We start from the raw sequence: 56,095 nt of genomic DNA, 5'->3' as shown, positions 1-56,095 counted from the left end.
CGGCGATGTCGAACTCGCCGAGGTCGAGCGCCGGTTCCTTCAGGGCGATCAGCGACAGGTGCCCGCCCTTGCGTGCCGTCAGCACGCGCGCGCCTTTCGGGCGTTCGGCGAAGTTCGCCCGCCCGTCGCCGTCGGTCTCGCCGCGCGCCAGGGTCTTGCCTTCGCCGTCGATCCAGCTCAGCTCGGCGCCGCTCACGGCCTTGCCGCTGGCCAGCGAACTCACGTAGGCGTCGGCTCCGGCGGCGTACTGGCGCACGTGCAGGCCGAGATCGCTGACGTAGAAGTAGGTGGTCTGGAACTCGTGGCGGAAGCGGTTCGGCTGCGACATCACCGCGACGTAGACGCCCGGTTCGCGCAGCGCGGGGATGTCCTCGACAGGAATGAAGGTCACGCGGCGGCGGTCGGACTTCTGTTCGGTGACGAAGCGCCCGATGAAGGCGCTGGTCGTGAGGCGGTGCAGCTGGTCGAGCTGCCAGCCGTCGACGGCGCCCTTGAGGCGGGTGCCCGCATCGCCGTAGTGGTAGTAGCTTTCCTCGTCGTCGGCTTCGCCGCCTTCCGCGTCGGCGGACGCGTCGCGGGTCGGCTGGCCGGCCGGGCCGGCCACGACCTGGTCGAGGAATTCGGACAGGTGCTCCGGCTTGACCTTGAGGAACTGGATGTCGACTTCGGGTACGTTCACGGTCGTGACCGGCAGACCGCCGTTCTGCCCGGCGGGCAGGACCATGCCGCGGCTGGCGAAGTAGAACGCCGGGGCGACCGTGCCCATGCGGATCGAGAAGCGCGCTTCCGCATCGAGCTTGCTGCCGTCCTTCGCCGGCAGGCCGGCCAACACGCGCACGACGTAGCGGGTCTGCGGCTTGACGTGCGGGAAGAACAGCAGCCGCGGGTTCTCGCCGACGACCCAGGCGCCCGCGACCGGCTTGCCGCCCTCGGTCACCGTGTCGGCCGGGTCGCTGCTGCTCGCGTTGCTGACCCCGACCGTCGTGCTCCCGTCTTCCTCTTCCTCATAGTGCACGCCCGCCGACGAACCTTCCGCAGCGTGGGCGGGAGACGGCATTTCCAGCACCTGGAGGAATTTGTCGTGATCGCCGCGGGCGTCGAGCGGCAGGCTGAACGACAGCGCGAGGGCGGGCGATCCGTCGAGCTCGCGCGGGGCGCCGTCCACCACCTCGAAGGGCACGTTGCCGGCTTCGGCGTCCGCGCCCGAGCGGTCGCGCGTGGCGAACAAGTAGCCGCCGAGTGCGGTGACCAGAACGATGACGAGCGCGATCGGCGCAACGCCGAAGCCTCTGGATCCTGCCTTGCCGTGCCGCATGCAATTCCCCCCGTTATATGCTGGCGGAATTGTAACCGAGGAATGCGGGAAGTTCCTCGGGCCGGAAAGATATGCTAGGTGGCCGCCGCAGGGCGCGGCGGTTACGCGGGTCGGAGCGCGTCGAGTGCCTGTTCCAGCGACTTCACGCTGCGCTCGACGGCGTGCAGCTTGTCGAGGCCGAACAACCCGATGCGGAAGCTGCGGAAGTCCGCCGGCTCGTCGCACTGCAGCGGCACGCCGGCGGCGGTCTGCAGGCCCTGCGCGATGAACTTGCGGCCCGACTGGATTTCGGGGTCGTCCGTGTAGCACACGACCACGCCCGGCGCCTCGAAGCCCGGTGCGGCGACGCTGCGGAAGCCGCGTGCGGCGAGCAGCGTGCGTACGCGCCGGCCCAGCTCCTGCTGTTCGGCCTTCACCTTGTCGAAGCCGTAGGCCTCCGTTTCCAGCATCACGTCGCGCAGCGCGGTCAGCGCGTCGGTCGGCATCGTCGCGTGGTAGGCATGGCCGCCCTTCTCGTAGGCTTCCATGATCTGCAGCCACTTCTTCAGGTCGCACGCGAAGCTGGTGCTGGTCGTCGCCTCGAGCCGCTCGCGCGCGCGCTCGCCGAGCATCACGAGGGCGCAGCACGGCTGCGAGCTCCAGCCCTTCTGCGGCGCGCTGATGAGGATGTCGACGCCGCTCGCGGCCATGTCGACCCAGATCGTGCCGGAGGCGATGCAGTCGAGCACGAACAGGCCGCCGACCTCATGCACGGCGTCGGCGACGGCGCGCAGATAGTCGTCGGGCAGGATCATGCCGGCGGCGGTCTCGACGTGCGGGGCGAACACCAGATCGGGTTTCCGCTCGCGGATCGCCGCGACGACCTCGGCGATCCGCGCCGGCGCGAACGGCGCCTGCGGGCCGGCTTCGACCGCCCGCGCCTTCAGCACCGTGCATTCGGACGGGATGCCGCCCATGTCGAAGATCTGCGTCCAGCGGTAGCTGAACCAGCCGTTGCGGATCACGAGGCACTTCTTCCCGGTCGCAAACTGGCGCGCGACCGCCTCCATGCCGAAGGTGCCGCTGCCGGGCACGACGACCGCCGCATGCGCGCCGTAGACCTTCTTCAACACGCGCGAGATGTCGCGCATGGCGCCCTGGAAACGCTGCGACATGTGATTGAGCGCGCGGTCGGTATACACGACCGAGTACTCGAGCAGACCGTCGGGATCGGGTTGGGGCAGCAGGCTGGGCATCTTCTTCGGGCTCCGCAGGCAATGAATCCGACATGGCCGTCCAGCTTAGCATGCAGCGCGGCTCAGGGCGGACAGGGGTTCCGGTTCAGGTATCTGGTGCATTCCGCGTCCGTGAGGCCGTCGGCGACGCGTTCGTGCAGCGCCGTCGCGACTTGCCCCGGATCGAGCGGTTGGAAATGCACGCGCCGGTCGTCGCCGCCGGTCGCGAGCAGGCGCCCGTCGGGCGAGAAGGCGACCGCATGCACGGCGCCGTCCTGCGGCGGCAGCACCAGACGCTCCGCACCGCTCGCGACTTCCCACACGCGCGCGCTGCGGTCGCGTCCGGCCGTCGCGAGCAGGCGACCGTCGGGGCTGAAGACGAGCGCGTCGATTGCGCCCGCATGTCCCGCCAGGCTGCGCACCGGCTTTCCGCCCGTCAGGCCCCACAGGCGCGCGATGCGATCCGTGCCGGCGGTCGCGAGCAGCGAGCCGTCGGGGCTCAGCGCGAGGTCGAGGATCTCGTCGCCGCGCTGTTGCAGGCTGCGCAGCCGCTTGCCGTCTGCGGCATTCCATTCCGTGAGGCCGCCGTCGGCGCCCGCCGTCAATACGCTGCGCGCGTCGCGGCTGAAGATCACGCAATTCAGCGCGGCCGCGCCGGTGCGTAGCCACAGGCGTCGTGCGCCGCTGGCGGCATCCCACACGCCGACCATCCCGTCGCGTCCGGCCGTGGCGACGCGGTGCCCGTCGGTACTGAAGGCGATGCCATTCACGCGCCCCGTGTGGCCGCGCAGCAGCAGCGGCGGCCGTTCGCCGGCGGCGTCCCATATCGCGGTGGTGCCGTCGAGTTCCGTGGTCGCGATGCGACTGCCGTCCGGGCTCCAGGCGACGCGCGACGGCGTGCCCGCCTGCCCCGCGAGCCTGTGCTGGACTTTCCCGCTCCCGAGTTCCCACACCGTGGCGTCCGTGCCGGTCGCGGCCGTTGCAAGCCGCTTGCCGTCCGGACTGAAGGCAAGGCTGCGGATCGCCCCCGCGTGGCCGAAGCCGACGTCCCACAGCTTCACGCTGCCGTCCGTGCCGGTCGTCGCGAGCCGTGTCCCGGCCGTGTCGAAGGCGAGGTCGGTCACGGGGTTGCCCTCGCCGGCGAGCGTCGCGAGCGGCTGGCATTCGCCGGCCGGACGCGTGCAGTCTGCGGTGTCCCACAGCCGCGCCGAGCCGTCGGAACCGCCGGTCGCCAGCACGCCGCCGTCCGGGCTGAAGGCGACCGCATGAACCGCGCCGGGCTGTTCGGGCAGCGCGCGTACCGCCGCGCCGCTGGCGACGTCCCACAGGCGCGCCCGGCGGTCCTCGCCCGCGCTCGCCAGCCAGCGCCCATCCGGACTGAAGGCGATCGCCAGGACCGTGTCGGCATGGCCCTCGAGCACGTGCAGCGCCCGGCCGCTCAACAGATCCCAGATGCGCAGCGCAGAATCGCTGCCCGCCGTTGCAAGGTGCCGCCCGTCGCGACTGAAGGCGACCGCATGCACCTGGGCCCTGTGGCCCGTGAGGTTCGCGAGCAGCCCGCCCGTATCGGCATCCCACAGCCGCACGACCGGGCTCCGACCCACCGTTGCCACGATCTCTCCGTCCGGCCCGAACGCGACGCCGTTCAATGGCTCCGGCTGGCGTGGCAGCTCGCGCAGCCGTTCGCCGCGCACGACGTCCCACAGGATGATGCGACCGTCGTCGCCCACCGAGGCGAGCGTCTTTCCGTCCGGGCCGAAGGCGAGATCGCGGGCCTCGCCCTCGTGACCGCGCAGTTCGGCGGGCGCGGCGCCGTCCGCGGCATTGCGGATGCGTACCGTGCCGTCCTGCCCGGCCGACGCGATGAGCGCCCCGTCGGGGCTGAAGGCGATCGCATTGACGCGCTCGGTGTGCCCGCGCAGCGTCAGGCGCAGGCGGCTTGCGTCGAGTGCGCGCCGCGCCGCGTCTTCGGCCTGGCCGCGCACGAAGGGCGCGGCGTCCGCGGTGCGTCGCAGCGCCTCGGACGCCGCGCGCGCGGCGAGGTCCGGGTCGGTGTCGAGATGGCGCAGGACCGTGGCGACGAGCTGGAGCGACAGCGCGACCCCGTCCTGCTGTCGGCGCTGCAGGTCGGCGACCTGCTGCGCGACCAGTGCGGCGATCGCCGCGACCGCCAACAGGAAGGCAAGGATGCCCAGTCCGACCGCGCGCCGCCGCATGCGCCGTGCGAGAGCGGCCTGGTCGTCGCCGCGTGGGGGCGCGGCAGCGATGCGGTCCTCGCGTCCGCCTGCGGGACGCTCGTCCCGCAGCAGTTCCGAGATCACGCCATCAGGGGATGAAGCCACCGTCGTCCTCCACGCCGATCCGTGCCGAGGCCCGCCGTTACGCAATCTGGCGCGCCCCCGCCGCTGAACTATATTTGAAGCATGCTCCCGTTCGAAGGAGTTCCGTCACGTGTTCCCCGACATCGGTATATCACATCCGGGTGGCCCGTACGCTGCCGCGTCCGCGCCGCCCGCCGACGCCCGTTCGCCGACCGACCGCCGTCCGCGGTTCGCCCGGCCACCCCCGGCCGGCTGTCCGCAGCATGCCGCGGACATCGGAGCGGCGCCGGTTACAATATGTAAATCCGACCTGCGACGCAGGAACGACGCGCGTCGCGCGGATTGCGCACCGCAGTGCACCGGTGTGCACGAGCGGAGACTCGGGTTGATCCCTATGCCCGCGCGCTGCGCCATGCCTTACGATGGGCGCGGGCGGCCGTCACCCGCCGGCTACCCGTGCTCGCCGGGCTAAAGAGTCGTCCTCCGCATTTCCGAACCAACACAATTGGAGTCCGTTCATGCGCAAGTCTCTTACCGCCGTCGCCCTGTGCCTGTCCATCGCCGGTCTCGCCGCGCCCGCCCATGCCCAGCTCACCGGCACGCTGCAGAAAATCAAGGATTCCGGCGCCATCACGATCGGCCACCGCGAATCCTCGGTGCCCTTCTCCTACCTCGACGCCAACCAGAAGCCCATCGGCTATGCGATGGACCTGTGCGGGAAGGTCGTCGACGCGATCAAGTCCGAACTGAAGCTGCCCAGCCTGCAGGTGAACTACCAGGCAGTGACCTCGCAGAACCGCATCCCGCTGATGCAGAACGGCACGATCGACCTCGAGTGCGGCTCCACGACCAACAGCGTCGCGCGCCAGCAGCAGGTCGGCTTCAGCGTCGCCTACTTCGTCACCAGCGTGCGCATGGCGGTGCGCAAGGACTCCGGCGTCAAGGACATCGGCGACCTCAACGGCAAGCCCGTGGTCACGACCACCGGGACCACGTCGGACCAGCTCATCAAGCAGAACGAAAAGGGCAAGACGATCGACGTCCGGAACATCTACGGCAAGGACCACGCCGACTCCTTCCTGATGGTCGAGAGCGCCCGTGCCGCCGCCTTCGTGATGGACGACATCCTGCTCGCCGGCCTCATCGCCAGTTCGAAGAACCCGGCCAACTTCGAGATCGTCGGCCCCTCGCTGCGCGACGAGCCGTACGCGGTGATGATGCGCAAGGACGACGCGCCGCTCAAGGCGCTGGTCGACAAGACCCTCACCGGCCTGATGAAGTCCGGCGAGGCCGAGAAGCTGTATACCAAGTGGTTCATGAACCCGATCCCGCCGCGCAACGTGAACCTCAACTTCGCGATGAGCCCGGCGGTGAAGGCTGCCTTCCAGAACCCGACCGACAAGGGCGTCGAGTAAGCGGCCCGCGCGCGGCGGCCCTTGCCCGGCCGCCGCGCGCCGACATCCGAACAAGCCGGCGCCCGCGCGCCGCCCAGGGAGGGGAGTTCGCATGAACTACCATTGGGACTGGATGTTCTTCTTCCAGGAGACCGACGACGGTCTCAAGTACTACGACTGGATCCTGTCCGGCCTCGGCTGGACCACCTTCGTGTCGCTCGCCTCGCTCGCCGTCGCGCTGATCCTCGGCTCGGTGCTGGGCGTCATGCGCACGACCCCGAAGCGCTGGCTCGTCGGCCTCGGCGACGCCTACGTGGACGTCTTCCGCAACGTCCCGCTGATCGTCCAGCTCTTCATGTGGTTCTTCGTCGTGCCCGAACTGGTGCCGGAGAATATCGGCCTGTGGATGAAGCAGGACCTGCCCTACTTCGTCATCGCGATCGTCGGCCTCGGCCTCTACACCGCCGCGCGCATCGCCGAGCAGGTCAAGGCCGGCATCAACTCGCTGTCGCGCGGCCAGCGCTTCGCCGGCCTCGCCCTCGGCTTCACCGAATGGCAGACCTACCGCTACGTGCGCCTGCCGATGGCCTACCGCATCGTGCTGCCGGCGCTCACGTCGGAGGCGATGAACATCTTCAAGAACTCCGCCGTGACCTACGCGGTGGGGATCCTGGAGCTCTACTTCCAGTACAAGCAGATCATCGAGAAGACCTCGCAGGTGCTCGAGATCACGATCGTCGTGACCTTGTGCTACTTCGTCCTCGCCTTCGTCATGAACCGCATCCTCGCCTTCGTCGAGGCCCGCACGCGCGTGCCGGGTCTGATCGTCGGTACCAAGGGCAGCAAGTGAGGAGGCCCCGGACATGAGCGACTTCGACTTCTCCGTCATCGTCCAGAACTGGGCCTTCCTCGCCGAGGGCCTGCGCTACACGCTGCAGGTCACCCTCACCGCGATGATCGGCGGCATCCTCATCGGCACGGTACTCGCGCTGATGCGCCTGTCCTCGATCGCGCCGCTGCAGTGGTTCGCCGCCGGCTACGTCAACGTCTTCCGCAGCGTGCCGCTGGTGCAGGTGATTCTCGCCTTCTACCTGATCCTGCCGCTGGTGCTGCAGATGATCACCGGCAAGCAGATCCCCGTCGGCGCGGCGAATTCCGCCTACTTCACCTTCACGATCTTCGAGGCCGCGTACTACTCCGAGATCATGCGCTCGGGCATCCAGTCGGTACCGCGCGGGCAGGTCGGTGCGGGCTACGCGCTGGGCTTCACCTACGGCCAGGCGATGCGTTACGTGGTGCTGCCGCAGGCCTTCCGCAACATGCTGCCGGTGCTGCTCACCCAGACCATCATCCTGTTCCAGGACGTGTCGCTGGTGTATGCGATCGGCGCGACCGACTTCTTCGGCGCGGCCGACAAGATCACCCAGCGCGACCTGCGCCCGGTCGAGATGTACACGACGGTGGCGGTCGTCTATTTCATCATCTGCTTCACCCTTTCGCGTCTGGTGAAATGGTTGCAGTCGCACATCGCCATCATCCGCTGACCTTCCGGAGTCCTGAACGATGATCGAGATCAACAACGTTTCGAAGTGGTACGGCAGCTTCCAGGTGCTGACCGACTGCACGACGCAGGTGAGCAAGAGCGAAGTGGTGGTGGTGTGCGGCCCCTCGGGCTCGGGCAAATCGACGCTGATCAAGTGCGTGAATGCGCTCGAACCCTTCCAGCAGGGCAGCATCGTCGTCAATGGCATCGCCGTCCAGGATCCGAAGACCGACCTGCCCAAGCTGCGCGCCAAGGTCGGCATGGTGTTCCAGAACTTCGAGCTGTTCCCGCACATGACGATCACCGACAACCTGGCGATCGCGCAGATCAAGGTGCTCGGCCGCAGCCGCGACGAGGCCGTCGACAAGGGCCTGAAGCTGCTCGACCGTGTCGGCCTCAAGGCGCAGGCGGCGAAGTTTCCGGGCCAGCTCTCGGGCGGTCAGCAGCAGCGCGTCGCGATCGCCCGCGCACTCGCGATGGACCCGATCTGCATGCTGTTCGACGAACCGACCTCTGCGCTCGACCCCGAGATGATCAACGAGGTGCTCGACGTCATGGTGCAGCTCGCCCAGGAAGGCATGACGATGATGTGCGTCACGCACGAGATGGGCTTCGCGCGCAAGGTCGCCAACCGCGTGATCTTCATGGACCGCGGCGCCATCGTCGAGGACGCCGCGAAGGAAGACTTCTTCGGCCAGCCGCGCTCGGAGCGCGCGCAGGCCTTCCTCGCGAAGATCCTCAACCACTGAGACATCGGGGCGCGCGGCGCCCCGAGCTCACACCTTCTTCAGGTAGCAGGCCTTCAGCATGAAGTTGCCCGCGTCCATCTTGCAGTCGACCTCGTGGTCGCCGCCGACCAGCCGGATGCTCTTCACCTTGGTGCCGACCTTCAGCGTGATCGACGAGCCCTTCACCTTCAGGTCCTTGATCAGCACCACCGCGTCGCCGTTCTGCAGCACGTTGCCGTTGGCATCCTTGACGACCGCCTCGGCATCGTCTTCGGCCGGTGTGGCCTCGGCCATCGGCCACTCGTAGCCGCAGTCGGCGCACACGTAGTTCGACCCGTCGGGGTAGGTGTTCTCCAGCGTGCATTGGGGGCAGGGCGGGATATTCGACATGATTTCCTCGCGGCTCGCGGACGAGCAAAGCGGGCGAGTATCCGCGTCGCGGGAAGGGTTTGCAACCTCGGGGGGCTTTGGCGACCGCCGTTCCGGCGGGGAATGAAGCACTTCGGCATATTCCGCTGTTCCTGGCGCAAGACCGTGGAATAGACTCCGGGTTGTGCTCCTGCGACCTGCTCGACGATGCCTTCCCTACCACCGATCCAGCCCTACTGGCGCCGCTTCGGCAGCTTCTTCCTCTATCCGCTCTCGCTCGAGCCGCTGCTCGCATGCCTGGGATTCGGCGTCCTCGCCGGCCTGGCCGGGGCCGTCTTCTTTCCCGCCAACCTGGTCCTGCAACTCATCGTGCTGGTGGCGACGCTGCGCTACGGCTACAAGGTGCTGGAGCGCACCGCGCGAGGCCACCTGGACGATGCCCACGTGCTCGTGCACCCGGGGCACGGCGGCAAGTACCTTCCCTACAAGCAGTTCGTCGTCATCGCCATCGGCCTCAGCCTCAGCGCCTACGTGGCGAGCATCGGCGGCGTGCATCTCGCGATGGTCCTGCTCGTGTTCCTTGGCTTGTTGCTCCCCGCGAACACGATGCTGCTGGCCCTGACGAACGACCTCGGCGAGTCGATCGCCCCGCCGCGCCTGTGGGCGCTGATCCGCGGCATAGGGATGCCTTATCTGGGCCTGTGTGCCTGCCTGCTGCTGTTGTCGTCGAGCAGCGCTGCCCTGCTCGGCTGGCTCGTGCCGGCCGTGCCGCCCATGCTCGTCGGCGCGCTCGGGGGCTTCCTCGGCGCCTATTTCATGGTCGTGATGTTCCGCCTGATGGGCTACGCGCTGTACCAGTACCACGACGTGCTCGGGCTGGCGGTCGATGTCGGCTTCGAGCGCCAGACGGCCACCGTCGCGCGTCCCGACCCCGCTAGCCAGCGCGCCGCCGAGTCCGCGGCGCTGATCAGGGAAGGCCGCTTCGCCGATGCGATCGCCCTCGCGCGCGGCGAGCTGGCGGAAAAACCCGGCGATATGATGGCCAACCTGCGTCTGCACCGCCTGCTGTGCGCGGTGCCGGGGGAGGAGCGCGCGATGCTGGGGCACGCGGCGGAATGGCTGCCGGCGTTGATGCGGAACGGCAGGGAGCGTGTCGCGATCGATGTCGTCGAGGCCGTCTGGCAGCACGAGCCCGAGTACGGTCCCCCCCTCGGTGCCTTCGTGCTGCCCCTCGCGCAGGCCTTCTTCGATGCCCGGCGCTACGCCGGCGCGGCGCGGCTGATCAAGGGCTTCGACCGGCGCTTCCCCGGCCATGCGGACACGCCCGCGGTGTATCTGCTGGGCGCCCGCCTGCTGATCGAACACCAGCGTGACGAGACCCAGGCGCGTCGGGTGCTGGCGGCGATCCGCGAGCACTACCCCGACAGCCCCGCGGCAACGGAGGCGCTGCGCCTGGGCGAATTGCTCGACCGGCTCGCCGCTGCCGCGAATCCCTCGGCCGCCGGCTAGCGGGGCAGTTCGAGGGCAGCGACCAGCCGTCGCAGCGGGGCAGCCCGGTCGGCAAGGCCCCGGGCGTCGAACGCGCGTGCGAGGCGACCGGCGAGGCGCACCGCGATGCCCTGTTTTTCGCGGCGTGCGAAGAAGCGCAGCACGAGGCGTTCGGCGACGTCCAGTTCGCCCGCGTCGATCAGGCGCCCGGTCAGTGCCTCCCACTTGGCCGACGCAAGCACCGGCAAGCCGTCGGCCTCGCCGCCCACCACCTCGGCCAGCAGCTTCGCGTCAGCCGAGTCCGGGCGGATTGCGGCGCATTCCAGTATCCGGCGGCGGGCGTCGTGCTCCAGCTCGCCCTGTCGCGCGAGGCGGGCAACGCGCCAGTATTCGGCGGCGAGGTCCGGACCCAGGCTGTCGTGCTCGTCGAACAGCTTGCGGTAGAGCAGTGCGGCAGGCCCGAACTGCATCGTCGCGACGTGCTTTTCCGCCCGCGCGCGCAGGGCGGCGATCGCCTCGTCGGTGTCCTGCCGATGGACGAGCTCCGCGCTCCGGCCGTGCCTGCGCCAACGGTACCCGGCGATCAGCAGCGCGCCGCTGAGCAGGCCCGCGAAGTGCGCAAGGTAGTTCACGTTGCCGTCGCGGTCGAGGACGAAGTTCTGCAGCAGCTCGTTGCCCAGCCACAGCGGCAGGATAGCGAGTGCCGGTCCGCGCACCGTGCCGAAGAAGAACACGAGCCAGTAGAAGAACTCGATGCGGCGGCGGCCGAACAAGCCGAGGTAGGCCGCCATCACCGCCGAGATCGCTCCCGAGGCGCCCAGCGACAAGCGGTGCCCGCTCACCGGCAGAAGCAGGTCGGGCAGCGCCGCCCCCAGCCCGCCGAGGAGATAGAGGGCGACAAAGCCGAGCGGCCCGAGGGCGGCTTCCACCGTGTAGCCGACGACGAACAGGACCGCCATGTTTCCGCTCAGGTGCAGGATGTCGCCGTGCAGGAACATGTGCGTCAGCAGCGTCGCCGGGCGCGGGTCCTGCCCTTCGAGCGCGAAGCGCTCCGTCAGCACGCGTTGGCGCAGCGTCTCGTAATGGTTCCGCTGTGCCCGCCACGTCGGGTAGTCGGGACTCCCAGGCGTGATTAACTGGCCCTCCCGCAGCGCTTTCATGAAGCCCCGGTCGGCTTCCATCTCACGCAGCAGGGCAGCGCCCTTGCGCGTCGACGTGCTCCCGTTGCGCCGGGCGAGTTCGGCCCGGTATGCGACCGCTTCCATCCTGGCCAGGCCGGATTGCTCGTAATAGCGCCACGCAACTTCGGCCCGCTCCGCGTCGCCGCCCTGCATCAGGAACGCAATCAGGCACAGCAGCATGATCGACAGCGTCGCGAGCGGGGGGCGGCTCCAGTCGGGCCGCGCGGGAAGGGGCAGGATCAGCATCGGGACCTGGGGAAGCAGCCGGAAGCCGCGAATTATACGGGTCGCATGGCACGGACCGCGCTCTTTGCAGGCAGAATGCCGGCTTTACCCGCCATTCCATTCGACTCATGACAGACCATCGCAGGGTGATGATTTCCGGTCGCACGCTCTCGGGTGCGCCGCTCGACGACGTGCGGGGGATGGTCGGTCTCGCCTTCCAGCTGCAGGAAGGGCAGCTCGACCGCATGCTGTGCGGCAAACCCGTCGCGGTTTCGCGCAGTGCGACGCCGGACGTGGCCGAAAAGCTCGTCGCCCGCCTGCGCGCGCTGGACCTCGAGGCCTACGTCGAATCGCCCCCTGCCGCGAGTGGGACGCCGGTTCCGCCCGCCACGCCGGTCGTTGCACGGGAGCCCCGGGAGGCCAAGCCCGCGGTCGAGCCCGTCGCGCCCCCGCCGACCGCGGCTGCGCAACCCGACGAACTCTTCGCCCTGGCCCGCCCGACCGTGGCTTCCCCGGATGTCCTCCCGCAGGGCCCCGCCCTCCAGGGGGCCGAGGCCGAAGTGCTGTGCCCCAAGTGCGGCGAAGCGCAGCCCAAGCGCACCCTGTGCCGCAAGTGCGGCCTCGACATGCCGCGCTATGCGGCCGCGCAGGAGGCGCTCGAGCGCGAGGCGCGCGAGCAGCGTGCCGCCGAAGTCGCAGCGCGCACGCAGTCCCCGACGCGCGGGCGGCGGCCCGCGGACGAGGCGACGGCGGGAGTGCTGGGCGTCGGATTCTCGGGTCGCCTGGGCAGGCTCGACTACTTTACGAGTTCGCTCGTCAGCACGCTGCTGTGGCTCGTCTTCGTGCTGCTCGCGGCGAAGACGGGCAAGGCGGCTTTCGCCGGCTTCGGCATGTTCCTGTCAGCGATCTATGGCGTCCGCTGCATTGCCCTCAGACTGCACGACACGGGGCGCAACGGCTGGCTGTCGCTGATCCTCTTGGTGCCGGTGCTCGGCGGCCTGATGGCGCTCGCGCTGTTGTTCATCGGCGGGGACCACGACGATAACGAGTACGGCCCGGTTCCTGCCGACGGTGGCGGAAGGCGGGCGCTCGTCGCACTCGCCGCCGTGCTCGCACTCGGCACCTTGAGCTATCGCAACCTCGCCGGAGACCCGGAGAACGCGGCCCGCTTCCTTGCCGCGATGAGCGCCGGCGAGGACGGCGCCGCCCATGCCGGCGACACCGGGGGGACGGAAGCCTTCTCCCAAGCGAATTACGCCAGCAACAACCGCATCGACATCTACGTGATCACGGGATGCACCGATTGCGACGACATGCGCGAGTGGCTCGACGGCAACGGGCTGCGCTACACCATGTATGCAGTCGACAAGGACCAGGCCGCAGCCGAGCGCCTGCACTCGATCGTTGCGGGCAACGGGGATGCCCGCATCCAGCTGCCGGTGCTCGAAGTGAACGGCAAGGTCCTTCCGGGAAATCCCGACGTCGACGCCGTCCATCGGCAACTGCGCCAGGAATGAAGCGCGGCTCCCCGGCGAGCTGGAACCGCGACGACATCGAGGACGAGTTCCCCCGCAGGCGCGTGCGCCGAGAGTGCGCCGCAATGCCCGTGGCAAATCCGCGGGGAGTCGTTAATATGACGACTGTATTGCGGCGCCCATCGTCGTCATCGCAGTGATCGCGACATCATGCCGGGCGCCGCGCGAACGGACGGAGTGACGGGAATCATGAGCGGCTGGTCGATCGGGGCGGGATGCGGTCTGGGGCTGAAGCTGGGAGCGGCGGGGCTGCTCCTCGGCCTGCACTGCGCGAGCGGCTTCGCGCTCGAACGGGACATCGACCTGGCCTATCGGCTGTCCGCGGAGGCTCCCGGCACCGCCTTCGAGCGGGAACGGCTGGGAATCCGCGAGGAATGCGGCCGGCATCGCGCAGAATTCCACGGGGGCGCTCCGGACGAGCAGCAGCGAGCGCAGACGCGCGAGGTGCTCGCCTACCAGGGCCTGGTCGAGGAAGCGCTGACCATGCGGGCGCGTTCGATCCGCCTCCTGGACGAGCTGCGCGAAAAGATCGCGCACCGTCAGGCACTCTCCGGGCGGGACCTGCAGCGCCTCAACCAGGGCGCCGCGGCGATGCTCGAACAGCGAGCCGCGCTCTACCGGATCAGCCTCGTCCACGAATGCTGGCTCGACGAGCCGGTCCCCGACGACCCGCAGGCCGCGCGTCGCCAGGCCACCGGCATCGCGATGTCGCTGTCGGCGGCGCTCGTGCTGTATGACAACTACCTTGCCGTCATCTCCCTGTATCGTTCCGATCCGGCCCTGCGTCAGCACCTCAATCGCGCCGACAGCGCCTTCGCGCTCCGCGGGGGCGAACTGAACCGCATCGCCGCCTCGTTCGCCTCGCCCGAGAATCGCGCCCGCGTGCGCCGTGCCCTGGTGTGGCTCGAAGAGCATGCGCCCGCCGGCGCGCTGGAAGAGGACACCGGCGACGAGGCCTTCCGCTACCTCGGCCAGCTCATCGACCAGAGTCCGTCACGCAACATCGTCCGTCATGCCCGACCGCTCGAATTCGTCGGCAACATGTTCGGCATGTTCTCCACGCTCGGGGCGGACTCCGTTGTCGGCCTGAAGAAGGAGGGCGTGCATGTCTCCAGCCTCCTGTTCGGCAATGCGGTCGGCCTCGTCGAGAGCCGGCGGGGCAAGCTGGACGCGCGCCCGTCGGTGCTGGCAAAAGTCGCGGTGACCGCGCAGGCCGGCGACATCCTGCTCGAAAAGACACCGTTCCGCCTCACCGACGCCTTCATTCCGGGCCACTGGGGCCATGTCGCCGTGTGGATCGGCAGCGAGTCCGAACTGCGCGAGCTCGGCATATGGGACCATCCCGTCGTGCGTCCCCTGCAGGCGCGGATACGTTCCGGTCGGGGCGTCGTCGAAGCCCTGCGCTCGGGCGTCGAGATGAACACGCTCGCGCACTTCCTCAACGTCGACGACCTCGCGCTGCTGCGCCAGGACGAGCTCTCCTCCGCCCAACGCGCCGAAATCGTCCTCCAGGCCCTGCGACAGGTGGGCAAGGGCTACGATTTCAATTTCGACGTCGAGTCGACGGACCGGATCGTCTGCTCCGAACTCGTGTATCACAGCTACCTGCACCTCGACTGGCCGACCGAGCGGCGCCTGGGGCGCGTGACGATCAGCCCCGACAACGTCGCCGTGCGCGCCGTGGGCGGCGGTCCCCTCAGCGTTGCGCTGCTCTACCGCGACGGGGAGGAGGTGGAATCCGCGCGCGGCGATGCGATGGCCCGGCTCGTGCAGGCGCAGGTGATCAGGCTCGCCGGCCGCTGAGCGGACACGGGCGGCGCAAAGAACAGACGATTTCCGGCGCCCCGCCGTCCGCCTCCCCCGGCCACGGGCGTTTCGGGTGGGCTGTGCGGACACGAATGTGTCACGCAAGTTGCTGTTTGTGCGCAGGTTTTCCGTGAAACAGTTTTGCGGAACACTAGGCTTTCGCACTGCAACAGCGTAAAATCCCCCGTCTTTCGCTTCATCCGCGCCGGGGTGCGCCATGCTCTATCCCTCCCGTTTCGATGTCATCGTTGTCGGTGGCGGCCATGCCGGTACCGAAGCCGCGCTCGCGGCCGCGCGCATGGGCGCGAAAACCCTGCTGCTCACGCACAACATCGAAACCCTCGGGCAGATGAGCTGCAACCCGTCGATCGGCGGCATCGGCAAGGGCCACCTCGTCAAGGAAGTCGACGCCCTGGGCGGCGCGATGGCCGCCGCCACCGACGAGGGCGGCATCCAGTTCCGCATCCTCAACGCGTCGAAGGGCCCCGCGGTGCGGGCGACCCGCGCCCAGGCCGACCGCGTGCTGTACAAGGCCGCGATCCGCAGACGCCTCGAAAACCAGCCCAACCTGTGGCTGTTCCAGCAGGCCGTCGACGACATCACCGTGGCCGGCGATCGCGTCACCGGCGTCGTCACGCAGATCGGTCTCGCCTTCGAGGCGCCCGCCGTCGTGCTCACCGCCGGCACCTTCCTCAACGGCCTCGTGCACGTCGGCCTCGAACACTACTCCGCGGGCCGTGCCGGCGACCCGCCCGCGATCTCCCTTGGCCAGCGCCTGAAGGAGCTCAAGCTGCCGCAGGGGCGCCTCAAGACCGGCACCCCGCCGCGCCTCGACGCGCGCACCATAGACTTTTCCGTCATGCAGGAGCAGCCCGGCGACGACCCCGTGCCGGTGTTCAGCTTCCTCGGCTCGGCCGCCCAGCACCCCGCGCAGCTGCCGTGCTGGATCACGCACACCAACCAACGCACCCACGACATCATCCGCGCCAACCTCGACCGCTCGCCGATGTACTCCGGCGTCATCGAAGGCGTCGGCCCGCGCTACTGCCCGTCGATCGAGGACAAGATCCACCGCTTCGCCGACAAGGACAGCCACAACATCTTCCTCGAGCCCGAGGGCCTCACGACGCACGAGATCTACCCGAACGGGATCTCCACGTCGCTGCCCTTCGACGTCCAGCTCGCCGTCGTGCGCTCGATCCGCGGCCTCGAGAACGCGCACATCCTGCGTCCCGGCTACGCGATCGAATACGACTACTTCGACCCGCGCAACCTCAAGAGCAGCCTCGAAACCAAGACCTTCCACGGCCTCTTCTTCGCCGGCCAGATCAACGGCACCACCGGCTACGAGGAAGCCGCCGCGCAGGGCCTGCTCGCCGGCGCCAACGCCGCGCTGCAGGTGCAGGGTCGCGAAGCCTGGTGCCCGCGCCGCGACGAGGCCTACCTCGGCGTGCTCGTCGACGACCTCGTCACCCGCGGCGTCGCCGAGCCCTACCGCATGTTCACGTCGCGCGCCGAATACCGCCTCTCGCTGCGCGAGGACAACGCCGACCTGCGCCTCACCGAGAAGGGCCGCGAACTGGGCCTCGTCGACGACGTGCGCTGGGACGCCTTCTGCCGCAAGCGCGAAGCGATCGAGCGCGAAACCGCGCGCCTCAAGGCCACCTGGGCGAATCCCGAACGCGTGCCCGCGGCCGATGCCGAGCGTGTCGTCGGCAAGGCGCTCGAGCGCGAATACCGCTTCTTCGAGCTGCTGCGCCGCCCGAACACCCGCTACGTCGAGCTCATGACGCTGCCCGGCGCGCCCGAGGCCCCGGAGACCGACCCGCAGGTCATCGAGCAGCTCGAGATCGCGGCGAAGTACCAGGGTTATATCGACCGTCAGCAGGACGAGGTCGCCAAGCAGCTGCAGGCCGAATCGACGCGCCTGCCCGCCGAGCTCGATTACGCCGAGGTGCGCGGTCTGTCCAAGGAGGTGCAGCAGAAGCTCAACCTGCACAAGCCCGAGACCATCGGCCAGGCCGGCCGCATCCAGGGCGTCACGCCGGCCGCGATCTCGCTGCTGCTCGTGTGGCTCAAGCGCCGCGAACTCGTCGCGCGCAGCCGCGGCACCGTGGGCGACGAGCCGGCGCAGGCGAAATTGGCATGATCGCGATGACGCTCGAGCGTGGCCTCGCCCAGATGGGCCTCACCCTGCCGGTCGACGTGCAGACGAAGCTCCTCGCCTTCGCCGCGCTGCTGCAGAAGTGGAACAAGGTCTACAACCTCACGTCGATCCGCGATCCCGGCCAGATCCTCACGCATCACCTGCTCGATTCGCTCGTGGTCCTGCCGCAGCTGGCGGGCATCGAACGCCTCGCCGACGTCGGCTCGGGCGGCGGACTCCCCGGCATCCCGCTCGCGATCGCGACGGCGGGCCAGCATCCCGCGCTCGCGATCACTTCGATCGAGACCGTCAACAAGAAGGCGAGCTTCCAGCAGCAGGCGAAGATCGAACTCGGGCTCGCAAACTTCACCGTCGTGAATGAACGCGTCGAGAACGTGCACCCCGACGCCCCCTTCGACGCCATCGTCTCGCGCGCCTTCTCCGAACTCGCCGACTTCGTCGGCCTCACGCAGCACCTGTTGCGCCCCGGCGGTCGCTTCCTTGCCATGAAGGGCGTGTATCCTCATGACGAAATCGCGCGCCTGCCCGCCGACTTCCGCGTCGTCGAGGCCGTGCCGCTGACGGTGCCGGGACTCGGCGCCGAACGACACCTGATCATCGTGGAAAAGAGCTGAATGGCACGAATCTTCTGCGTCGCGAACCAGAAAGGCGGAGTCGGCAAGACGACCACCTGCGTGAACCTCGCCGCCGCGCTGCAGCTCGCCGGCCAGCGCACCCTGCTCGTCGACCTCGATCCGCAGGGCAACGCGACGATGGGCAGCGGCATCGACAAGCGCGCGCTGCAGAAGTCCGTGTATCACGTCCTCGTCGGCCTTGCGACGCTCGACGAAGCGCGGGCGAGCTCCCCGTCCGGCGGCTACGACGTCCTGCCGGCGAACCGCGACCTGGCCGGCGCGGAGGTCGAGCTCGTCGACCTCGAACGCCGCGAGAACCGCCTGCGCGACGCCTTCAAACAGTTCGACGCGGATTACGACTTCGTCCTCGTCGACTGCCCGCCCTCGCTGTCGATGCTCACGCTCAACGGCCTGTGCGCCGCCCACGGCGTCATCATCCCGATGCAGTGCGAGTACTACGCGCTCGAAGGCCTGTCCGACCTCGTCAACACGATCAAGAAGGTGCACGCCAACCTCAACCGCGACCTCAAGATCATCGGCCTGCTGCGCGTCATGTTCGACGCGCGCATGACCCTGCAGCAGCAGGTCTCCGCCCAGCTCGAGAGCCATTTCGGCGACAAGGTGTTCGACGCCATCGTGCCGCGCAACGTGCGCCTCGCCGAAGCGCCCAGCCACGGCATGCCCGGCGTCGTTTTCGACCGCGCCGCCAAGGGCGCGCAGGCCTACATGGCCTTCGCGAACGAAATGATCGACCGCGTGAAGACGCTGTAACCCGCCCACGATCCAGCAGGCAAAGCCCATGTCCCGACCCAAACTCAAAGGCCTAGGCCGCGGCCTCGACGCATTGCTCGCGGCGAACAACGACGACGAAGCCGTCGGCGAACTGCAGACCCTCGGCGTCGCCGCGCTGCGGCCCGGCAAATACCAGCCGCGCACGCGCATGGACCCGGGTTCGCTCGAGGAACTGGCCGCCTCGATCAAGGCCCAGGGCGTCATGCAGCCCATCCTCGTGCGCCCCGTCGACGGCAGCGGCTACGAGATCATCGCCGGCGAACGCCGCTGGCGCGCCGCGCAGATCGCCGAGCTCGCCGAAGTACCCTGCCTCGTGCGCGAGATCCCGGACGAAGCCGCGCTCGCGATGTCGCTGATCGAGAACATCCAGCGCGAGGACCTCAATCCCCTCGAGGAAGCGAGCGGCATCCAGCGCCTCATCGACGAATTCGGCATGACCCACCAGCAGGCCGCCGACGCCGTCGGCCGCTCGCGCCCGGCCGCATCCAACCTGCTGCGCCTGCTCAATCTTGCGCGCCCGGTGCAGGAACTGCTCATGGCCGGCGACATCGACATGGGTCATGCACGCGCCATCCTTCCGCTCGACGGCGCGAGCCAGATCCAGCTCGCGAACCAGGTCGCTGCGCGCGGCCTGTCGGTGCGCGACACCGAGCGGCTCGTCCAGCAGACCGTCAATCCGCGCCCCAAGAAGCCGACGCAGGCTCCCGACCGCGACCTCATGCGCCTCGAGGAGGAAATCGCCGACCTCATAGGCGCGACGGTCCGCATCAAGGCCAACCGCAAAGGGGCGGGAGAAATCACCCTGCAGTTCGGCAACCTCGACCAGCTCGACGGCCTCCTCGCCCGCCTGCGCGGCCCCCTCGATTGACTCCGCCGGAGCGTCGCGCCCTACGCAGTTCTGCGTATCTTGTATAAGATGCAGGACTGGTCGCGGACTGCATGCTGCAGCGCGATACATATTTGACTTCGTTACGGTTAACCCCTAGTATTCGCGGAATTTTTAAGGCGGTCGGTGCCTGAACGGCGCGGCGCGGCGGCAGATCCATGCTGAAGATGGTTTTACTGCAGTTGGGCGCAACGATCGTTGCAACGGCCATTGCGGCCGTTTTTTTCGGCCCGACGGGGGCGATCTCCGCAGCGCTGGGAGGTCTGGCCTGCGTGCTTCCGAGTGCGTTGTTCGCATTCCGGCTGCACATCGTCGCCAAGCGCGGCGGGTCGGGCCATGTGACGGCTTTTTTTGTCGGCGAGTTCCTGAAGGTCGCGTCGATAGTGGGATTGTTGGTGCTGGTCGGGCTGCGCTATGAAGACGTCCATTGGGGCGGCCTCTTCATCGGCCTGATCCTGGCACTCAAGGCGAATTTGTTTGCATTTTTGGTGAAGACCTAATATGGCTACCGAAGCACCCACCGCAGGCGAGTACATCGTCCACCACCTCACCCACCTCAACTCCACCGGTCACGCCCAGAAGGCGGTCATCGACTGGAGCGTGTGGAACCTCGACACCCTGTTCTTCTCGGTTTCGCTGGGCGTCATCGCGCTGTTCTTCCTGATCCGCGCTGCCAGCAAGGCCACCGCGGGCGTGCCGGGCCGTTTTCAGGCCGCCGTCGAAATCCTCATCGAAATGGTCGCCGACCAGGCCAAGGGCATCGTGCATAGTGCCGAATCGCGCAAATTCGTCGCGCCGGTCGCGCTCACCGTGTTCCTGTGGATCTTCCTCATGAACTCGATGGACTTCCTGCCGGTCGATCTGTTGCCGAAGATCTGGCAGATCGCCACCAACAACGATCACGCCTATCTGCGCGTCGTGCCGACCGCCGACCTCAACGGCACCCTGGGCATGTCGATCGGCGTGCTGCTGCTGTGCCTCTACTACAACATCAAGATCAAGGGCTTCTCCGGCTGGGTGCACGAGCTCTTCACCGCGCCGTTCGGCAGCCATCCGCTGCTGTACCCGGTGAACTTCCTCATGCAGATGATCGAGTTCCTCGCCAAGACCGTCTCGCACGGCATGCGACTGTTCGGCAACATGTATGCCGGCGAACTGATCTTCATGCTCATCGCGCTGCTCGGCGGCACCGCCACCGTCTACGGCTTCGTCGGCCACGTCATCGCCGGCTCGATCTGGGCTGTGTTCCACATACTGATCGTCGCGCTGCAGGCCTTCATCTTCATGATGCTGACGCTGGTGTACATCGGCCAGGCACACGAAAGCCACTAACCGTTTTGTAGTCGTAACTGGTTTCTTTTTAACTTCAATCTCTTACTTAAGGAGTCGTCATGGAAAACGTTCTGGGTTTTGTTGCGCTGGCTGCTGGTCTGATCATCGGCATGGGTGCTATCGGTGCTTGTATCGGTATCGGCATCATGGGCTCCAAGTACCTCGAAGCTTCGGCCCGTCAGCCCGAGCTGATGAACGCGCTGCAAACCAAGATGTTCCTGCTGGCTGGTCTGATCGACGCTGCGTTCCTGATCGGCGTCGGTATCGCGATGATGTTCGCCTTCGCCAACCCGTTCCAGCTCTGATCGGTTCGCTCATTTGGCCTCCATCGGCCTCATTGAACACAACTGAGGAGCAAGAACAGTGAATTTGAACGCAACCCTGATAGCCCAGCTCGTTGTGTTCTTCATTCTGGCGTGGGTCACGATGAAGTTCGTGTGGCCCCCCATCGTGAAGGCACTCGACGAGCGCGCGAAGAAGATCGCGGACGGGCTCGCGGCTGCGGACAAGGCAAAGGCCGACCTCTCGCTCGCCGAGAAGAAGGTCGTCGAGGAACTGCGCAAGGCCCGCGAATCCGCGGGTGATGTGCGCGGTGCTGCCGAGAAGCAGGCAGCGACCGTCCTCGACGAGGCCCGTGCCGAAGCCGCCCGCATCATTGCCCAGGCGCGTGAAGCCGCGCAAGGTGAAGCCGGTGCCGCTGCGCAGCGTGCCAAGGAAGTCCTGCGCGACCAGGTCGCCAACCTCGCCGTCGCCGGTGCCGAGCGCATCCTGCGTCGCGAGATCAACGCCCAGGTGCATGCCGATCTGCTCGCCAACCTGAAACAGGAACTGCAATAAGTCATGGCCGAGAACGTCACCATCGCGCGCCCCTATGCGGATGCCGCCTTCGAGCTGGCCCGCGGGGCAGGTGCGCTGGGGCCTTGGTCGGAAGCACTCGATCGGCTGGCCGCGATTGCCGCGGACAGCTCGATGCGGGCCTGCATCAGTGATCCGAAACTGTCGGCGCAGCAGCTGTACCAGCTGTTCCTCGACGTTGCGGGTCAGGGCCTGACCCCCGAACTGCAGAATTTCGTCCGCGTCCTCGTGGACAACGAACGCCTGCAGGTGCTTCCGGAGATCCGTGACCTGTTCGTCGATCTCAAGAACGAACATGAGGGCGTCAAGGAGGCGGAAATCGCCTCCGCCTTCCCGCTCGACGATGCGACCCTGGCAACGCTGAAAGCCGATCTTGAAAACCGTTTCAAGACGAAGCTGAACATCAGCGTGAGCCTCGACCCCGAACTCATCGGGGGGGTCCGTATCGCCATCGGCGACGAAGTGATCGACGCCTCGGTCCGCGGCAAACTCGCGAACATGGCCGCTGCGCTAAAGAACTAGGAGCATACCCAGATGCAACTCAACCCCTCTGAAATCAGTGATCTGATTAAGAGCCGGATCCAGAACCTGCAGCTCGCAGCCACGTCGCGCAACGAGGGTACGGTGGTGTCGGTTACCGACGGCATCACCCGCGTCCACGGCCTCGCCGACGTCATGCAGGGCGAAATGCTGGAATTCCCTGGCAACACCTTCGGCCTCGCGCTGAACCTCGAGCGTGACTCGGTCGGCGCGGTGGTTCTCGGCGAGTACGAGCACATCACCGAAGGCGATTCCGTCAAGGCGACGGGCCGCATTCTCGAAGTGCCGGTCGGTCCCGAACTGATCGGCCGCGTCGTCAACGCGCTGGGTCAGCCGATCGACGGCAAGGGCCCGATCAACGCCAAGCTGACCGACAAGATCGAAAAGGTCGCGCCGGGCGTTATCTGGCGTCAGTCGGTTTCGCAGCCGGTGCAAACCGGTCTGAAGTCGGTCGACTCCATGGTGCCGATCGGCCGTGGCCAGCGCGAGCTGATCATCGGCGACCGCCAGACGGGCAAGACCGCCGTCGCCGTCGACGCGATCATCAACCAGAAAGGCCAGGACATGTTCTGCGTCTACGTCGCGATCGGCCAGAAGGCCTCGACGATCGCGAACGTGGTGCGCAAGCTGGAAGAGCACGGCGCGATGGAATACACCATCGTCGTCGCCGCGACCGCTTCCGAGTCCGCCGCGATGCAGTTCATCGCCCCGTACTCGGGCTGCACGATGGGCGAGTACTTCCGCGACCGCGGCCAGGACGCCCTGATCATTTACGACGATCTGACCAAGCAGGCCTGGGCCTACCGTCAGATCTCGCTGCTGCTGCGCCGCCCGCCGGGCCGCGAAGCCTACCCCGGCGACGTGTTCTACCTGCACTCGCGTCTGCTCGAGCGCGCTTCGCGCGTCTCCGCCGACTACGTCGAGAAGTTCACCAACGGCGAAGTCAAGGGCAAGACCGGTTCGCTGACCGCGCTGCCCGTGATCGAAACCCAGGCCGGCGACGTTTCCGCGTTCGTTCCGACCAACGTCATTTCGATTACCGACGGCCAGATCTTCCTTGATACCGACCTGTTCAACGCCGGTGTCCGTCCCGCGATCAACGCCGGTATCTCGGTGTCGCGAGTCGGTGGCGCCGCGCAGACCAAGGTCGTCAAGAAGCTCTCCGGCGGTATCCGTACCGACCTAGCGCAGTACCGCGAACTCGCGGCCTTCGCACAGTTCGCTTCGGACCTCGACGACGCGACGCGCAAGCAGCTCGAGCGCGGCCGCCGCGTGACCGAGCTGATGAAGCAGGTCCAGTACGCGCCGATGTCGATCGCCGAGATGGCCATCACGCTGTTCGCGGTGAACAACGGTTACTTCGACGACGTCGAAGTCGGCCGCGTGCTCGCCTTCGAGAACGGCCTGCAGCAGTTCGTCAAGACGAAGAACGCCGCGCTGGTCTCCAAGATCCTGTCCGCCAAGGAGCTCGACGCCGACGGCGAGAAGCAACTCGTCGCCACGATCGAAGAGTTCAAGAAGAGCTGGGCCTAAGGCCGCGGACGGAGACGGAATATGGCTAGCGGTAAGGAAATCCGTACCAAGATCAAGAGCGTGCAAAACACGCGCAAGATCACCAAGGCCATGGAAATGGTGGCCGCATCCAAAATGCGCAAGGCGCAGGACCGGATGCGCGCTGCCCGTCCCTATGCCGACAAGATCCGCCGACTCGCCGCGAACCTGTCCCAGGCCAATGTGACCGACTACAAGCACCCCTTCCTGGTCCACAAGGACCAGGTCAAGCGGGTGGGCCTGATCCTCGTCACCACCGACAAGGGTCTGTGCGGCGGTCTCAACACCAACATCCAGCGTGTCGCGCTGAACGCGATGAAGGAATGGAACGCCAACGGCGTTTCCGATATCCGTGCCTGCTGCATCGGCAACAAGGGTTTCGGCTTCATGCAGCGGATGGGCGCGAACGTCGTGTCGCACGTCGTGCAGATGGGCGATACGCCGCACCTGGAAAAGATGATCGGCCCGGTCAAGGTCATGCTCGACGCGTTCCAGAACGGCGAGCTCGACGCGGTCTACATTGCCTACACGCGCTTCATCAACACGATGAAGCAGGAGCCGGTGCTCGAGCAGCTGCTGCCGCTGTCGGGCGAACAGCTTGGCACCCCCGACAGCTCGTGGGACTACCTCTACGAGCCGGACCCGCAGGTGGTCATCGACGAAATGCTCGTGCGTTACGTCGAGGCGCTGGTGTACCAGGCTGTCGCCGAGAACATGGCTTCCGAACAGAGTGCGCGAATGGTGGCAATGAAGGCCGCCTCCGACAATGCCAAGACCGTGATTGGCGATCTGCAGCTGGTCTATAACAAGACCCGCCAGGCCGCGATCACGAAGGAGCTGTCGGAGATCGTCGGCGGCGCCGCCGCGGTGTAACGGAATATTGATTTAAGGAAACGACGATGAGTCAAGGAACTATCGTTCAGTGCATCGGCGCCGTGGTGGATATCCAGTTCCCCCGCGAAGCGATGCCCAAGGTGTATGACGCGCTCAAGCTCGACAGCGCCGCCGGTTCGTTCGCCGAAGACGGGCTGACCTTCGAGGTCCAGCAGCAGCTCGGCGACGGCGTGGTGCGTACCATTGCGCTCGGTTCGTCCGACGGCCTGCGCCGCGGCATGACCGTGACGGGCACGGGCAAGGCGATTTCGGTGCCGGTCGGTCACGGCACGCTGGGTCGCATCATGGACGTGCTGGGTCGCCCGATCGACGAAGCCGGCCCGATCCAGGCCGACGAACTGCGCCCGATCCATGCGAAGGCCCCGAAGTTCGACGATCTTTCGCCGTCGGTCGACCTGCTCGAAACCGGCATCAAGGTTATCGATCTGGTCTGCCCGTTCGCGAAGGGCGGCAAGGTCGGCCTGTTCGGCGGTGCCGGCGTGGGCAAGACCGTGAACATGATGGAGCTGATCAACAACATCGCCAAGCAGCACTCGGGTCTGTCGGTGTTCGCAGGCGTGGGCGAGCGTACCCGTGAGGGCAACGACTTCTACCACGAGATGAAGGACTCCAACGTTCTCGACAAGGTTGCGATGGTGTTCGGTCAGATGAACGAACCCCCGGGCAACCGTCTGCGCGTCGCGCTGACCGGCCTGACGATGGCCGAGCGCTTCCGCGACGAAGGCCGCGACATCCTGTTCTTCGTGGACAACATCTACCGCTACACCCTGGCCGGTACCGAAGTGTCCGCGCTGCTGGGCCGTATGCCGTCCGCGGTGGGCTACCAGCCGACGCTGGCGGAAGAAATGGGCCGCCTGCAGGAGCGCATCACCTCGACCAAGGTCGGCTCGATCACCTCGATCCAGGCCGTGTACGTCCCTGCGGACGACTTGACCGACCCGTCGCCGGCGACCACCTTCCTCCACCTCGACTCGACCGTCGTTCTGTCGCGTGACATCGCTGCGCTGGGTATCTACCCCGCCGTCGATCCGCTCGACTCGACCTCGCGCCAGCTCGACCCGCTGGTCGTCGGCGAAGAGCACTACGGCGTGGCCCGTCAGGTGCAGATGACGCTGCAGCGCTACAAGGAACTGCGCGACATCATCGCGATTCTGGGCATGGACGAACTGTCGCCGGAAGACAAGCTGGCCGTGTCGCGTGCGCGGAAGATCCAGCGTTTCCTGTCGCAGCCCTTCCACGTCGCGGAAGTGTTCACCGGCTCGCCGGGCAAGTACGTGCCGCTGAAGGAGACGATTAAGGGCTTCAAGATGATCGTCAACGGCGAGTGCGATCACCTGCCGGAGCAGGCGTTCTACATGGTCGGTGGCATCGAAGAGGCCATCGAGAAGGCCAAGAAGCTCCAGTAATCTGGCCCGCCGCGCGGCAGTCCGCTGTCGCGCGGCCTTGAAAAGGAGTCAACATGGCAATGACGGTCCACGTGGACATCGTCAGCGCGGAAGAGCAGATCTTTTCCGGCCTGGCGGAGTTCGTTGCGCTTCCGGGCGAAGCGGGCGAACTCGGGATCCTGCCCGGCCACATGCCGCTGATGACCCGGATCAAGCCGGGCGCGGTGCGTGTGAAGGTGCCGGATCAGGCGGAAGAAGAGCTGGTTTTCGTCGCCGGCGGCATCCTGGAAGTTCAGCCGGGGCTGGTCACCGTTCTGGCGGACACCGCGATCCGGGGCAAGGATCTCGACGAGGCCAAGGCCCTCGAAGCCAAACGTATGGCGGAAGAGGCGCTGCAGAACAAGTCGTCGGAGCTGGACTACGCGAAGGCTCAGGCAGAACTGGCCGAAGCGATCGCCCAGATCGCCGCGATCCAGAAGCTGCGCAAGCGCGGTCACTGATCGGCGTTCGCCGCGTCGGCGGCGAGCATGAAGCACGAAGGGCAGTCCGCAAGGACTGCCCTTTTCATTTGCGTCCGCCGCATGAGCGGCCGTCGTTCAAGCCGATGCCGTTTGGCCCGGGAGTGATGCACGGCGGGCGGCGGTTCCAGGGGCGCTGCGGGTCGCGGAGTAATGTACGGTGCGGGCTCAGGCGTGGCGTCCGGGCGCGGCGAGCCGGCCGACGCGTTTGTCGAGGCGCGCGAGATCGTCACGCAGCGCGCGCAGTTCGTCGCCGAGGGCGGCAAGCGCGCCGTGGGTGACGAGGGCCTGCTGTTCCTCCGCGAGATATTCGGCGAGGTTGCCGGTGAGGCCGGCCCACGCGCGCTCATGCATTTGGCGCAGGCTGCCGGCGCCCTGCACCATGCGGTGCGCGACGATGTCGCCGAACACGCGCGACAGGTCTTCCTCGGCATCCCAGCGCAGGTTGCGGAACACGAAGCCGAGGGTGTCGGCGAGTTCGGCGTTGCCTTCGATGCGCACCGCATTCATCGCCTTGTTGGCGTCCCCGCCGACGAGGCCCGGCAGGGCCGAGAGCGGGAGCGACAGCGTGACGCCAGGCTCCTGGTCGGCATCGCTGTCGATGAGGTAGCCGTCGCTGTCGATCGCGAACAGCAACTCGACGGGCTCGGCGCGCAGGCGCGCGCAGCGGCCGGCGTGCGGGGCGAGGCGCTCGCGTGCCCAGTCGGCGCGCGCAAGCAGGTGATTGACGGCGGCGAGGGCGCCGCGGGTAGCGAAATTCAGTGCGGACATGTATTCGAAGGGGAATGCAGCAGCGCAGCGCGATATCAGGCGACTTGCTGGATGCCGGCGACGACCCAGCCCCCGGCGCCGCTCAGCGGCTTGGTGAGGTGCCAGACTTCGTCGAAGGGCGCGGGCGAGGCGCCTGGCTCCTCGCGTAACAGGCCGGTGAAGCGCACGCTGACGATGTAGCGCTGTGCTTCCTCGGCGACCTCGAGCACCTGGGCATTGAGTTCCACGACGTCGGTGCGCTGCTCGCTCAAGCCGCGATCGGCCATCTGCAGGCGGATTTCGGCGTACATCTCGGGACTCGTGAACTCGCGGATGTCGTCGAGGTTGCCGGCGTCGTGGGCAGCCTGCAGGCGGATGAAATTGACCTTGGCCTGGCGGGCGAAGGCCTCGGCGTCGAAATCGTGCGGAAACGCTCGGGCGCCGGCGTCGCCGCTGCCGCCGGGGAGGACCGCCGCGGGCGACGCGGGTGCCGGCGTGGCCCCGCCGCCATGGACGGCGCCGGCGTACTGCATGCCGGGGCCGGCGCGGGAGTCGCCGGTGCGGCGCGTGAGCATGCGGAAGAGGGCGAAGGCGGCGAACACCAGCAGGGCGATCAGCACGACGGAGGCGAGTTCCTCGCTCAGGCCGAGGTGCGAGAACAGCGCGGCGAGGCCGATGCCCGCGGCGAGACCCGCGAGCGGGCCCATCCAGGAGCGCCGGGGCTGCGTCGTTGCGCCGGCGGTCGGAGACGGTTGCGGAGCGGGTGTCGCGGATTGCCGCGGCGCCTGCGGCGGGCTGATCTGCCGTTGCATCCCGAGGCTGCTGCCGCCGCCGAGGCGCCTGGCCTCGACGTCGGTGACGCCCAGGCCGAGGGTGAAGACGATCGCAATGAGGCCGAGGACGAACTTGTTCATGGCTCGTGTCACTCCATGGTGCGCCGTGTTCCGCTCCGCACGGCAGGGCCGGTGCGGGATGCGCCGGTGTTCAGACCTTGTAGCCGCGGTGCAGCGCGACGATGCCGGCGCTGAGGTTGAAGTAGTCGACCCGCTTGAAACCGACTTGTTCCATCAGCGCCTTGAGTTCCTCCTGCGGCGGATGCATGCGGATCGACTCGGCGAGATAGCGGTAGCTGTCGGCGTCGCCGGCGACCTTCTGGCCCATCCACGGCAGGATCTTGAAGGAGTACAGGTCGTAGACGGGGGAAAGCGGAGCCCACACCTTGGAGAATTCGAGCACCAGCAGGCGGCCGCCCGGACGCAGCACGCGGCGCATCTCGGCCAGCGCGGCGTCCTTGTGCGTCATGTTGCGCAGGCCGAAGGCGACCGTCACGCAGTCGAACCAGTTGTCGGGGAAAGGCAGCTTCTCGGCGTTGCACTGTGCGACCGGCAGCGCGTAGCCGCGGTCGAGCACGCGGTCGCGGCCGACCGAGAGCATGGCGTGGTTGATGTCGGTGAGCCACACCTGGCCTTCGCGCCCGACGCGCTTGGCGAAGGCGAGCGAGAGGTCGGCGGTGCCGCCGGCGACGTCGAGCACGCGGTCGCCGCGGCCGACGCCGGAGATCTGGATCGTGAACGCCTTCCACAGCCGGTGCAGGCCGAAGGACATCAGGTCGTTCATGATGTCGTACTTGGTCGCGACCGAGGAGAAGACCTCGGCGACGCGCTGCTGCTTCTCGCCTTCGGCGACCGTCTGGAAGCCGAAGTGGGTGGTCTTGTCGTTCATGTTCAGTGCTTGTGGCCGCAGCCGTGCGTGGGCGCGGGCGGTGGGTTGTCGGCGGGGTCGCGGCTCGCGCCGGCCGCGGCGAGGCGGTCGAGGTACTGCTGCCACAGCGTATCGTGCTGCGTGGCGAGCATGTGGAGGTAGTCCCAGGAATACAGGCCGCTGTCGTGGCCGTCGGAGAACACCAGCTTCACGGCGTAGTGGCCGACCGGCTCGATGTCGAGGAGCTCGACGTCGCGCTTGCCGACCTGCAGGGTTTCCTGCCCGGGGCCGTGGCCGCGGACTTCGGCGGACGGGGAATACACGCGCAGGTATTCGAAAGGCAGCGCGTACTGTCGCTCTTCGCCGAAGGCGATTTCGAGCACGCGCGACTTGCGGTGCAGCGTGAGTGCGGTGGGGATGGGGGTGTCGTCGTCGAGGCCGGCCATGCTTGCCCCTGCTTGCGGATGGAGGGGGTGTCAATCATACCCGAATCGGCGCCCGCCCGTCCCCTGCGGGCTTTTGCACGGCACGTGTTGCGGGAACGTGACCTGTCACAAAAACTTCAATTTCCTGCAATACACTGCGTGCGACGACATGGAGTGTGAATATGGCCGCGAACATCCTGCTTGTGGAAGACGAACCGGCGATCCAGGAACTGATTGCCGCCAACCTCGGACGTGCCGGGCATCACGTGGTGCGTGCCGGCGATGCCGAGACGGCGCAGCGCATCGTGCGCGACGCGCTGCCGGATCTGGTGCTGCTCGACTGGATGCTGCCGGGCATGTCGGGGATCGAGCTGGCGCGCCGCCTGCGAGCGGACGAGCGCACGCGGGCGATCCCGATCATCATGCTGACGGCGCGCGGCGAGGAGCAGGACAAGGTCGCGGGCCTGGAGATGGGCGCGGACGACTACATCACCAAGCCCTTCAGCCCGCGCGAACTGGTCGCGCGCATCAAGGCGGTGCTGCGCCGGCGCGCGCCGCAGGCGACGGAAGATTCCGTGGAGCTGGGCGGGCTGAGCCTCGATCCGGCGACGCACCGCGTCTGCGCCGGGGAACGTCCGGTGACCCTCGGGCCGACGGAGTTCCGCCTGCTGCATTTCCTGATGACCCATCCCGAGCGCGTGCATTCGCGCGCGCAGCTGCTGGACCAGGTGTGGGGTGACCATGTCTTCGTCGAGGAGCGCACGGTGGACGTGCACGTGCGGCGCCTGCGCGCGGCGCTGGAGCCGGTCGGCCATGACGGGCTGATCCAGACCGTGCGCGGCAGCGGCTATCGCCTGTCGGCGCAGCCGGCCGTGGCCGGCGTGTAAGATTCCGGCCTGGTAACCTCGAGCGGGAGTTTCTCATCAGACCGGAATCGCGATACGTGTGGTGGCAGGCGGTGCGCATGCTGGGCCTGGTGGCCCTGCTGGCGCTGATCGTCGGCGCGATCGGCGGCAAGGTCGCAGCGCTGGCGATGCTGTTCGCCGGTCTGCTGGCGATGCTCGCCTACCAGTTGCTGAACCTGCAGCGGCTGGTCGAATGGATGCACGCGCCGGCCGGGATGCCGCTGCCCGCAGGGGTCGGCATCTGGGCGCACGTCTACTACGACCTGGACCGGCGTTCGCGCACCTCGCTCGACCTGCGCGAGCGCCTGACGGACGCGCTCGACCGCTTCCACGAGGCGAGTCAGGCGATGCCGGACGGGGTGCTGTACCTGTCGGCGAACGACCGTATCGAATGGCTCAACCGCAAGGCGGAGCAGCACTTCGGCATCGACGGACGGCGCGACCACGGGGTACTGGTGACGACGCTGGTGCGCGAGCCGGAATTCGTGCGTTTCCTGCAGGCGGGCGACTTCACGGATCCGCTGGTGCTGCATTCGACGCGCCGGGCGGGCCTCACGCTGCTGCTGCAGGTCGTGCCCTTCGGCGATGAGCAGAAAATGGTGGTGTCGCGTGACGTCAGCCAGCTGGAGAAGCTGGAGACGATGCGGCGCGATTTCATCGCCAACGTGTCGCACGAGCTGCGCACGCCGCTGACCGTGGTGACGGGCTTCCTCGAGACGCTGATCGACGGCCGCGACGATTTTGCGCCCGAGGACGTGACAAACTTCCTGCAGCTCGCGCTCGACCAGTCGTTGCGCATGCAGACGCTGATCGAGGACCTGCTCACCCTGTCGGCGCTGGAGACGGGCGCGCCGGCGGCGGTCGAGGAGCGCGTGGACGTCGCCGCGCTGGTGCACAGCATCGCCGACGATACGCGCCTGCTGTCCAACGGCCGGCACGAGATCGACGCCGACATCGACGCGCGCGCGGGCTGCGCGACGCTGCTGGGCAGCGAGAAGGAGCTGCGCTCGGCGTTTGCGAACCTTGCCAGCAACGCGGTGCGCTACACGCCGTCCGGCGGTCGCATCCGCTTGAGCTGGAGCTGCACCGAAGGTCGCGGGGAATTTGCCGTCGAGGACAACGGCATCGGCATCGCGGCGGAAGACATCCCGCGCCTGACCGAGCGCTTCTACCGTGTGGACCGCGGACGCTCGCGCGAGACGGGCGGTACCGGCCTGGGGCTGGCGATCGTCAAGCACATCCTGTCGCGCCACCAGGCCGAGCTGCGCATCGCCAGCGAGCCCGGCAAGGGGAGCCGCTTCAGCGCGCGCTTCCCGGCTTCGCGCCTGGGGCCGGCGACTCCAGCGCTTCATAGCTGACCTGCACGAAATCGGGGCCGCGCAGGATCGCCTTCGTGAGTCGCAGCTGGTAACGCTGGCCGCCGTCGACGACGTCGATGACGCGTTGCGGCTGGAACCATTTCGCCGGCAGGATCAGCGAGCTTTCCGCCTTCAATGCCGGCGTGGGGGGCAGCAGGAAGCCCTCGAGGAAGGCTTCGTGCACATTGCCCGTGAGGCCGAAGGGGCGCACCGCGACGACCCGGGGCAGACCGGGGAGCACCTGCACGCCCGCTTCCATGACGCCGTCGGCGCGATACATCAGCCAGCTGAGCTGCGCGAGCAGGTAGTGCTCGCCGTCTGGCGGGCGGACGCCGACGAGCTGATGGTGTTCGAGGCGCTGCGTGTGGGGATCCTGGTACAGACGGAAGCCGCTGACCGAATGGTCCGCGACCTGCCAGTGCTCGCACGTGAAGCCGAGCCGCGCCGCCGCGCGCCGGCGTTCGTTCTCGTTCCAGCGTGGGTTTTCGGCCTGGGTGACGCGCTCGCCGAAGGTGAGCAGCGAGATGTCGCTGCGCAGGCTGCGCTGCGTCGCGTAGATCGGGGGCTGTTCGAAGGGCTTGCCGCTGACGTGGAAAGCGATGGACGACCAGCCGGCGGTGAGTTCGGCGCGCCCCTGCGTGCCGCGTCGCGGGAAACGGCGCCCCGCGGAGGCGAGGCCCCAGGGGCGGTACAGCGACAGCAGCAGTTTGGCGCTGGCGTCGACGGGGCAGTCGGCGCCGAGCCCGAGCGAGGATGGAGTGACGCCTTGCTTGAACTGTTTGAGCACGGCCTGGATCTGCCCGGCGAGCTTGCTGCCGTCGAAGCGGCGCAGCGCCGCCGATGGCGCGAGCACGCCGAGGGGACGCAGCCCGTGGTCGGCGCCGAGGTCGAGTCCGTAGGCCGCCGGTTGCGGGGTTTCGCCGTCGGGTCCGCCGAGCAGCTCGCAGTAGGGGGCGAAGCGCTGCGCCCAGCGGCACACCCAGCCAAGGTCGCGCTCGCTGCGGCCGTAGGGGTTGGCGAGGTCGACGAGCAGCACGGCGACGAAGGCTTCGGCCGGGCTTTGCGCCTTCCAGATGTCGTTGAGCGCGTCGGGGACGCGTGTCGTGGCGACGCCCAGCGCCTCGGCGGCGCAGAAGCCGTCGTGCAGCGCGGTCCACGTTCCCTTGGGGAGCGCGCGGTGGGCGCGGAAGTATTCGAGCGGGACCATGCCCGCGTAGTGGATGCGCCGTTGCGCCAGCAATGCGCGCCGGTCGGCCGGCAGGATCTCGGCGCCGCTCGTGCGTGCGACCTGCCCGTAGGACCGGGCCATGGCCTGCCACAGCGTGACGACGCTGCGCAGGGTCGCGTTTTCGGCGCTGTCGGGCGGCAGCGGATGCGCGGCATAGCGGCTGGCCATCGCCGACTGGGCGAGTGCGACGTGCGGACGTGCCGCCTCGAGGATCTCGAGGTGCTGATCGGGCGCCGGCGGGTTGCGCTGTAGCGCCGGCACCATCTCCGACAGCAGTCTGTGGGTCTCGTCGACGTTCAGCGGATGCAGCCTGTTGAGCAGCTCCAGACACTCGACGGGATCGTGATAACCCATGGGTTCTCCGTGGTGCGTTCGGTCCGTGCGTGCCGGGGTCATCCGGCGGTCTGTTCGGTGAGCATCGCGACCAGCGTCGTGGCGAGGGTTTCCACCGGCGGGGCCGCGCGCTGCGCGCCGGTGCGCTGCGGCGCACTCCACACCGACTGCGGGAAGTGCGCATCGTCGGCGAAGCGCGGGATCACGTGCCAGTGCAGGTGCGGCACCATGTTGCCGAGGCTCGCGAGGTTGATCTTGTCCGGGCGCATCAGCTGGCGCAGCGCGGCTTCGGTCGCGAGCACGACATTGAGGAGGTGGCGCTGCTCGCCTCCGTTGAGGTCGGTCATTTCCGCGACGTGATGGTTCCACACGACGCGGCAGAAGCCGGGATAGCCCGGCTCATCGACGAGGATGACGCGGCAGCTGCCGTCGCGCCAGACCAGGGTCTCGTTGGCGGCTGGACACAGTGGGCAATCGGACACGGGTTTCCCCTTCGGCAGGATGGTGAAAACTCGGACTGTAGCCTTTCGGCATGAAGCTGCGAAGCGAAATCTACACGCTGCCCGCGCCCGCGGCGGGATTGCCGGCGATGGTCGTCGCTTCGCCCAGCGTCTCGATCGCGCCGTGCCGGAACGCGAGCAGGGTGCCGGGCGGGATCGCGTGCCACACCTCGTTGTCGGTCAGCGGTGCGGTCGCGATCACGGCGACGCGGTCTGCCGGGGTCGTGAGCCGGCTGAAGTCGACGCTGAGGTCCTGGTCGGAGAGGTGCGCGGTGGCGAACGGTGCCTGGCGGATGATGTAGGTGAGTTTGGTCGAACAATGGGCGAAGAGGTATTCGCCGTTCGACAGCAGGAAGTTGAACGGGCCGTGCGCGCCGATGCGGATCGCGAGCCGGCGCAGGGCCGCGAACAGGGCTTCGGCCGGGGGCGGGCCGTCGGGGAATTCGGCGGCGAGGTGCTGCAGGAGGTCGCAGAACGCGGACTCCGAGTCGGTGCTGCCGACCGGCAGGAAACGGCCGTCGAAGTGCGGTGCGTAGTCGAGCAGGTTGCCGTTGTGCGCGAAGATCCAGTAGCTCCCCCACAGCTCGCGCTGGAAGGGGTGGGTGTTGTCGAGCGTGACCTGACCCTGGGTGGCCTTGCGGATGTGCGCGATGACGTTGAGCGAGCGGATCGGGTAGCTGCGCACCAGCTCCGCGACCGGCGAGGAGGCGCTGGGCTGGGGGTCGAGGAAGACGCGCACGCCGCGTCCCTCGAAGAAGGCGATGCCCCAGCCGTCGGCATGCACGTCGGTGGCGCCGCCGCGCGCCTGGAAGCCGGCGAACGAGAAGCAGATGTCCGTCGGCACGTTGCAGTTCATTCCGAGGAGCTGGCACATCGCGCGTCCCCCGAGCGTGTTGCGGTGAAAGGGTGGTTCAGCCTTCCAGCTTGCGTTTCAAGAGTTCGTTGACCTGCGCCGGGTTGGCCTTGCCCTTGCTCGCCCTCATGACCTGGCCGACGAGTGCGTTGAAGGCCTTGTCCTTGCCGGCGCGGAACTCCTCGACCGACTTCTGGTTTGCTGCGAGGACTTCGTCGATCATCGCCTCGATCGCGCCGGCGTCGTTGGTCTGGCGCAGGCCCTGGGCCTCGATGATGGCGTCGGCCGCATTTGCGTCCGTTCCGCCTTCGCCGTTCCACAGGGCTTCGAACACCTTCTTGCCGATGTTGTTCGAGATCGTGCCGTCCGTGATGCGCGCGACCAGGCCGGCGAGCTGCGCGGGCGAGACCGGGGACGCGGAGGCGTCGAGTTCGGCCTTGTTGAGACGGGCGGCGAGATCGCCCATGACCCAGTTGGCGCAGGGCTTTGCCTGCGCCACGCCGGCGGCGTCGACGGTCGCCTGGTAGAAGGCGGCGACTTCCTTCGACGCGGTGAGGGTCGTCGCGTCGTACGCGGAGAGGCCCCACTGTTCCATGAAGCGCGCCTTCATCGCGCCCGGCAACTCCGGCATCTCGGAAGCGACGCGCGCCTTCCACTCGGGCGAGATCACCAGCGGCAGCAGATCCGGGTCGGGGAAGTAGCGGTAGTCGTGCGCGTCTTCCTTCGAGCGCATCATGCGCGTCTCGCCCGTGTCGGGGTCGAACAGCACGGTCGCCTGCTGGATCCTGCCGCCGTCCTCGATGGTGTCGATCTGCCACTGCACTTCGAAGTCGATCGCCTGCTGCAGGAAGCGGAAGGAGTTCAGGTTCTTGATCTCGCGGCGCGTGCCGAGCGGACCGCCGGGACGGCGCACAGAGACGTTGGCGTCGCAGCGGAAGGAGCCTTCCTGCATGTTGCCGTCGCAGATGTCGATCCAGCGCACCAGCGCGTGCAGCGCGCGGGCGTAGGCGACGGCCTCGGCGGAGGAGCGCATGTCGGGCTCGGAGACGATTTCCAGCAGCGGCGTGCCGGCACGGTTGAGGTCGATGCCGCTCATGCCGTGGAAGTCTTCGTGCAGCGATTTGCCGGCGTCCTCCTCGAGGTGGGCGCGGGTGAGCTGCACGGTCTTCTCGTAGGCTTTGTCACCTTCGCCGACGCGGATCGTGATTTCGCCGCCCTGCACTACCGGCAGCTCGAACTGGCTGATCTGGTAGCCCTTGGGGAGGTCGGGGTAAAAGTAGTTCTTGCGCGCGAACACGCTCTTCGACGCGACGTTCGCGCCGATCGCCAGGCCGAAGCGGATCGCACGCTCGACGGCGCCGCGGTTGAGCACCGGCAGCACGCCTGGCAGGGCGATGTCGACGGCGCAGGCCTGCACGTTCGGCGCGGCGCCGAAGGCGGTGCTGGCGCCGGAAAAGATCTTCGACGCGGTGTTGAGCTGGGCATGCACTTCCAGCCCGATGACGACTTCCCAATCCGATCTGCTCATGTTCGTATCTCTGGATTCTTGACGCGGTCAGGTGCACTGGCCGCTCGACCGGTCCACCAGGATCGGCCATACGTATTCGAACGTGCCGCGGGTGCAGCGTTTCGCGCATTCGGAGAATGCGACGGTGACCTGTTCGCCCTGTTCCCACATGCGCACCGTGCAGCCGTCGCGGGCCTGCAGTTCGACGTGCGGCTCCTTGAGCACCTGCTTGAAGTCCGCGAGTTCGAACTTGCAGCTGCCGCGCTTGGGGACATCGACCGTGGCGGCGAACGCGCGCACCTCGGAGTAGCTGACGTCGAGCACGGCGCTGCCGCCGTAGCCGACCTCGTCCTTGAAGCGGCAGTCGGTCTTGATGGAGAGCGGGCGCACCGGCATGGGCTTGAGCCGGCCGCGCTGCAGCGCGCGTTCCGGCTCCGCCTCGGCAGCGGCCTGTGCGGCGGATTGGGCCGATGAAGGCGCGGCGGTCTCGGGTTCGGGCTTGCGCTCGGGCGGGGTCGCGCAGGCGCCGAGCAGCACGGTGGCGGCGAGCGCCGCAGTGCGTAGGGCGGGATGAAGGCGGCGCATGGGACGCTCAGGCCGGACGGCGCAGGTGCCAGTCGGTCGCCTGCTGGTACTGGTGAGCGGTGCCCAGCAGGCGCGCTTCGCCGAAGTAGTCGCCGATGAGCTGCAGGCCGACGGGGAGATTCCCGCCGCCGAAGCCGCAGGGATGCGACAGCCCCGGCAGGCCGGCGAGGTTCACGGCGATCGTGTAGATGTCCGACAGGTACATCTGCACCGGATCGTCGGTCTTCTCGCCGATCGCCCATGCGGTGGTCGGGCTGGTCGGGCCGGCGATCACGTCGCATTCGCGGAAAGCGGCCTGGAAGTCCTGCGCGATCAGGCGGCGCAGCTTCTGCGCCTGCAGGTAGTAGGCGTCGTAGTAGCCGTGCGACAGTACGTAGGTGCCGACGAGGATGCGGCGCTTGACCTCGGCGCCGAAGCCTTCGGCGCGGCTCTTCGCGTACATCTCGGCGAGGTCGCGGTATTCGGCGGCGCGGTGGCCGTAGCGCACGCCGTCGAAGCGCGACAGGTTGCTCGACGCCTCGGCTGGGGCGATCACGTAGTAGGCGGGGATCGCGAGCCTGGCGTTGGGCAGGCTCACCTCGACGGTGGTCGCGCCGAGCTTGCGGTACTGGTCGAGCGCCGCTTCGACCGCGGCACGCACGTCCTCGGCCATGCCCTCGGCGAAGAATTCGCGCGGCAGGCCGATGCGCAGGCCCGCGAGGGGCTTGTCGTTCGCCGGCGCGGCGATCTCGCGCGCGTAGTCCTCGGCGGGGCGCTCGAGGCTGGTGGAATCGCGCTCGTCGAAGCCGGCCATCGCGGTGAGGAGCTGCGCGCAGTCGGCCGCGGACGCGCCGAAGGCGCCGCCCTGGTCGAGCGAGCTCGCGTACGCGATCATGCCGTAGCGGCTGACGACGCCGTAGGTGGGTTTGATGCCGGTGATGCCGGTGTGGCCGGCGGGCTGGCGCACGGAGCCGCCGGTGTCGGTGCCGGTGGCGATCGGCGCGAGGCGTGCGGCGACCGCGGCGGCCGAGCCGCCGGAAGAGCCGCCCGGGATGCGGGTGGTGTCCCAGGGGTTCTTCACCGGGCCGTAGTGCGAGTTCTCGTTCGACGAGCCCATCGCGAACTCGTCCATGTTGGTCTTGCCCAGGTTCACCGCGCCGGCGGCTTTCAGCAGCGAGACGACGTGGGCGTCGTAGGGGCTGACGAAGTTCGACAGCATCTTCGAGCCGCAGGTCGTCAGCACGCCTTCGGTGCAGAACACGTCCTTGTGCGCGAGCGGGATGCCGGTGAGCGGGCCGGCGTTGCCGGCGGCGATGCGCGCGTCGGCAGCACGGGCGGCAGCGAGGGCGCCGTCGCGGTCGACGGTGATGAAGGCGTTGAGCGACGGGTTGTGCGCGGCAATGCGGTCGAGGAACAGCGTCGCGAGCTCGACGCTGGAGATCCGCTTCGCGTCGAGTGCGGCGCGCAGTTCGGTGAGGCTGGCGTTGATCATGGCTTACTCGATGACCTTCGGGACGAGGTAGAGGCCCGCTTCGGTCTGCGGGGCGACGCGCTGGAAGGCCTCGCGGCGGTCCGGTTCGGTCGCGACATCGGTCCGCAGGCGCTGCGCGACGTCCTGCGGGTGGCTCATCGGTTCGACCCCGCTGGTGTCGACCGCCTGCATCTGTTCGATCAGGCCGAAGATTCCGTTCAGCTTGGCGCGCGTGGCCTCGACGTCGCCGTCGGCGAGTTCGATGCGCGCGAGTCCGGCGATGCGCAGGACCTGTTCAGTGGTAAGCGACATGAGGAAACAAAACCCGCTTAAATCACAAAGATTTGTAGGTTATCATACTCGTTTGCCGCCAGTCCGGCCGGGCATCCGCCCCACCGCCCACCTTCCTTACCGGTTTCGGGATTTTCCGCATGTTTGGCTTCCTGCGTTCCTATTTCTCCAACGATCTGGCCATTGACCTTGGCACCGCGAACACGCTGATCTACGTGCGCGGCAAGGGCATCGTGCTCGACGAGCCGTCCGTCGTCGCGATCCGTACCGAGGGCGGGCCCAACGCCAAGCGCACGATCCAGGCGGTCGGCCATGCGGCGAAGCAGATGCTGGGCAAGACCCCGGGCAACATCACGGCGATCCGGCCGATGAAGGACGGCGTGATCGCCGATTTCGTCGTCACCGAGCAGATGATCAAGCAGTTCATCAAGAAGGTGCACGACTCGCGCATGTTCTCGCCGAGCCCGCGCATCATCATCTGCGTGCCCTGCGGTTCGACCCAGGTCGAGCGTCGTGCGATCCGTGACGCGGCGCTGGCGGCCGGCGCGAGCCAGGTCTATCTGATCGAGGAGCCGATGGCGGCGGCGATCGGCGCCGGCCTGCCGGTGTCGGATGCGACCGGCTCGATGGTCGTCGATATCGGCGGCGGCACCACCGAAGTCGGCGTGATCTCGCTGGGCGGCATGGTCTATGCGGGTTCCGTGCGCGTCGGCGGCGACAAGTTCGACGACTCGATCGTCAATTACATCCGCCGCAACTACGGCATGCTGATCGGCGACACCACCGCCGAGAACATCAAGAAGGAAATCGGCTCGGCCTTCCCGGGCTCCGAGGTGCGCGAGATGGAAGTGAAGGGGCGCAACCTCGCCGAAGGCATCCCGCGCAGCTTCACGATTTCGTCGAACGAAATCCTCGAGGCGCTGACCGAGCCGCTCAACCAGATCGTCTCCGCGGTGAAGATCGCGCTCGAACAGACCCCCCCTGAACTGGGCGCGGACATCGCCGACCGCGGCATGGTGCTGACCGGCGGCGGCGCGCTGCTGCGCGACCTCGACCGCCTGCTGATGGAAGAGACCGGCCTGCCGGTGATCGTCGCGGAGGAGCCGCTGACCTGCGTCGCGCGCGGCTGCGGCATGGCGTTGGAGAAGATGGACAAGCTCGGGTCCATCTTCGCGTCCGAGTAAGTTGCGTTGTTGCGGCAGGCTTCCGGGTCTGCCGCGCTCCGCCGCACACGCCTCACGATGTCCCTCGCCGGTCATCCGTCTCCACCGATCTTCAGGCAGGGACCTACTCCGCTGGTGCGGCTGCTGGTGCTCGTGTCGGTGTGCCTGGCGATGCTGGTCGCCGACCTGAAGTTCCGCTACCTCGAAGTCGTGCGCCAGGCGCTGTCGGTGGCGACCTGGCCGCTGCAGATGGCGGCCGCCGCACCCGCCGACTTCGTGCGCAACGCGGCGGTGTATTTCGGCACCCTCGTCGAGGTGCAGAAGGACAACTCGATGCTGCGCGGCCGCGAACTGGAGGCGGCACAGCGGCTGCTGCGCTTCGAGCAGCTCGAGGAGGAAAACCGCCGCCTGCGCGGGCTTCTCGGGATGGGGGCGTCGATCGCGGCGAAAAGCGTGGCCGCCGAGATCCTCTACGACGCGCCGGACCCGTTCGACCGCAAGGTGATCCTCAACCGCGGCAGCCAGCAGGGCGTCGAGGCCGGCATGGCGGTGGTCAACGAACAGGGCATGATCGGGCAGGTCACGCGCGTGTATCCGGTGCAGGCCGAGGTCACGCTGCTCACCGACAAGGATCAGGCGGTACCGGTGCAGGTCGCGCGCAACGGGCTGCGCGGCGTGCTCGCCGGTGCGGGTCAGGGGCGGCTGGAGCTGCGCTTCACGCTGTCGGGCGCGGACGTGCGCGTCGGCGATCGCCTCGTGACCTCGGGCCTCGACGGCTTGTTTCTCGCCGGGCTGCCGGTGGCCGACGTCGTCAGCGTCGACCGCGACGCGCAGACTTTCGCCGTGATCGTGTGCGAGCCGGTCGCCGGCGTCGAGCGCACGACCCAGGTGCTGCTGCTCGGACGCGCCGAGCCGCCGCCGCCGCGTCCGGCGCCGGAGCCCGAACCCGAGCCGCGCAAGGGACGCAAGGGTTAAGGAAAGCCATTCATGCAGCCGACCCACCGCTCCAGTCGCATCCTGCAGCCGGCCAAGACCTGGTTCGCCTACCTGAGCCTGCTGGTCGCGCTCGCGCTGAGCTACATCCCGACCGGGCTGACGCCCGGCGTGCCCGACTGGGTCGCGCTGGTGCTGGCCTTCTGGTCGATCCGCGAGCCGCTGCGTGTCGGCATGGGCGCGGGCTTCCTGTTCGGCGTGCTGGTCGACATCGGCCACGGTGCGGCGATGGGGCAGCATGCCCTCGCCTACGTCGTGCTGTGCTATCTCGCGACCGCGGTGTCGCGCCGCGTGCTGTGGTTCCCGCCGACTCAGCAGGCGCTGCAGATGTTCCCACTGCTGCTGCTGACGCAGGTGATCATGGTCGTCGTGCGCCTGCTGGCCGGCGCCGAATTCCCCGGGTGGTGGTACTTCCTGTCCAGCCTCACGAGCGCGGCGCTGTGGGTGCCGCTGAACTATCTGTTGCTGCTGCCGCAGTACCAGCCGGTGGACCGGGACGACAACCGGCCGATCTGAACCGATGATGGAATTCCGTACCCCCGACGAGGAACTGGGGCGCTTCCGCCGCCGCGTTCTGATCGCGGGCATCTTCATCGCCGTGTGCTTCGGCCTGCTGGTGGCGCGCTTCTGGTTCCTGCAGGTCGTGCGCTACGACTACTACCACACCCGCGCCGAGGACAACCGCATCGCGCTGCTGCCCATCGTGCCGGGGCGCGGTTCGATCACGGATCGCAACGGCGTGCCGCTCGCGCGCAACTACGCCGCCTACACGCTGGAGATCACGCCCTCGCGCGTGCGCGACCTCGAGGCGACGATCGACGGGCTGGCGGAGATCATCGAGATCGACGCGCGCGACCGGCGGCGCTTCAAGAAGCTGCTCGAAGAGAGCAAGAATTTCGAGAGCGTGCCGATCCGCACGCGCCTGACCGAGGAGGAAGTGGCGCGGGTGATCGCGCGCCGCTACCAGTTCCCCGGCGTCGAGGTGCAGGCGCGCCTGTTCCGCGACTATCCGCATGGCGACCTCGCGTCGCACGTGATCGGCTACATCGGCCGCATCAACCAGCGCGACCGCGAACGTATCGAGGAGTCGGGCGACGAGGCGAACTACCGCGGCTCCGAGTACATCGGCAAGAGCGGCCTGGAGTTGAGCTACGAGGCGGTGCTGCACGGCATCACCGGCGCCGAGCAGGTCGAGGTGAATGCCGGCGGCCGCGCGGTGCGCCAGCTCGCACGCACGCCGGGCGTGGCCGGCAACGACCTCGAACTCACGCTCAACATCGAGATGCAGAAGGTCGCCGAGGCGGCCTTCGGCAAGCGCCGCGGGGCGCTCGTGGCGATCGAGCCGGCGACCGGCGGCGTGCTGGCGCTGGTGTCCAAGCCCGGATACGACCCCAACCTGTTCGTCGACGGCATCTCGACCGAGGACTGGAAGTCGCTCAACGAATCGCCCGATCACCCGCTCGTGAACCGAGCGATCTTCAGCGCCTACCCGCCCGGTTCGACTTTCAAGCCCTTCATGGCGATGGCGGGCCTGTCGGCGGGCAAGCGCACGATCACGCAGACGATCCCCGATCCGGGCTACTTCATGTTCGGCGGCCACCGTTTCATGGATGACAAGCCCGGCGGCCACGGCATGGTGGATCTGCCGAAATCGATCGTCGTGTCGTGCAACACCTACTACTACCAGCTCGCCAACGACCTGGGCATCGACGGCATCGCGAACTTCATGCGCCCGTTAGGCTTCGGGTCGCGTACCGGCATCGACGTGCCCGGCGAGGCCGAGGGCGTGCTGCCGACGCCGGAATGGAAGAAGAAGCGCTTCCGCAAGAAGGAACATCAGAAGTGGTTCGGCGGCGAGACGATCTCGGTCGGCATCGGCCAGGGCTACAACGCCTACACGCCGCTGCAGATGGCCAACGCGCTGGCGGCGCTCGTCAATGACGGGAAGATGTTCCGGCCGCACGTGGTGCGTCATGTCGTCAATCCGGCGACGGGCGAACGCCGCGTCGTCGAGCCCGAGCCGATCCGCACCATCCCCCTCAAACCCGAGCATGTGGCCGCGGTGCGTCAGGCGATGGTGGACGTGAACAGGGCCGGTACCGGGGCGCGCGCCTTCGCCGGCGCGCCCTACTCGGCCGGTGGCAAGACCGGCACGGCGCAGGTATTCTCGCTGCGCGGCCAGCGCTACGTCGAAGGGCGCGTGAGCGAGCGCCTGCGCGACCATTCGTGGTTCATCGCCTACGCGCCGGCCGACAAGCCGACGATCGCGCTCGCGGTGCTGGTAGAGAACGGCGGCTTCGGCGCGCAGTCGGCGGCGCCGATCGCCCGCCAGGTGATCGACTTCCACCTGCTCGGCAAGCGCCGCGAACAGCCGGCCGGCGAGGATATCGATGCGGGCGACGAGGGCGACGAGCACGCGGGCCACAAGCACGCGGAGGTGCATGCCGCAGATCCCGCTCAGCCCGATGCGGGCGGGCACGACGAGGGGGTTCGTTCCGAATGACCGACACGCGTTTCCATCCGCGCGAGCTGCTCAGCGGCTTCCTGCGCCCGATCGACCCGCCCTTGCTGCTGCTGCTCGGCCTGCTGCTCGCCTACGCTTTCGTCGTGATGATGAGCGCCTCGCCGGAGCGCGTCGCCTCCCTGCAGGTGAACACCGTCGTCGCGCTCGCGGCGATGTGGGCGACGGCTCGCCTGCCGGCCCAGCGCCTGCTGAGCCTTGCGCTGCCGCTGTACGTGATCGGCGTGCTGCTGCTCGTCGCCGTCGATCTCTTCGGCGAGACCTCGAAAGGGGCGACACGCTGGCTCGACATCGGCGTGACGCGCATCCAGCCGTCCGAGATCATGAAGATCGCCATGCCGTTGATGCTCGCGTGGTACTTCCAGCAGCGCGAGGGCCAGATCGGCCTGCGCGAGTTCGTCGTCGCGGGCCTGCTGCTGGTCGTGCCGGTCGGACTGATCATGGTGCAGCCGGATCTCGGCACGGCGGTGTTGGTGACCGCCGCGGGCGTGTATGTGATCTACTTCGCCGGCTTGTCGTGGAAGCTGATCGTGCCGGTGGTCGCCGTCGGCGTGATCGGCATCGTCGCGATCGTCGGTTTCGGCGACCACATCTGCCAGCCGGGCGTCGAATGGCCGGGTCTGCGCGAATACCAGAAGCATCGCGTATGCACGCTGCTCGACCCGACGCAGGATCCGCTCGGCAAGGGCTTCCACATCATCCAGTCGACGATCGCGATCGGCTCGGGCGGGGTGCTCGGCAAGGGCTGGATGGGCGGCACGCAGACCCACCTCGCCTTCCTGCCCGAGCGCCACACCGATTTCATCTTTTCGGTGCTCTCCGAGGAGTTCGGCCTGATCGGCATCGTGCTGCTGCTGACGATCTACGCGCTGCTGCTGCTGCGCGGCTTCTACATCGCGGCGACGGCGCCGACGCTCGCGACGCGCCTGCTCGGCGGCGCCATCACGATGATTTTCTTCACCTATGCTTTCGTTAATATGGGCATGGTCAGCGGTATCCTGCCGGTCGTGGGGGTGCCGCTGCCCTTCATCAGCTACGGCGGAACCGCGCTCGTCACGCTGTGTCTCGGGATCGGGATACTGATGAGCATCCAGCGCAGCCGCGTGCTCGCGCAGGCGTGATTACGGAGACAGACCGATGCCGACGCATACCCTGCAAACCGGCCCGTCCGGATACAAGCTGCTGTTCGCGGGCCTGATCGCGGCCGTGCTGGCGCTGGCCGGCTGCAGCACGACGCCGCCGCTGGCCGGCACCGCCGCGACATCGCCCCAGCCCGCGCCGGCGCCGGGCAAGAGCGCAGTCGTGCAGAAGCGCGGCGGCGCCTACTACAAGGACGACGGTCCGGGCGACAACCCGCCGGCCAACCTCGACGACATCCCCGACGCGCAGCCGCGCGCGGAGCCGCTGCACCGCTTCGCCAACCGCCCGTACAACGTGTTCGGCGAGGACTACGTGCCGGCGACCGCCGTGATGCCCTTCCGCCAGCTCGGCCGCGCGAGCTGGTACGGCAAGCGCTTCCACGGCAAGCCGACGTCCAGCGGCGAGCCCTACGACATGTACTCGATGACCGCCGCCCATCCGACGCTGCCGATCCCGAGCTATGCGCGCGTCACGCATCGCGCGAGCGGGCGCTCGGTGGTCGTGCGCATCAACGACCGCGGGCCGTTCCACAAGGGCCGCGTCATGGATCTGTCCTACGCGGCCGCGCATCGCCTGGGCTACGCGAACGTCGGCAGCGCGGAGGTCGAAGTCGAGGCCATCGTCCCCGACGGCGTCGAGATGATCGCGACCGAAAAACCGATCCCGCCGCTGCCCGGGCGCAAGCCGGCGGCCTTCGTGCCGCCGACGCCGGTGCCGGTCGAACCGCCGGTGCAGCTCGCGATGGCCGAGCCGTCCACGCTCACGGATGCCACGCGCGGCATCTTCCTGCAGCTCGGTGCGTTTTCCTCCGTGGCGAGCGCGGAAGGCTTCCGCGGCATGGTGCGCGATGCCTTCGCGGAGCATGCCGACCGTCTCGAAGTCCTCGCCGACGGCAAGCGCTACCGCCTGCATCTCGGCCCCTTCGCGTCGGTGACGGAAGCGAAGGGCGAGGCCGAACGCATTGCGCGCGAACTGAAGTTCCGCCCCTTCGTCGTAACCCGCTGATGCAATCTGAACCAATTGCTGCCTGCGCCGGTCTCCTGTCGGGGTCGGTCAAGCCTCTATAATCGATCCTTTGCCCCGACCCTCCCGCCGGCCGGCTTCTTCCTGCCCCGATACCTGCCCACTGCCACCCGTCTGCCGAATCTCATGCGTTTTCTCGCCGCCCTGCTGTTCGCCGTCGTCTCCTTCGCAGTTTCCGCCCAGAACGTCCCCCCCCCCACGCTCGCCGCCCGCAGCTGGTTGCTGATGGACCAGGCCACCGGCCAGGTGCTCGCCGCGCGCGAGGCCGACGCGCGCATCGAGCCCGCGTCGCTGACCAAGCTGATGACGGCCTACCTGACCTTCGCGGCGCTCAAGAGCGGCAGCATCACGCTGCAGCAGACGGTGCCGGTGTCCGAGAGGGCCTGGCGCATGGAAGGCTCGCGCATGTTCATCCAGCCCGACAGGCCGGTCACGGTCGAGGAGCTGGTGCAGGGCATGATCATCCAGTCGGGCAACGACGCCTGCGTCGCGCTCGCCGAGCTGATCGCCGGCAGCGAGGAATCCTTCGCCCACCTGATGAACCGCGAGGCGCAGCGCCTGGGCATGAAGAACACCAGCTTCATGAACTCCTCGGGCCTGCCCGACCCCAACCACTACACCACCGCGCGCGACCTGTCGCTGCTCGCGTCGGCGATCTCGCGCGACTTCCCCGAGTACTACCGCTACTACTCGCAGAAGGAATACACCTACAACAAGATCACGCAGCCGAACCGCAATCGCCTGCTGTGGCTCGATCCGACCGTCGACGGCCTGAAGACCGGCCACACCGCGGCGGCCGGCTACTGCCTGATCGCATCGGCCCTGCGCGGCCAGCGCCGCCTCGTGTCGGTGGTGCTGGGCACCGATTCCGACACCATCCGCGCGCAGGAATCGCTCAAGCTGCTGAACTACGGCTTCCAGTTCTTCGACACCGCCAGACTGTATTCGGCGAACCAGGAGCTGTCGCGCTTCCGCGTGTGGAAGGGCGAAAAGAACGAGCTGCCGGTGGGCTTCCTCAAGGACTTCGTGATTTCCCTGCCCAAGGGCCAGGCCGAGAAGGTGCAGAGCCAGCTCACCAGCCAGCAGCCGGTCGTCGCGCCGCTGCAGAAGGGGCAGCAGGTCGGCACGCTGCAGCTCACCCTCGACGGCCAGCCGATCGGCGAATACCCGGTCGTCGCGCTGCAGGACGTTCCCGTCGCCGGCTTCTTCGGCCGCCTGTGGGATACGATCGTGATGTGGATCAAGAGCCTGTAAGAGGCCTGCGGAGGCGCTCATGAGCATCTGTTACCTCGACGGCACCTACCAGCCGCTGACCGAGGCACGCATCTCGCCGATGGACCGCGGCTTCCTCTTCGGCGACGGCGCCTACGAGGTGATCCCGGTGTATTCGCGCCGGCCCTTCCGCATCGCCGAGCACATCGCGCGTCTCGGGCGCACGCTGGACGCGGTGCGCATCCCGAACCCGCATACGGCCGCGGAATGGGAAGCGATCGTGAGCGAGCTCGTCGCGCGCAACGCCTGGGTGGACCAGTCGATCTACCTGCAGGTGTCGCGCGGTCCGGACGAGCGGCGCAACCACGCCTTCCCGGCGGTGATGCGCCCGACGGTGTTCCTGATGAGCGAGGCGCTCGTGACGCCGTCGGCCGACGTGCTGGCGAGCGGCGTTGCGGCCGTGAGCGCTGCCGATTTCCGCTGGGCGCGCTGCGACCTCAAGACCACCGCGCTGCTGGCGAACTGCCTGCTGCGCCAGGTCGCCATCGACAAGGGCTGTGCCGAGACGGTGCTGTTCCGCGACGGCTTCCTCACCGAAGGCGCGGCGTCCAACATCTTCGTCGTGCGCGACGGCGTGATGCTCGTGCCGCCCAAGAGCCACCTGATGCTGCCCGGCATCACCTACGACGTGGTGCTGGAACTGGCGGCCACGCACGGTCTCGAACATGCGGTGCGCGAGATCCTCGAGGACGAGGTGCGCACCGCCGACGAGGTGTGGCTCACCTCGTCGACCAAGGAAGTGCTCGCGATCACCAGCCTGGACGGACGCCCGATCGGCGACGGCCGGCCCGGTCCGGTGGGGCGCGAGATGCATGCCTGGTACCAGGAATTCAAGAACACGGTGATGCGCGTTGGCTGACCAGAACCCCGAAACCCTCCTCGAGTTTCCCTGCGATTTCCCGATCAAGATCATGGGCGCGCGCGTGGACGAGTTCGCGCAGGCCGTCGTCGACGTCGTGCGCAAGCATGCGCCGGATTTCGATCCCGCGACGGTGCAGATGCGGCCGTCGAGCAAGGGCAACTACATTTCCCTGACCTGCACCGTGCGCGCCGTGTCGAAGGCGCAGCTCGATGCGCTGTACCGCGAGCTGTCCGGTCACCCGCTGGTGAAGGTGGTGCTGTAGTGCAGGTGGTGGACGCCCTGCCGCTGGTCGTGCGCCGGCTCGGCCTCGTCGAGTACGAGCCGACCTGGGCGGCGATGCGCGCGTTCACCGACGCGCGCACCGACGAGACCGCCGACGAGCTGTGGCTGCTGGAGCACCCGCCGGTATTCACGCTCGGCCAGGCCGGCAAGCCCGAGCACCTGCTGCGCGAGACCGGCATCCCGCTGGTGAAGATCGACCGCGGCGGCCAGATCACCTACCACGGACCCGGTCAGATCGTCGTCTACCTGCTCATCGACCTGCACCGCCGCCGCCTCAAGGTGCGCGAGATGGTCACGCTGATGGAGCAGGCGCTCATCGACTGCCTCGCCGATTACGGCCTCGCGGCCGCGCGCAAGGACGGCGCGCCGGGCGTGTATATCGGCGGCGACAAGATTGCGGCGCTGGGCCTGCGCGTCAGGAACGGCTGCAGCTACCACGGCCTTGCGCTCAACGTCGATGCCGACCTCGCGCCGTTCTCGGCGATCAACCCCTGCGGTTACGAGGGGCTGAAGACGATCAGGATGAAGGATTTCGGCGTGACCGACGGCGTCGCCGAAGTGGGGGAGCACCTGCTCGCCCATCTCGAGCGGCTGCTCGCACCCCGGCCGGCCATCGACAGGCCATAATGCGGCGGGTGCCACAAGCGCCCGTTACCCCGAAGAGACGAGAGACATTGCATGGAAAACGAGAACCGCAAGCAGCGTGGCGCAGAGAAGACCGCGCGCATCCCGATCAAGATCGTGCCCGCCGAGCGGCTGAAGAAGCCGGAGTGGATCCGCATCAAGCTGGGCGCCGGCCAGGAGGCCGAACGCTTCAACGAGATCAAGGCGACGCTGCGCGACCACAAGCTGCACACGGTGTGCGAGGAAGCTTCCTGTCCGAACATCCACGAATGCTTCGGCAAGGGCACGGCGACCTTCATGATCATGGGCGACATCTGCACGCGCCGCTGCCCGTTCTGCGACGTCGGCCACGGCCGTCCCGAGCCCTTGAACGCCGACGAGCCGAAGGATCTTGCGGCGACGATCGCCGCGATGCGCCTCAACTACGTCGTGATCACCAGCGTCGACCGTGACGACCTGCGCGACGGCGGCGCCCAGCACTTCGTCGAATGCATCCGCGAGACGCGCGCCGCTTCGCCGAAGACCGCGATCGAGGTGCTGGTGCCGGACTTCCGCGGCCGCATGGAGATCGCGCTGGAGATCTTCGACCAGGCGCCGCCGGACGTGATGAACCACAACCTCGAGACGGTGCCGCGCCTGTACAAGCAGGCCCGCCCCGGTGCCGATTACGCGTATTCGCTGAAGCTGCTCAAGGAATTCAAGGCGCGCCACCCGGAGGTGCCGACGAAGTCCGGCCTGATGGTGGGGCTCGGCGAGACCGACGAGGAGATCCTCGAGGTGATGCGCGACCTGCGCGCGCACGACGTGGAGATGCTGACGATCGGCCAGTACCTGCAGCCGTCGACCGGCCACCTGCCGGTGCTGCGCTACGTGCACCCGGACACCTTCAAGATGTTCGAGACCGAAGCGCTGAAGATGGGCTTCAAGAACGCCGCCTGCGGCCCGATGGTGCGGTCGAGCTACTGGGCCGACCAGCAGGCGCACGGCGCCGGCGTGGTCTGAGAGCTTGCGAATAAATCTACTGCGCGACCCGATTTCGCCCCTGTGATGCTCGTCGTACCGCTTGTACGACTGCGCTTCTCGGGCCGAACTCGGGCCGCTCGCTACGATTTCTTCACAAGCCCCGAACTTGGCCGTTAACGCAGACGGGCGCGGAACCGGGGGGAAGCCCCCCGGCCGCGCCCTTCCCCTTTAGCGGTAAAGGCGTTCCTCGCGCTCGTGCCGTTCCTGCTCCTCGATGCTCAGCGTCGCGGTCGGACGCGCGAGCAGGCGGCCGACGCCGATCGGTTCGCCGCTGACCTCGCAGTAGCCGTAGCTGCCGTCCTCGATGCGGCGCAGCGCGGCTTCCACCTTGTGCAGCAGCTTCAGTTCGCGGTCGCGGATGCGTTGTTCCAGCACCTGTTCCTCTTCCTGCGTCGCGCGGTCGGCCTCGTCCGGGGTCGCGACGGTTTCGCGCAGGTGCGAGCGGGTTTCCTCGCTGTTTTCGCGCAGCTCGGCCTGCAGCTGGAGCAGGCGCCGGCGGAAGAATTCGAGCTGCGCGGCGTTCATGTAGTCGTCCGCCGACATCGCCAGCAGTTCGGCTTCGGAGAGTGTGCCGTTGCGTGTGGCAGTTGCCGTCATCATGAGTTCTCCGTGTTGCCACCCCTTGCACCGCGGTGCCTCGGGGCCAAGTCCAATAAATGAAAAAAGGGTAACTCCGGCACGCGCACGTTACCCGTCACGGGGGTATGCTCACGGGCGCTTCGAGTGAAACCCGTCCCTGGAGACCGTCATGCGTTGCATTCTGCGAGCTTTCGCCCTGCTTGTCATCTGTGTGCCGGCTTGGGCGGCCGGACTGGGGAACATCACCGACTCCGAGGCCTCCGGCGGGCTGCGCGAGGCACTGACGCAGGGCGCCGGGCGCGCGGTCGAGATGCTGGGCCGCAAGGACGGTTTCCTCGCCAACAAGAAGGTGAGGATACCGCTGCCCGACGGGCTCGCGCAGGTCGAGCCGGTGATGCGCATGGCCGGCCGCGGCAAGGACTTCGACCAGCTCGTGACGGCGATGAACCGCGCCGCCGAGGCGGCGGTGCCCGAGGCGAAGACCCTGCTGGTCGACGCGGTGAAGCAGATGTCGGTCGAGGATGCGCGCACCATCCTGAGCGGGGGCGACGATTCGGCGACGCGCTACTTCAAGTCGAAGACGCAGACGCGCCTCGCGGAGAAGTTCCTGCCCGTCGTGAAGCAGAGCACCGACCGGCTGGCGCTCGCCGAGCAGTACAACAAGCTCGCCGGCCAGGCCGCGGGCTTCGGCCTGGTGAAGAGCGAGGACGCGCAGATCGAGGGCTACGTGACGCGCAAGGCGCTCGACGGCCTGTACCTGATGATCGGCGAGGAGGAAAAGGCGATCCGCAGGAATCCGGTGCAGGCTGCGGGGTCGCTGGCGCAGAAGGTGTTCGGGATGCTGGGGCAGTAGGGACTGCAGCGACTGTAGGGGGGGTAGGGCGGAAAAGCAAAGCGCCTTCCGCCGTATGCGAACCGCGGATGCTGCACATTCGGCGGATAACGCTGCGCTCATCCGCCCTACGTCAGACGGGTCGCGCCCGCATCGGGTTGTAAGCGGGCCGATGCGGCGGAGGCGATGCGGTAAAATCCGGCTTGGCGCCGCCCGTGGGCGGCGCCGTCTTTTTCCTCAGCGCAGTCCCGTCCGCAACGCCCATGTCCGCTCTCCTGAATGCCCCGCAGCGCGAAGCGATCCGCTACCTCGACGGACCGAGCCTCGTGCTGGCCGGCGCCGGCAGCGGCAAGACGCGGGTGATCACGCACAAGATCGCGCACCTGATCAACGAGTGCGGGCTGAGCCCGTCGAACATCGCGGCGATCACCTTCACCAACAAGGCGGCGAAGGAGATGCAGGAGCGCGTCGCGGGCCTGATGGGCGGGCGCGCACCGGGCGGGCTCACCGTGTGCACCTTCCACGCGCTGGGGGTGCGGATGATCCGCCAGGAGGCGGTGCACTGCGGGCTGAAGCCGCAGTTCTCGATCCTCGACGCGTCCGACACGGTGCAGATCGTCGCCGACATCTCACGCGACTCCGACAAGGCACGCTCGAAGGCGATGCAGTGGCAGATCTCGGGCTGGAAGAACGCGATGATCACGCCGGCCGAGGCCGCGCAGCTCGCCGACGACGAGATCTCGTCGGCCGCGGCGATGCTGTACGCGGAATACGAGCGCACCTTGCGCGCGTATCAGGCGGTGGATTTCGACGACCTGATCTCGCTGCCGGTGCGCCTGCTGGAGGAGAATCCGGACGTGCGCGAGCGCTGGCAGAACAAGCTGCGCTACCTGCTCGTCGATGAGTACCAGGATACGAACAAGGCGCAGTACCGGCTGCTGCGCCAGCTCTCCGGCGTGCGTGGGGCGTTCACTGCGGTGGGCGACGACGACCAGGCGATCTATGCGTGGCGCGGCGCGGACGTCGAGAACCTGAAGCTGCTGCAGCAGGATTATCCGAAGCTGAAGGTCATCAAGCTGGAGCAGAACTACCGCTCGTCGCGGCGCATCCTCACCGCGGCAAACACCGTGATCGCGAACAACGAGAAGCTGTTCGAGAAGCGCCTGTGGTCCGAGCACGGCGACGGCGAGCAGATTGCGGTGACGGCGTGCCGCGACGCGGATCACGAGGCGGAGTGGGTCGCCTCCAAGATCAGCGCGCACAAGTTCGAGCACCGCACCAAGTTCTCGGACTACGCGATCCTGTACCGCGGCAACCATCAGGCGCGCTTGATCGAGCAGCAGCTCAGGAACCAGAAGATCCCCTACGTGATGTCGGGCGGGCAGTCCTTCTTCGACAAGGCGGAGATCCGCGACCTGATGTCGTGGCTGCGCCTGCTGATGAACGAGGACGACGATTTGGCCTTCATCCGCGCGATCACGACGCCGCGACGCGGGGTCGGCGCGGCGACGATCGAGGCGATCGGCAACTACGCCGGGCGGCGCCACGTGAGCCTGTTCGCGGCGGTGTTCGAGGAAGGCGCGGCGCATGCGCTCAACGCGCGCCAGCTCGAGCAGCTGCAGGAGTTCGGCAACTTCATCAACCGCATGCAGTACCGCGCCCGCCGCGAGCCGGCCGCGCGCGTGCTGGAGGACCTGCTCGCGGCGATCCGCTACGAGGCGTGGCTGTTCGAGCACCTCGACACGCGCGAGGCGGAGTCGAAGTGGAGCAACGTGCGCGACTTCGTCGGCTGGCTGGGCCGCAAGGGCGAGGCGGACGGCAAGAACCTGATCGAGCTCACCCAGACGATCGCGCTGATCTCAATGCTGGACAAGGACGACGCCGAGTTCGACGGCGTGCAGCTGGCGACCCTGCACGCGTCGAAGGGGCTGGAGTTCAAGCACGTGTTCCTGGTCGGCGTCGAGGAAGGCCTGTTGCCGCACCAGTCCTCGATCGACGAGGACAAGGTGGATGAGGAGCGCCGCCTGATGTACGTGGGCATCACGCGCGCGCAGCGCACGCTCAACATTACCTGGTGCGAGCGGCGCAAGGCGGGCAAGGAGACGCGCACCTGCGAGCCGTCGCGCTTCATCGCCGAGATGGGCGGCGATATCAGGATGAGCGACCGCAAGACGAATGCGCCGGTGACGAAGGAAGAGGGGCGTGCGCGCATCGCGAACCTGATGGCGATGCTGGAAGGCCGCTGAGGCCTTCCTGAGTCCCTCCGATTGCGGCGGCGCCCGCTATCCCGGTTCGCCTCGGTGCTTCACAGGGCGATCGCAGGGTTTCCGCGCACCCAGTCCGCACCTTGCGGATCAATGACTGGGGAATTTGCCCCGCGGCAATAGGGAAAAGCGTCTAGCGCGCTTCTTCATCCCTCCAATTTCGGCCGTTTACGCGCGGGCCTAGAGTGACAGCGACTCCCAACCCCTTGGAGCGTTGTCATGAAAGAGCAAGATCCGCGTGAAGTGTCGGCCTCCCGCCGCGCCTTCCTGCGCGGCATCCCGGTGCTCACCGCCGCCGCGGCCGCCCTGCCGGCGCCGGCGCTGGCGGCCCACGGGCGACATCACTGGGCGATGCTCGTCGATGTGCGCAAGTGCATCGGCTGCCAGGCCTGCACCGTCGCGTGCATCCAGGAAAACGCGGTGCCGGAGGGCAGCTTCCGCACCGTCGTGTCGACCTACAGCGTCAAACTCGCCGATGCCGAGCAGCCGGCGGGCACCTACATGCTGCCGCGCCTGTGCAACCACTGCGAGGAGCCGCCGTGCATCCCGGTGTGCCCGGTCGGGGCGACCTTCAAGCGCGAGGACGGCATCGTCGCGGTCGACGGCGAGCGCTGCGTCGGCTGCGCGTACTGCGTGCAGGCCTGCCCGTACGACGCGCGCTTCATCAATCACGCGAGCAACAAGGCCGACAAATGCACCTTCTGCGCGCATCGCGTGGATGCGGGGCTGCTGCCGGCGTGCGTCGAGACCTGCGTCGGCGGGGCGCGCATCTTCGGCGACCTGAACGACCCGCAGGGCGAGCTGCGCCGCCGGCTCGATGCCGCCAAGGCCGAGGTGAAGGTGCTGAAGCCCGAACAGGGTACCGAGCCGCGCGTGTTCTACATCGGCCTCGACGAGCGCTTCCAGGGCAGGGTCCAGGGCCAGGGCACGTTGTGGCAGCCGCGCAAGGCCCACGCGTGACGCGAACAGGAGAGCGATCATGACCCCGGATATCGTCGAAACCGTCAATGTCGCGCGCGAGGTCGCGTGGCTGCCGTGGGCGGTGCAGTACTTCTTCCTCATCGGCCTGTCCTACGGCGCCTATCTCGTGTCGCTGCCCGGGCTGGTGTTCCGCCGCCGCGGCTGGGAAGGCATCTCGCGCCTGGCGCTGCTCGCGGCGCTGCTGTGCGGGCTGACCGCGCCGGTCGCGCTGCTCGCCGACCTGCATCAGCCGGGGCGCTTCTGGCACTTCTACGCCTACTTCACGCCCAGTTCGTGGATGTCGTGGGGCGCGTTCTTCATCCCCGTGTATCTCACCGGGCTGATCCTGTACGCGTGGCTCGCCTTCCGTCCGACGCTCGCGCGGCATGCGGACGAAGGCGGCCGGCTCGCCGGCCTCGCGCGCCGGCTCGCCTACGGCGGGCACGAGAGCCGCAAGGCGCTGGTCGCGGCGGCGCTGCTCGCCTTTATCGGCGCGGCGCTGGTCGCGCTGTACACCGGCGTCGAGGTGATGCTGGTGCGCGCCCGTCCGCTGTGGCACACGCCGCTGCTGCCGGTGCAGTTCTTCGTCACCGCGGTGGCGGGCGGGCTGGGTCTCGCGCTGGTGTTCAACCGCGCCCTGCCGGGCGGCGGCGATCCGGCGGCGACCCGGCGCATGGCGATCGCGCTGGCGCTCACGCAGTGTGCCGCGCTGCTCGTCGGCGCGGTGTGGCTCGTGCTGGGCATGAGCGGGATGTCGCCGGTGCATGCGCAGGCGCTGGCCGAGGTGGCGCCGTCGGCGAACTGGCAGCTGAGCGCGGCGTGGGCGGTGGTCGCGACGGCCGTTACGCTCGCGCTGGCGCTGCTGCGCCCCGGCTCGGGTCTGGCGATCGGGCTGCTCGCGCTGCATTCGGCGTGGATGATGCGCTGGACGATCTTCATCGGCGGGCAGGAGCTGCCCAAGACCGGCGCCGGCTACTACAGCTACCAGCTTCCGCTCGGCCCCGAGGGCCTGATGGGCATCGTCGGCACGGCCGGGTTGTGGATCTTCCTCTTCGTCGCGCTGACGACGTTGCTGCCGCTGGAGCGCATCGGGCGGCCGGACCGTGCCGGCGCGTGAATCGGATCAAGGGAAACCAGATCATGAAAATCGAACGTCGCGAACTGATCGCAGCCGGGGGCCTGGCCGCCTTCGCCGCGGGCTTCTCCCAGACCTTCGGCCGCATGGTGTCCGGCCTCGTCGCGGACGAACCGGTGGCGCACGGCATCCACGGCCGTTCGGCCGAGCCGGAATTCAGCGTGGATCACGCGACCGGCGAGTTGCGCCTGAATCCGAACCAGCAGGTGAGCTACACCGCCTGCCTTGGCTGCACGACGCAGTGCGGCGTGCGCGTGCGCGTCGACAAGGCGAGCGGCAAGGTGATCCGCGTCGCGGGCAACCCTTACAGCCCGCTGTCGACCGAACCGCACCTGCCGATGAAGGCCTCGGTGAAGGAGAGCTTCGTCGCGCTGTCGCGCTTCCAGGACAAGGGGCTGGCGGGGCGCTCGACCGCCTGCGGGCGTGGCAACGCGGCGATGGACCAGATCGATTCGCCGTTCCGCGTGCGGACACCGTTGAAGCGCGTCGGGCCGCGCAACGGCGGCAAGTGGCAGCCGATTTCGTTCGAGCAGCTCGTGCGCGAGCTCGTCGACGGCGGCGACCTGTTCGGCGAGGGGCACGTCGACGGCTTCCGGGCGCTGCGCGACCTCGCGACGCCGATCGACGCGGCCGCACCCGAGCTGGGGCCGAAGGTGAATCAGGTCGCGCTGATCTCCAGCGTCAATGACGGCCGCGAGGCCTTCGCGCGCCGCTTCTGGAACCAGGCCTACGGCACGCTGAACTTCGTCGGCCACGGCTCGTACTGCGGCGGCGCCTACCGCTCCGGCTCTGGCGCGCTGTTCGGCGACATGAAGAAGATGCCGCACGCGAAGCCGGATCTGGCGCACGCCGAGTTCGTGATCTTCATCGGCACCGCGCCGGG

Annotated in this window: 55 protein-coding genes (2 of these 55 only partly in view); 38 read left to right on the top strand and 17 right to left on the bottom strand. The window is 67.9% G+C overall.

The window, feature by feature from the left end:
- The 3 genes from BW991_RS12175 to BW991_RS12165 all read right to left on the bottom strand — a co-directional run.
- Window positions 1–1,315, bottom strand: the start of a protein-coding gene (locus BW991_RS12175; protein ID WP_076602386.1) for an alpha-2-macroglobulin family protein. The gene continues 3,833 nt to the left of window position 1, outside the view; only the first 1,315 of its 5,148 coding nucleotides appear in the window; its start codon is at window positions 1,313–1,315; the stop codon falls past the left edge of the window.
- A gap of 101 nt (window positions 1,316–1,416) precedes the next feature.
- Entirely contained in the window at window positions 1,417–2,550 is a 1,134-nt protein-coding gene (locus tag BW991_RS12170) for an aminotransferase class V-fold PLP-dependent enzyme (protein ID WP_076602385.1), read from the bottom strand.
- 62 nt (window positions 2,551–2,612) lie between these two features.
- Window positions 2,613–4,871, bottom strand: a complete 2,259-nt coding sequence (locus tag BW991_RS12165) for a WD40 repeat domain-containing protein (RefSeq protein WP_139335929.1) — start codon at window positions 4,869–4,871, stop codon at window positions 2,613–2,615.
- A 497-nt stretch (window positions 4,872–5,368) separates the two neighbouring features.
- Here BW991_RS12165 and BW991_RS12160 point away from each other — a divergent pair, with 497 nt between their 5' ends.
- The 4 genes from BW991_RS12160 (at window position 5,369) to BW991_RS12145 (ending at window position 8,536) form a co-directional block, all read left to right on the top strand.
- Complete coding sequence (locus BW991_RS12160; RefSeq protein ID WP_076602383.1) at window positions 5,369–6,265, top strand: transporter substrate-binding domain-containing protein; 897 nt, start codon at window positions 5,369–5,371, stop codon at window positions 6,263–6,265.
- Window positions 6,266–6,356: 91 nt separating this feature from the next.
- Window positions 6,357–7,094: an amino acid ABC transporter permease gene (locus BW991_RS12155; RefSeq protein WP_076602382.1), complete on the top strand. Its 738-nt coding sequence runs from the start codon at window positions 6,357–6,359 to the stop codon at window positions 7,092–7,094.
- 13 nt (window positions 7,095–7,107) lie between these two features.
- Entirely contained in the window at window positions 7,108–7,788 is a 681-nt protein-coding gene (locus BW991_RS12150) for an amino acid ABC transporter permease (RefSeq protein ID WP_076602381.1), read from the top strand.
- Window positions 7,789–7,807: 19 nt separating this feature from the next.
- Entirely contained in the window at window positions 7,808–8,536 is a 729-nt protein-coding gene (locus BW991_RS12145; RefSeq protein ID WP_076602380.1) for an amino acid ABC transporter ATP-binding protein, read from the top strand.
- 27 nt (window positions 8,537–8,563) lie between these two features.
- Here BW991_RS12145 and BW991_RS12140 read toward each other — a convergent pair whose 3' ends face one another.
- A complete protein-coding gene (locus tag BW991_RS12140) occupies window positions 8,564–8,905 on the bottom strand; it encodes a zinc ribbon domain-containing protein YjdM (protein ID WP_076602379.1) in 342 nt (113 codons plus the stop codon).
- Window positions 8,906–9,091: 186 nt separating this feature from the next.
- Here BW991_RS12140 and BW991_RS12135 point away from each other — a divergent pair, with 186 nt between their 5' ends.
- Complete coding sequence (locus tag BW991_RS12135) at window positions 9,092–10,393, top strand: tetratricopeptide repeat protein (RefSeq protein ID WP_076602378.1); 1,302 nt, start codon at window positions 9,092–9,094, stop codon at window positions 10,391–10,393.
- Here the strand turns inward: BW991_RS12135 and BW991_RS12130 are convergent.
- Complete coding sequence (locus BW991_RS12130; protein ID WP_076602377.1) at window positions 10,390–11,799, bottom strand: rhomboid family intramembrane serine protease; 1,410 nt, start codon at window positions 11,797–11,799, stop codon at window positions 10,390–10,392. The two genes, BW991_RS12135 and BW991_RS12130, sit on opposite strands and share 4 nt — an antisense overlap.
- Window positions 11,800–11,906: 107 nt before the next feature.
- Here BW991_RS12130 and BW991_RS12125 point away from each other — a divergent pair, with 107 nt between their 5' ends.
- The 15 genes from BW991_RS12125 (at window position 11,907) to BW991_RS12055 (ending at window position 26,635) form a co-directional block, all read left to right on the top strand.
- Window positions 11,907–13,295, top strand: coding sequence for a DUF805 domain-containing protein (locus BW991_RS12125; RefSeq protein WP_088179608.1), 1,389 nt, complete (start codon window positions 11,907–11,909; stop codon window positions 13,293–13,295).
- A 207-nt stretch (window positions 13,296–13,502) separates the two neighbouring features.
- Window positions 13,503–15,116, top strand: a complete 1,614-nt coding sequence (locus tag BW991_RS12120; RefSeq protein WP_076602375.1) for a YiiX/YebB-like N1pC/P60 family cysteine hydrolase — start codon at window positions 13,503–13,505, stop codon at window positions 15,114–15,116.
- Window positions 15,117–15,336: 220 nt separating this feature from the next.
- Window positions 15,337–17,268: a tRNA uridine-5-carboxymethylaminomethyl(34) synthesis enzyme MnmG gene (mnmG, locus tag BW991_RS12115; RefSeq protein WP_076602374.1), complete on the top strand. Its 1,932-nt coding sequence runs from the start codon at window positions 15,337–15,339 to the stop codon at window positions 17,266–17,268.
- Window positions 17,265–17,900: a 16S rRNA (guanine(527)-N(7))-methyltransferase RsmG gene (gene rsmG / locus BW991_RS12110; protein WP_076602373.1), complete on the top strand. Its 636-nt coding sequence runs from the start codon at window positions 17,265–17,267 to the stop codon at window positions 17,898–17,900. Before mnmG ends, rsmG begins: the two co-directional genes overlap by 4 nt.
- Entirely contained in the window at window positions 17,901–18,671 is a 771-nt protein-coding gene (locus tag BW991_RS12105) for a ParA family protein (protein ID WP_076602372.1), read from the top strand.
- A gap of 28 nt (window positions 18,672–18,699) precedes the next feature.
- A complete protein-coding gene (locus tag BW991_RS12100; protein ID WP_076602371.1) occupies window positions 18,700–19,560 on the top strand; it encodes a ParB/RepB/Spo0J family partition protein in 861 nt (286 codons plus the stop codon).
- 176 nt (window positions 19,561–19,736) lie between these two features.
- On the top strand, window positions 19,737–20,078 hold the full coding sequence (locus BW991_RS12095) for an ATP synthase subunit I (RefSeq protein WP_076602370.1): 342 nt from the start codon (window positions 19,737–19,739) through the stop codon (window positions 20,076–20,078).
- 1 nt (window position 20,079) lies between these two features.
- Window positions 20,080–20,910, top strand: coding sequence for a F0F1 ATP synthase subunit A (gene atpB / locus BW991_RS12090; protein WP_076602369.1), 831 nt, complete (start codon window positions 20,080–20,082; stop codon window positions 20,908–20,910).
- Window positions 20,911–20,969: 59 nt separating this feature from the next.
- Window positions 20,970–21,215 carry a F0F1 ATP synthase subunit C gene (gene atpE / locus BW991_RS12085; RefSeq protein ID WP_050414076.1) on the top strand — a complete coding sequence of 82 codons (246 nt, stop codon included), beginning with the start codon at window positions 20,970–20,972 and terminating at the stop codon, window positions 21,213–21,215.
- A gap of 58 nt (window positions 21,216–21,273) precedes the next feature.
- Window positions 21,274–21,747, top strand: a complete 474-nt coding sequence (locus tag BW991_RS12080; RefSeq protein ID WP_076602368.1) for a F0F1 ATP synthase subunit B — start codon at window positions 21,274–21,276, stop codon at window positions 21,745–21,747.
- A 3-nt stretch (window positions 21,748–21,750) separates the two neighbouring features.
- Window positions 21,751–22,287: a F0F1 ATP synthase subunit delta gene (locus tag BW991_RS12075; RefSeq protein ID WP_076602367.1), complete on the top strand. Its 537-nt coding sequence runs from the start codon at window positions 21,751–21,753 to the stop codon at window positions 22,285–22,287.
- Window positions 22,288–22,299: 12 nt separating this feature from the next.
- Entirely contained in the window at window positions 22,300–23,838 is a 1,539-nt protein-coding gene (atpA, locus tag BW991_RS12070; RefSeq protein ID WP_076602366.1) for a F0F1 ATP synthase subunit alpha, read from the top strand.
- A gap of 21 nt (window positions 23,839–23,859) precedes the next feature.
- Complete coding sequence (gene atpG, locus BW991_RS12065; protein WP_076602365.1) at window positions 23,860–24,729, top strand: F0F1 ATP synthase subunit gamma; 870 nt, start codon at window positions 23,860–23,862, stop codon at window positions 24,727–24,729.
- A gap of 26 nt (window positions 24,730–24,755) precedes the next feature.
- Entirely contained in the window at window positions 24,756–26,156 is a 1,401-nt protein-coding gene (atpD, locus tag BW991_RS12060; protein WP_076602364.1) for a F0F1 ATP synthase subunit beta, read from the top strand.
- Window positions 26,157–26,209: 53 nt separating this feature from the next.
- Window positions 26,210–26,635: a F0F1 ATP synthase subunit epsilon gene (locus BW991_RS12055; protein ID WP_076602363.1), complete on the top strand. Its 426-nt coding sequence runs from the start codon at window positions 26,210–26,212 to the stop codon at window positions 26,633–26,635.
- 186 nt (window positions 26,636–26,821) lie between these two features.
- Here BW991_RS12055 and BW991_RS12050 read toward each other — a convergent pair whose 3' ends face one another.
- The 4 genes from BW991_RS12050 to BW991_RS12035 form a co-directional block, all read right to left on the bottom strand.
- Window positions 26,822–27,424: a ubiquinone biosynthesis accessory factor UbiJ gene (locus BW991_RS12050; RefSeq protein ID WP_076602362.1), complete on the bottom strand. Its 603-nt coding sequence runs from the start codon at window positions 27,422–27,424 to the stop codon at window positions 26,822–26,824.
- Between the two features lie 35 nt (window positions 27,425–27,459).
- Entirely contained in the window at window positions 27,460–28,317 is an 858-nt protein-coding gene (locus BW991_RS12045) for a Tim44 domain-containing protein (protein ID WP_076602361.1), read from the bottom strand.
- A 70-nt stretch (window positions 28,318–28,387) separates the two neighbouring features.
- Entirely contained in the window at window positions 28,388–29,125 is a 738-nt protein-coding gene (gene ubiE / locus BW991_RS12040) for a bifunctional demethylmenaquinone methyltransferase/2-methoxy-6-polyprenyl-1,4-benzoquinol methylase UbiE (RefSeq protein WP_076602360.1), read from the bottom strand.
- 2 nt (window positions 29,126–29,127) lie between these two features.
- Window positions 29,128–29,550 (bottom strand): gamma-butyrobetaine hydroxylase family protein, encoded by a 423-nt coding sequence (locus tag BW991_RS12035; RefSeq protein ID WP_076602359.1) that lies wholly within the window; start codon window positions 29,548–29,550, stop codon window positions 29,128–29,130.
- A gap of 161 nt (window positions 29,551–29,711) precedes the next feature.
- On the opposite strand from BW991_RS12035, the gene phoB reads away from it, so the two are divergent.
- Both phoB and phoR read left to right on the top strand, forming a co-directional pair.
- Window positions 29,712–30,416 (top strand): phosphate regulon transcriptional regulator PhoB, encoded by a 705-nt coding sequence (gene phoB, locus BW991_RS12030; RefSeq protein WP_076602358.1) that lies wholly within the window; start codon window positions 29,712–29,714, stop codon window positions 30,414–30,416.
- A 56-nt stretch (window positions 30,417–30,472) separates the two neighbouring features.
- Entirely contained in the window at window positions 30,473–31,792 is a 1,320-nt protein-coding gene (gene phoR, locus BW991_RS12025) for a phosphate regulon sensor histidine kinase PhoR (RefSeq protein ID WP_076602357.1), read from the top strand.
- Here the strand turns inward: phoR and BW991_RS12020 are convergent.
- The 7 genes from BW991_RS12020 to gatC all read right to left on the bottom strand — a co-directional run bounded on the left by BW991_RS12020 (window position 31,734) and on the right by gatC (window position 38,560).
- Entirely contained in the window at window positions 31,734–33,374 is a 1,641-nt protein-coding gene (locus BW991_RS12020; RefSeq protein WP_076602356.1) for a hypothetical protein, read from the bottom strand. The genes phoR and BW991_RS12020 overlap by 59 nt on opposite strands.
- Window positions 33,375–33,412: 38 nt before the next feature.
- Window positions 33,413–33,835, bottom strand: a complete 423-nt coding sequence (locus tag BW991_RS12015; RefSeq protein WP_076602355.1) for an HIT family protein — start codon at window positions 33,833–33,835, stop codon at window positions 33,413–33,415.
- A 70-nt stretch (window positions 33,836–33,905) separates the two neighbouring features.
- Window positions 33,906–34,727: a class II glutamine amidotransferase gene (locus BW991_RS12010; protein ID WP_076602354.1), complete on the bottom strand. Its 822-nt coding sequence runs from the start codon at window positions 34,725–34,727 to the stop codon at window positions 33,906–33,908.
- A 37-nt stretch (window positions 34,728–34,764) separates the two neighbouring features.
- On the bottom strand, window positions 34,765–36,234 hold the full coding sequence (gene gatB / locus BW991_RS12005; protein ID WP_076602353.1) for an Asp-tRNA(Asn)/Glu-tRNA(Gln) amidotransferase subunit GatB: 1,470 nt from the start codon (window positions 36,232–36,234) through the stop codon (window positions 34,765–34,767).
- Between the two features lie 27 nt (window positions 36,235–36,261).
- Window positions 36,262–36,798, bottom strand: a complete 537-nt coding sequence (locus BW991_RS12000) for a hypothetical protein (protein WP_076602352.1) — start codon at window positions 36,796–36,798, stop codon at window positions 36,262–36,264.
- Between the two features lie 7 nt (window positions 36,799–36,805).
- Entirely contained in the window at window positions 36,806–38,269 is a 1,464-nt protein-coding gene (gene gatA / locus BW991_RS11995; RefSeq protein ID WP_076602351.1) for an Asp-tRNA(Asn)/Glu-tRNA(Gln) amidotransferase subunit GatA, read from the bottom strand.
- Between the two features lie 3 nt (window positions 38,270–38,272).
- Window positions 38,273–38,560, bottom strand: coding sequence for an Asp-tRNA(Asn)/Glu-tRNA(Gln) amidotransferase subunit GatC (gene gatC / locus BW991_RS11990; RefSeq protein ID WP_076602350.1), 288 nt, complete (start codon window positions 38,558–38,560; stop codon window positions 38,273–38,275).
- A gap of 119 nt (window positions 38,561–38,679) precedes the next feature.
- Here gatC and BW991_RS11985 point away from each other — a divergent pair, with 119 nt between their 5' ends.
- The 11 genes from BW991_RS11985 (at window position 38,680) to lipA (ending at window position 49,421) form a co-directional block, all read left to right on the top strand.
- Window positions 38,680–39,723 carry a rod shape-determining protein gene (locus BW991_RS11985; RefSeq protein ID WP_076602349.1) on the top strand — a complete coding sequence of 348 codons (1,044 nt, stop codon included), beginning with the start codon at window positions 38,680–38,682 and terminating at the stop codon, window positions 39,721–39,723.
- A 57-nt stretch (window positions 39,724–39,780) separates the two neighbouring features.
- Entirely contained in the window at window positions 39,781–40,677 is an 897-nt protein-coding gene (gene mreC / locus BW991_RS11980; protein ID WP_076602348.1) for a rod shape-determining protein MreC, read from the top strand.
- Between the two features lie 12 nt (window positions 40,678–40,689).
- Window positions 40,690–41,211 carry a rod shape-determining protein MreD gene (mreD, locus tag BW991_RS11975; RefSeq protein ID WP_076602347.1) on the top strand — a complete coding sequence of 174 codons (522 nt, stop codon included), beginning with the start codon at window positions 40,690–40,692 and terminating at the stop codon, window positions 41,209–41,211.
- A gap of 4 nt (window positions 41,212–41,215) precedes the next feature.
- Window positions 41,216–43,198, top strand: coding sequence for a penicillin-binding protein 2 (gene mrdA, locus BW991_RS11970; RefSeq protein ID WP_076602346.1), 1,983 nt, complete (start codon window positions 41,216–41,218; stop codon window positions 43,196–43,198).
- On the top strand, window positions 43,195–44,337 hold the full coding sequence (rodA, locus tag BW991_RS11965; RefSeq protein WP_076602345.1) for a rod shape-determining protein RodA: 1,143 nt from the start codon (window positions 43,195–43,197) through the stop codon (window positions 44,335–44,337). The genes mrdA and rodA overlap by 4 nt, the downstream gene beginning before the upstream one ends.
- Before the next feature lie 16 nt (window positions 44,338–44,353).
- Window positions 44,354–45,361, top strand: coding sequence for a septal ring lytic transglycosylase RlpA family protein (locus BW991_RS11960; protein ID WP_076602344.1), 1,008 nt, complete (start codon window positions 44,354–44,356; stop codon window positions 45,359–45,361).
- Window positions 45,362–45,505: 144 nt separating this feature from the next.
- Entirely contained in the window at window positions 45,506–46,633 is a 1,128-nt protein-coding gene (locus tag BW991_RS11955; RefSeq protein ID WP_076602343.1) for a D-alanyl-D-alanine carboxypeptidase family protein, read from the top strand.
- Window positions 46,634–46,652: 19 nt separating this feature from the next.
- Window positions 46,653–47,510 (top strand): aminotransferase class IV, encoded by an 858-nt coding sequence (locus BW991_RS11950; protein ID WP_076602342.1) that lies wholly within the window; start codon window positions 46,653–46,655, stop codon window positions 47,508–47,510.
- Entirely contained in the window at window positions 47,503–47,775 is a 273-nt protein-coding gene (locus tag BW991_RS11945; protein WP_076602341.1) for a YbeD family protein, read from the top strand. Before BW991_RS11950 ends, BW991_RS11945 begins: the two co-directional genes overlap by 8 nt.
- The gene (lipB, locus tag BW991_RS11940; RefSeq protein WP_084205069.1) at window positions 47,775–48,422 is read left to right on the top strand and encodes a lipoyl(octanoyl) transferase LipB; all 648 of its coding nucleotides are present in this window, start codon (window positions 47,775–47,777) and stop codon (window positions 48,420–48,422) included. The genes BW991_RS11945 and lipB overlap by 1 nt, the downstream gene beginning before the upstream one ends.
- A gap of 51 nt (window positions 48,423–48,473) precedes the next feature.
- A complete protein-coding gene (gene lipA / locus BW991_RS11935) occupies window positions 48,474–49,421 on the top strand; it encodes a lipoyl synthase (RefSeq protein ID WP_076602340.1) in 948 nt (315 codons plus the stop codon).
- A 189-nt stretch (window positions 49,422–49,610) separates the two neighbouring features.
- Here lipA and dksA read toward each other — a convergent pair whose 3' ends face one another.
- Window positions 49,611–50,042, bottom strand: a complete 432-nt coding sequence (gene dksA / locus BW991_RS11930) for an RNA polymerase-binding protein DksA (protein WP_084205068.1) — start codon at window positions 50,040–50,042, stop codon at window positions 49,611–49,613.
- A gap of 148 nt (window positions 50,043–50,190) precedes the next feature.
- Between dksA and BW991_RS11925 the strand changes: the two genes are divergently transcribed.
- The 5 genes from BW991_RS11925 to BW991_RS11905 form a co-directional block, all read left to right on the top strand.
- Complete coding sequence (locus BW991_RS11925) at window positions 50,191–50,874, top strand: DUF4197 domain-containing protein (RefSeq protein ID WP_076602339.1); 684 nt, start codon at window positions 50,191–50,193, stop codon at window positions 50,872–50,874.
- Window positions 50,875–51,116: 242 nt separating this feature from the next.
- Entirely contained in the window at window positions 51,117–53,099 is a 1,983-nt protein-coding gene (locus BW991_RS11920) for a UvrD-helicase domain-containing protein (protein WP_076602338.1), read from the top strand.
- 237 nt (window positions 53,100–53,336) lie between these two features.
- Window positions 53,337–54,077, top strand: a complete 741-nt coding sequence (gene dsrO / locus BW991_RS11915) for a sulfate reduction electron transfer complex DsrMKJOP subunit DsrO (RefSeq protein ID WP_076602337.1) — start codon at window positions 53,337–53,339, stop codon at window positions 54,075–54,077.
- Between the two features lie 19 nt (window positions 54,078–54,096).
- Window positions 54,097–55,194, top strand: coding sequence for an NrfD/PsrC family molybdoenzyme membrane anchor subunit (nrfD, locus tag BW991_RS11910; protein WP_076602336.1), 1,098 nt, complete (start codon window positions 54,097–54,099; stop codon window positions 55,192–55,194).
- 23 nt (window positions 55,195–55,217) lie between these two features.
- A protein-coding gene (locus BW991_RS11905; RefSeq protein ID WP_076602335.1) for a molybdopterin dinucleotide binding domain-containing protein crosses the window boundary here: on the top strand, window positions 55,218–56,095 show its beginning. The gene runs 2,206 nt beyond the window's last position; only the first 878 of its 3,084 coding nucleotides appear in the window; its start codon is at window positions 55,218–55,220; its stop codon lies off the right edge, out of view.

Origin of the sequence: Aromatoleum tolulyticum (genome assembly GCF_900156155.1) — a bacterium.
Lineage (GTDB): Bacteria > Pseudomonadota > Gammaproteobacteria > Burkholderiales > Rhodocyclaceae > Aromatoleum > Aromatoleum tolulyticum.
Note: the sequence above shows the minus strand (reverse complement) of the source record. Positions and strands in the feature narration are given on the sequence as shown.

Excerpts from the sequence above, each read along its gene's own strand:
- atpG (WP_076602365.1), top strand. The coding sequence starts at position 23,860 with ATGGCTAGCGGTAAGGAAATCCGTACCAAGATCAAGAGCGTGCAAAAC.
- BW991_RS12100 (WP_076602371.1), top strand. The coding sequence starts at position 18,700 with ATGTCCCGACCCAAACTCAAAGGCCTAGGCCGCGGCCTCGACGCATTG.
- mreC (WP_076602348.1), top strand. The coding sequence starts at position 39,781 with ATGTCCCTCGCCGGTCATCCGTCTCCACCGATCTTCAGGCAGGGACCT.
- atpE (WP_050414076.1), top strand. The coding sequence starts at position 20,970 with ATGGAAAACGTTCTGGGTTTTGTTGCGCTGGCTGCTGGTCTGATCATC.
- BW991_RS11960 (WP_076602344.1), top strand. The coding sequence starts at position 44,354 with ATGCCGACGCATACCCTGCAAACCGGCCCGTCCGGATACAAGCTGCTG.
- BW991_RS12020 (WP_076602356.1), bottom strand. The coding sequence starts at position 33,374 with ATGGGTTATCACGATCCCGTCGAGTGTCTGGAGCTGCTCAACAGGCTG.
- rsmG (WP_076602373.1), top strand. The coding sequence starts at position 17,265 with ATGATCGCGATGACGCTCGAGCGTGGCCTCGCCCAGATGGGCCTCACC.
- BW991_RS12120 (WP_076602375.1), top strand. The coding sequence starts at position 13,503 with ATGAGCGGCTGGTCGATCGGGGCGGGATGCGGTCTGGGGCTGAAGCTG.
- BW991_RS12160 (WP_076602383.1), top strand. The coding sequence starts at position 5,369 with ATGCGCAAGTCTCTTACCGCCGTCGCCCTGTGCCTGTCCATCGCCGGT.
- BW991_RS12075 (WP_076602367.1), top strand. The coding sequence starts at position 21,751 with ATGGCCGAGAACGTCACCATCGCGCGCCCCTATGCGGATGCCGCCTTC.
- BW991_RS12140 (WP_076602379.1), bottom strand. The coding sequence starts at position 8,905 with ATGTCGAATATCCCGCCCTGCCCCCAATGCACGCTGGAGAACACCTAC.
- BW991_RS12105 (WP_076602372.1), top strand. The coding sequence starts at position 17,901 with ATGGCACGAATCTTCTGCGTCGCGAACCAGAAAGGCGGAGTCGGCAAG.
- BW991_RS11925 (WP_076602339.1), top strand. The coding sequence starts at position 50,191 with ATGCGTTGCATTCTGCGAGCTTTCGCCCTGCTTGTCATCTGTGTGCCG.
- BW991_RS12135 (WP_076602378.1), top strand. The coding sequence starts at position 9,092 with ATGCCTTCCCTACCACCGATCCAGCCCTACTGGCGCCGCTTCGGCAGC.
- BW991_RS11985 (WP_076602349.1), top strand. The coding sequence starts at position 38,680 with ATGTTTGGCTTCCTGCGTTCCTATTTCTCCAACGATCTGGCCATTGAC.
- gatA (WP_076602351.1), bottom strand. The coding sequence starts at position 38,269 with ATGATCAACGCCAGCCTCACCGAACTGCGCGCCGCACTCGACGCGAAG.
- BW991_RS12145 (WP_076602380.1), top strand. The coding sequence starts at position 7,808 with ATGATCGAGATCAACAACGTTTCGAAGTGGTACGGCAGCTTCCAGGTG.
- dsrO (WP_076602337.1), top strand. The coding sequence starts at position 53,337 with ATGAAAGAGCAAGATCCGCGTGAAGTGTCGGCCTCCCGCCGCGCCTTC.
- BW991_RS12170 (WP_076602385.1), bottom strand. The coding sequence starts at position 2,550 with ATGCCCAGCCTGCTGCCCCAACCCGATCCCGACGGTCTGCTCGAGTAC.
- dksA (WP_084205068.1), bottom strand. The coding sequence starts at position 50,042 with ATGATGACGGCAACTGCCACACGCAACGGCACACTCTCCGAAGCCGAA.
- BW991_RS12150 (WP_076602381.1), top strand. The coding sequence starts at position 7,108 with ATGAGCGACTTCGACTTCTCCGTCATCGTCCAGAACTGGGCCTTCCTC.
- atpB (WP_076602369.1), top strand. The coding sequence starts at position 20,080 with ATGGCTACCGAAGCACCCACCGCAGGCGAGTACATCGTCCACCACCTC.
- atpA (WP_076602366.1), top strand. The coding sequence starts at position 22,300 with ATGCAACTCAACCCCTCTGAAATCAGTGATCTGATTAAGAGCCGGATC.
- rodA (WP_076602345.1), top strand. The coding sequence starts at position 43,195 with ATGACCGACACGCGTTTCCATCCGCGCGAGCTGCTCAGCGGCTTCCTG.
- atpD (WP_076602364.1), top strand. The coding sequence starts at position 24,756 with ATGAGTCAAGGAACTATCGTTCAGTGCATCGGCGCCGTGGTGGATATC.
- BW991_RS11920 (WP_076602338.1), top strand. The coding sequence starts at position 51,117 with ATGTCCGCTCTCCTGAATGCCCCGCAGCGCGAAGCGATCCGCTACCTC.
- BW991_RS12125 (WP_088179608.1), top strand. The coding sequence starts at position 11,907 with ATGACAGACCATCGCAGGGTGATGATTTCCGGTCGCACGCTCTCGGGT.
- BW991_RS12045 (WP_076602361.1), bottom strand. The coding sequence starts at position 28,317 with ATGAACAAGTTCGTCCTCGGCCTCATTGCGATCGTCTTCACCCTCGGC.
- BW991_RS12155 (WP_076602382.1), top strand. The coding sequence starts at position 6,357 with ATGAACTACCATTGGGACTGGATGTTCTTCTTCCAGGAGACCGACGAC.
- mrdA (WP_076602346.1), top strand. The coding sequence starts at position 41,216 with ATGATGGAATTCCGTACCCCCGACGAGGAACTGGGGCGCTTCCGCCGC.
- gatB (WP_076602353.1), bottom strand. The coding sequence starts at position 36,234 with ATGAGCAGATCGGATTGGGAAGTCGTCATCGGGCTGGAAGTGCATGCC.
- phoB (WP_076602358.1), top strand. The coding sequence starts at position 29,712 with ATGGCCGCGAACATCCTGCTTGTGGAAGACGAACCGGCGATCCAGGAA.
- BW991_RS12000 (WP_076602352.1), bottom strand. The coding sequence starts at position 36,798 with ATGCGCCGCCTTCATCCCGCCCTACGCACTGCGGCGCTCGCCGCCACC.
- BW991_RS12050 (WP_076602362.1), bottom strand. The coding sequence starts at position 27,424 with ATGTCCGCACTGAATTTCGCTACCCGCGGCGCCCTCGCCGCCGTCAAT.
- BW991_RS12095 (WP_076602370.1), top strand. The coding sequence starts at position 19,737 with ATGCTGAAGATGGTTTTACTGCAGTTGGGCGCAACGATCGTTGCAACG.
- BW991_RS12010 (WP_076602354.1), bottom strand. The coding sequence starts at position 34,727 with ATGTGCCAGCTCCTCGGAATGAACTGCAACGTGCCGACGGACATCTGC.
- BW991_RS12055 (WP_076602363.1), top strand. The coding sequence starts at position 26,210 with ATGGCAATGACGGTCCACGTGGACATCGTCAGCGCGGAAGAGCAGATC.
- lipA (WP_076602340.1), top strand. The coding sequence starts at position 48,474 with ATGGAAAACGAGAACCGCAAGCAGCGTGGCGCAGAGAAGACCGCGCGC.
- mreD (WP_076602347.1), top strand. The coding sequence starts at position 40,690 with ATGCAGCCGACCCACCGCTCCAGTCGCATCCTGCAGCCGGCCAAGACC.
- gatC (WP_076602350.1), bottom strand. The coding sequence starts at position 38,560 with ATGTCGCTTACCACTGAACAGGTCCTGCGCATCGCCGGACTCGCGCGC.
- BW991_RS11955 (WP_076602343.1), top strand. The coding sequence starts at position 45,506 with ATGCGTTTTCTCGCCGCCCTGCTGTTCGCCGTCGTCTCCTTCGCAGTT.
- nrfD (WP_076602336.1), top strand. The coding sequence starts at position 54,097 with ATGACCCCGGATATCGTCGAAACCGTCAATGTCGCGCGCGAGGTCGCG.
- mnmG (WP_076602374.1), top strand. The coding sequence starts at position 15,337 with ATGCTCTATCCCTCCCGTTTCGATGTCATCGTTGTCGGTGGCGGCCAT.
- BW991_RS12130 (WP_076602377.1), bottom strand. The coding sequence starts at position 11,799 with ATGCTGATCCTGCCCCTTCCCGCGCGGCCCGACTGGAGCCGCCCCCCG.
- BW991_RS12035 (WP_076602359.1), bottom strand. The coding sequence starts at position 29,550 with ATGGCCGGCCTCGACGACGACACCCCCATCCCCACCGCACTCACGCTG.
- ubiE (WP_076602360.1), bottom strand. The coding sequence starts at position 29,125 with ATGAACGACAAGACCACCCACTTCGGCTTCCAGACGGTCGCCGAAGGC.
- BW991_RS11950 (WP_076602342.1), top strand. The coding sequence starts at position 46,653 with ATGAGCATCTGTTACCTCGACGGCACCTACCAGCCGCTGACCGAGGCA.